A 55,057-nucleotide genomic window follows, 5' to 3' on the forward strand; every position below is an offset into this window, starting at 1 on the left:
GCTGGCCGTCGCCGGTGCCCTGCCGTGGGGCGGCGGGACGCCATGTGTCGCTGTGTCGTTCGACAAACCCGAGCGAGTGAAGCTCGAAGAGCCTGGCGAGCGCCTCGTCGGTCGTGGCGCCCGCCTCCCGCGCCACCTCCGCCACCCGGTCCGTCCCTTTCGCGGGTAGCGCTTCGAGTACGCGTGCGCAGTCGGGGCGCAGCAGGTCCCTGGGGATGTCGGGCCCCCGTTTCCCGGGGGCCAGCTCTCCCATGGCGCCGACCAGTTCGATCACCTCTTCCGCGTCGGTGACCAGGGCTCCTTCCCCTCTGAGCAGTTCGTGGACGCCGGCGGACAGGCCGCTCGTCACCGGTCCAGGCACTCCCATCGCGAGGCGGCCGAGGCGCTGGGCGCAGCGCACGGTGGAGAGTGATCCGCTGCGGTACGCGGCCTCCACGACCACGGTGCCCCGGGTGAGCGCGGCGATGACGCGGTTGCGCTGCACGAAGCGGCTGCGCGTCGGATGGTCGCCCGGCGGCAATTCCCCGACGACGAGACCTTGTTCGGCGATGCGTGCGATCAACTCGGCATGACCGCGCGGGTACACCGTGTCGACCCCGCAGGCGAGCACCGCCGCCGTGGCCCCGCCCGCGGCGAGGGCTCCGCGGTGCGCCGCGCCGTCCACCCCGAAGGCCGCCCCGGAGACCACGACCCAGCCGCGCTCCGCGAGCCCGCCGGCGAGCGTGGCGGCCATGTGCGCCCCGTACGGGGTGCAGGCGCGCGCCCCGACCACGGCGACCGACCGCAGCGCCCAGAGCCTGAGGTCGGGCGCTCCGCGCACCCACAGCCCGATGGGTGCCGCCGGCCCCAGGTCGGCGAGCTGGGTGGGCCACTCCGCGTCCCCGGGGCAGAGGAACCGGACGCCCGACCGCGCCGCCGCGGCCAGGTCGCTCCCGGGGTCGGCCACCGCCGCGCGGGCACGGTAGCCGTCGAGCCGGCCGGCGCCGACGCCCGTGAGCGCCGCTTCGGCCACTGCGCGGTCGCCGGTGAGCAGGTCGAGCAGCGCGGTGGCGCCAAGGCGCCGCAGCCAGACACCCGCGATCTCGTCGCCGGGCTCGAACACGCGCGTGAGCGCGGCCCTGGCCCACCGCTCCCCGGCCGCGGCGGCTGTCATGACCTGCCCGCCATCGCCGGGGCACCGCGCGCGACGCCGGTGCGCAGTTCGAGGGCGAGCGCCACATCGTCCTCGGCCGGACGGTCGCGGCCCGCCAGGTCGGCGATCGTCCAGGCGACCCTCAGGACGCGGTCGAGTCCGCGCGCCGTGAGCAGGCCGCGCTCCAGGTCGCTCTCGGCCGCGGCGAGCGCGCCCGGCGCCACGGGCCACCTGGTGCGCAGCTCGTGTCCTGGCACCTGGCTGTTGAGCTGCCACGCCATGCCCTCGAAGCGCGCTGCCGCGCGCTCCCTCGCCTGCCGCACCCGGGCGGCGACCACCGCCGTCGACTCGCCGCGGAGGCCCTCGCCCACCAGGTCGGCACGCTGCACGGGCCGCACCCCCACCCGCAGGTCAACCCGGTCGAGCAGCGGGCCCGACAGCCGCGCCTGGTAGCGGCGGACGGCCGAGGGCGGGCATTCGCAGGCCGAGCCGCCCACGCCGTGCCTGCCGCACGGGCAGGGGTTGGCCGCCAGCACCATCAGGAAGCGGGCGGGCAGCCGCACCACGCCCGCGCTGCGCGCCACGACCACGTGTCCCGACTCCAGCGGCTGGCGCAGCGCCTCCAGCGCCCGCCCGGAGAACTCGGGCGCCTCGTCCAAGGACAGGGCATGTAAAACAGGTGGCTACGGGAGGTGAGGACGGCGCCTTACTTCTCCGTCGTCTCCCACGGGTCCGGCTCCCACACGGGGTGGATTGTGATCGTGGTCTGACCGCTTCCCTCGACGCCCTTGCGACCCGCGGCGCCCCGCGTGATGGCCACGCGCCGAATGAGGGACCGCAGGATGCCGTTCGTTTCGGGCGCACGGAACGTGTCCCACTCTTCGAGCAGACCGACCGCGAGAGGCACCAGCGCGCTACGTTTCGGCATCGCGGCTTCCGCGGCGAGCCCTTCGAGTGCTTCCGTGACGGCCTCTTTCTGTTTCAAGATCCGTGCCCGGGCGGCCTCGAAGACCCCTTCGGGGTAGGCATCCGGATTGGTGGCGCGGTCTACGGCCAGATTGGTTAGGGCGTTGGTCAGCCGCGTGTGTTCGCCCTCCATCCGGGCCCGCTCCCTCTGGTCGCGCTCGGTGTGGTCGTCGCGCTGCGGCGGGATGTATGCGGGCGGCGCAGCGTCGACGCCGGCGGCGACTTCGCGTGCGAGCCACAGTCGCACTTCATCCTCGACGACGGCGCGCTGCACCCATACGGGGTTGTCGCACAGGCCGCTGCGACTCTGCCCGCACGCGTAGGCGTATCCCAGGATGCGCCCGGACGCTCGGCGCGCTGAGGTCGCGGCGGCGCCCTCGCGGCATCCCCCGCACCGGACGAGACCGGTGAGTGGGTAGGTCGGGTTGCGGACTCTGGGCGTCATCTGGCGGCGCTCGGCGACGTGTTCCTCGTACCGCTCCCAGGTCTCCGGGCTGATGATCGCCTCGTGAGCTCCGTCGATGTGTACCCATCTGCCGCAGGTGCCACCGTTGGCCGTGTAGTCGCATCGGCATTCGGGATCGTGCACGCGGAGTAGGCCGCCGGCGAATCCCGAGAGCATGTAGCGGCGCAGGCTGTCGGCACGCCAGGGGTTGCCGTGGCCGGTGCGGTAGCCCAGGGGGTTGAGCCACGCTGCGAGGCCGCCGTATCCCTCTGCGTCGGCGAGCTTGCGCGCGAACAGGTCCTCGACGGTGGCCCGCGCGGCCTCGTCGACCTGGTACCACTCGCGTTGCGTGGCCCACTGTCTCGGGTCGCTGGGGTGCGGAATGCGGCGGGGGTGCCAGATGTAGCCGAGTCGCTTGCCGCCGGTCGCTGGTAGGCCGTGCGCGCGGCGCCACTGGTGGGTTTCCTTCCACTGCTCGCCGGCGCGGTCCGACTCGAAAACCGCGAGGTCGAAAAGGATCTTGCGGTTGAAGCGACCGACCGCGGTCCGGGCGTCCACTTCCTCGGTTGCCGATTCGAGCTGCCCGCCCGCATGCTCCAAGCGCGTGAGGTTCACGGCGATGCCGAGATCGTTGCGGCCGAAGCGAGAGAACTTCCAGACGGCTATTCCGACCGCCTCGCGCTTCTCCACTCGCTCAATGCCGCGCATGATCTTGCGTTTGAAGTTGCGGCCGGTCATGTCGAGGTCTTCGATCCAGTCGACGATGCGGCGACCGGTCCGCCGTGCCCATGCCTGGATGGCGGCCTTTTGAAGGTCCGGGCTGATCTTCTCCTCTTTCCACGTGCTGACGCGGATGTATCCGAGCCAGGGTTCGGGGTCGAGGGCGGCAGCACTTAGGAAGGTGTCGGGTGGTGGAGTCATCCGGCGGTCCGTTCTCTGTCGTTGCGGATGGGGCGGAGGTGGCGCACGTTGCCGAGCTGGTCGTCGACGGTGCCGGCGCGGTCTCCGTCGGTGGGCGCGGTCGGCTGGTCGAGGAGGCCGCGGGCGACCTGGTCGAGGGCGAGGAGGTATCCGGCGCGGTGTGCGTCGGCGAGCTGGCCGTCGCTGAGACGGTGGGCGTGCTGGATGTGCCCGACGATCAGGGCGGGCAGGGACAAGATGCCGAGGAGGATGCCGCACCGGGAGAGATCGTCCGAGCTGCCGAGTGCGCCGATCGCTCCGAGGGCGACAGCGACGAGCAGGCCGGCGTACGCGCACGCGGGCAGGGTGTAGGCGTGCACGGGAAGGGCGCGGCTCATGGGGTGGTGCCTCCGTGGGTAGTTCATTGCTCTGCGGTGCGGCCCCCGCTCTCGGTGGGGGGTGGTGTGCGTTGCAGGGTCTCGGTCATGTTCACGAACAGGCGGCGCTTCTGTTCGTCCTCGATGCCGAGCTCGTCGGCGGCCTGCTCGGGCGTGATGCGTCGCTCGCCGGGCTCGGGGTGGCGGACGTACGCGAGCTCGCGCTCGTCGAGGATTCCGGCGCGTACGAGCATTTCGCCGAGCGGCACGTGTAGGGCCGCGGCGAGTAGGCCGAGGACGCGTGTGTCGGTGATGTTGTCGCCGCGTAGTAGCCGGCCGACGGTTGATGGGCTGATGCCGGAGTCGGCGGCGAACGACGACTTTCCGCCGCTACGTGGGCGGCTGAGGTCGTAGCCGCGTCGGGCGAGCTGGTCGTGTAGCCAGGTGGCGAACGTCTGGGTTGCTGTCTCGTCGCCGTTGCTGTTTTTCATGCGAGAAATTTAGCGCGTCGTGACAGATCACGGCGCACCAGGATTCAGCCATGACATGGCGCATGGTGGCACCCCCCTTTGGCATATGCGGATGCGTGACCTGCATGAATGCCTCGAACGTCTGTACGACGGTAGTCGCGCGGTCGCACGCCGTCAACGTTGTATAGGGCAGCGAACCCGCAGGTAGCTTTCACACCGGAAAGCTATGTGTTAACTTTCTGGCCGGTCAGACAACTGTCCGGCCAGAAAGGACCGTTAACCGTGTACGACCGCACCGCCCTACGCACCGTCGCTGCCGCAAAGGGTGACGCACGCCCCGTAGACCTCGCAGACCGGTTGAAGGTTGCACAGGCCACCGCATGGCGCCTCTACCACGGCCACACCGCGCCCTCCGCCCGCGTGGCCGCCGCCGTCGAGCACGCATACGGCCTGCCCGCGTCCGCCCTGCTCAAGCAGCGCCAGGCCGTCACAGAGGCCGCCGCATGAGCGCCCGCGTGATCAGCCGCGAGGAGGCGTTCGCGAACGCGCGCCGCCACCTCGACGCCGCCCGGGCCCGCCGCGACGCCGACCGCGCCGCCGGACGCCTCCCCCTCGACGTCGAGGCGATATGCCGCCACCTCGAACGCCAGCAGCGCGCGACCGTCCCCCACCGCGCCGCGGCCTGAAACGCCACGGGGCCGCCCGGATGCGACCCGGAACGGCCCCACACGACCCACCACTCGAAAGGCACTGGACGTGTCCCACGACCCTACCGGCGACGACCGCGCCGACGTGCAGCTCGACGAGCTCGCCCTCGCCTACGCCGCCGACCCCGACACGCTCGGCCGTCTGCTCGCCTCGCACGCCGCCCGCGTGCTCCGCCTCGACGTGGCCGCCGTCGACGAGGACGCCACCGGCGCCGAGCGCGCCATGTGCGCCGCGGAGGCCAACGGCACCCGCGAGGCCCTGCTCGCCGAGATCGCCCCCGCCCGCGACGACGAACAGCCGCTCGCCGTCGTGATCCCCCTCGCCGCCAGCCCCCTCGCCCAGAACGGACGCACCGCATGAGCACCCCGACGCCACTCGCCGCCGTCCCCAACCCGGCGCCCCGCCTTGAGACCGCGTACGTGCCCGCGCCCGAGGGCGCGCCGGCCGACGCGCCGCGCGTGTTCGCGGTCGTCGCCGCCGTGATGGCAGACGCGATGCCTGTCGGGAAGGACCAGCGCAACACGCAGCAGAACTACAACTTCCGCGGTATCGACGACGTGATGTCGGCCATGGCAGGCCCGATGCGTAAGCACGGCCTGTTCATCCTGCCGAGCATCGCCGGGCACCGGCAGGAGCGTGACGGGAAGATGACCCGCACCGTGATCACGATGCGGTACCGCGTGTACGGGCCCGCGGGCGACTGTCTGCTCGCCGACGTGCCGGGCGAGGCGTTCGACTTCGCCGACAAGGCCACCAACAAGGCGCAGTCGGCCGCGTTGAAGTACCTCCTCTTCACGTTGTTCATGCTGCCTGTGGACGCCCGCAGTATCGACGACGGCGACCGCCACCACCCGGAGCCGACCGCCGAGCAGCGAGCCGAGCAGACCCAGCGTCAGCAGCGCCGCGGCGGGCAGCAGCGCGGGCAGCAGCGCCAGCAGGGCGGGCAGCAGCCGCGCCGCAGCAACCGGGCCGAGCCGGGCCCGTGGGAGCAGGAGCCACCGCAGCAGCAGCGCCAGCAGCGGCCCGACTACCTCGCCGCCGCCCGTAAGGCGGACAGCCGCGAGGAGTTCGACAAGATCCGGGCCGCCGCCGTCAAGGCGGGCGCACCGGCCGACTTCCTCGACCAGCTCGACCAGGTCGCCCGCAGCAAGGCCCAGGCCGCGAGCGCGCCGCCCAAGGGTGAGCGGCAGGCCGGCGGGCGCGCGTCGACCGGGCAGCAGGGCGGCGACCAGGAGCACGCCGCCGCGCTCGGCGAGATGTTCGACGCCGCCCGCGACGCCGGGATCGCCGACCGCGCCGAGGTCGAGCAGCTGTTCACCTCGCGCCACGGCGTTGCCCCGGCCGACGCCACCCGCGAGCAGCTGCACGCCATGCGCGACGACCTGCTCGACGCCGTCCAGGGAGCCGCCGCGTGACCGCCACCGACACCAGCACGCCGAACGCCGAGCAGCCCGCCGAGTCCCTGCGCGACCTCGCCATCGAAGAGGCCGCCGTCGACCTGCTCGCCGCCCGCGTCGCCGCTGCCAAGAAGGACGTACGGGCCCGTACACAGGCCGCGCTTGACGCGGCCGCCCGGCGGGATGGAGTCGAGCGCGTCGCCGCCGAGCTCCCCGGCGGGCCAGCGGTCGCGACCATCTCTCTGCGTAAGGGCAGCGTGGGCCCGGTCGTCACCGACGCCGAGGCGTTCGCCCGTTGGGTCGCCGCACGGTGGCCCGAGCAGCGTCAGGAGTACACGGAGACCCGGCTCGTGCGGACCGTCAAGGAGTGGCGCGCGGCCGAGCTGGTCGCCGAAATGGCCGCCCTTGAGTTGTCCCTCGACGGCAAGGGCACGCGCCCCGCCCAGTGGGCCGACCCGGACACGGGCGAGCTGGTCGAGGTGCCGGGCGTGCTCATCAAACCAACCAGCGCCCGCACGCACTCGCTCACGTGGCGCAAGGGCGGGAAGGACGCGACCGCCGAGGCGTGGCGCACCGGCACTCTCGCCGCGCAGTTCGCCGCGATCACCGCGGGGGGCGAGAAGTGATCCTCGCCGCTGTCACCGCAGTCGTGACCCTCGCCGCGCTCGTCGTCGGGGCGTGGGCGATCGAGACCCGCCTCGCCGCCCTGTGGCGCACCGAGCAGCGCCGCCACAACGCCCGCCATCGCCGCAGCCAGTCGGCCCCGCGGTGACGCGCGCCCTCGACTGGCGCGACCGCCGCCACTGGTCGGCGAAGCGCCGCCCGTGCCGCTACTGCGGACGCCTGACCAACCTCCGCGACGAGCAGGGCCGACCCGCCATGAAGGTCTGCGCCGAGCAGGCAGAAGCCGACGCCGAGCGCACCCGATGACCGGCCCCGGGGCGAGGACGAGCCACACGGCCCCTCGCCCCGGGCGCCCGCACCACCAGAACAGGAGCAACCCCCCGTGCCATGGTTCAAGGTCGACGACACCGCGCACAGTCACCCCAAGCTGATCAAGGCCGGTAACGCCGCCGTCGGCCTGTGGATGCGTGCGGGCGCCTACGTCGCCCAGCACCTCACCGAAGGCGCCGTACCGGGCGTCGTCGCCCAGCTGTACGGCACCACCCCGCAGGCCCGAAAGCTGGTCACGGTCGGCCTGTGGCATGCCGCCGGCCACACCTGCCCGCGTTGCCCGCAGCCCGCCACGGGTGACTACCAGATCCACGACTACCACCAGTACAACCCGCGCCGGGCGAAGGTCGAGGACGACCGCGCCGCCGCCGCCGAGCGCCAGCAGCGGGCCCGCGAACGTGCCGCCGAGCAGCGCGCCGCCCGCAAAAACGCCTCCGATTCGTCGACGAATCGCGGTCGAATCGACGACGAATCGTCGACGGAAAATCTCGAAAGCGCTCCGAATCAGGGCGCGTTTTGGGAAGGCGCCGCAGGTCAAGAGCACCGGTCACAGCGTGACGGGTACAACCCGTCACGGTCCCCCCGACCCGACCCGACCCCTAGTACTCCCTACGGGAGTACTACCCCCCAACCCCCCACGGACCGGCCCGGCACCCCAGGACCCGCCGAGCAGCTGCTCGCCCGATGGTGGGAGACCTACGGCCGCACGACCGCCCAGAGCCGTACGACCGTCGGCCGGGCGATCGCCGACGCGCTCGGCAACGGCCTCGACCCCGCCACCCTGTGGCCCGCCCTCGACCGACTCGGCGACCTGTCCAAGCCCGTCACCGGCGGCACGTTGACGTTCGCCCTCGCCGAGCTCAAGCGGCCCGCCCCGGGCGCCGAGGTGATCCCGTTCGACCGCGCCGCCCGCCCCTCGACGACCGATCAGCGCGTCGCCGCCGGGATGGACCTCGCCGCGCGTCTGCGCGCCCAGGAGGCGGCCCAGTGACGCCCGCCGACGCCGCCGAGCTGTTGACCCTCGCCGCCGCGTTCGACCGCCGCACCGTCGGCGAGGCAGACGCCCGCGCATGGGCCGCCGCCCTACACGCCGTGCCCCTCGACGACGACGCCCGCGCCGCCGTCGCCCGCCACTACGCCGAAACCGACCGATGGCTCACCCCCGCCCACGTCGTGCAACAGCGCGCCAAGGTCCGCCGCGACCGCCTCGACCACGCCAACGTGCTCTACGACGGCCACCCCGACGAGACCGGCGCCGAGTCCATCGCCCACCGCCGCCGTCTGCTCGCCGCCGTCGCCGACGGCCGGATCAACCCGCAGACCGCAACGCAGGCCGTCGGCCTCGCCCCGGGCACCGCACCGCCCGCCCTCACCGGCGGACCCGCCCCCGAAGTTGCCGCGCGCCTCGCCGCCATCGGCCGGCGCATCCCCGACGCCGCCGCCGACCAGCTGCGCGCGCACCGGCCCGTACGCGCCCACCGCGAAGCCCTAGCCGACGCCCAGCTGCCCGACCCCCTCGACGTGCCGTGCACGTGGTGCCGAGCCGCCCCCGGCCAACCGTGCCGCATGGGCAAGAACCGCGCCCGCCGCATGAGCACCCCGCACCCGTGCCGCCTCGACGACGCCACCGCCCACCACCACACCCGACAGGACCAGAGCGCATGAACCACCACCGCAAGCACCCCGACCGCCCGTTCCGCCGCCGCGCCATCCCCGGCGACCACACGCCCAACAGCAGCGGGTACCGCGTCACCGCATCGTGGGACGCCCGCCCCGACCGGCCCGCGATCCGCTCGACGCCGGACCGGAAGAAGGCCGCCCGCCTCGCCCGCGAGTACGCCGACCAGGGCGCGTACGTGCTCTTTGAGCAGCACCGCGGACACAACCGGTGGCGCACCCTCGCCGAGCTCGACGGCCGCGCCCTGCTCGCCGAGCGCCGCGCCGAGCAGCAGCTCGCCGCCGAGCAGCACCCCGCCACACCGGCCGCCTACCGGCCCGGGGAACCCGACCGGCACCGAACGTGGCTCGACTGGATGCGCGCCAAGGCCGAAGCCGACCAGCGCGCCCGCGCCGACGCCGACCGCCGGCGCCGCCGCCTCGCCGCCGAAGCCACCACCCACGCCCGCGCCCTCATGACGCCGCCCGACACCGTGCGACCCGACGCGCAGCGCCGCGCCCGCCACGTCACCGGCGCGCAGCGATGACCCCGGCCGCCGTCGCCGTGATCCGCGCGACCCTCGAAGACGCCACCACGGCCGAGCTGATCAGCCACCCCGCGCACGCCGCCGCGCGCGTCGCTCGCGCCCTCGAAACCGCCGGGTGGACCCTCGCGCCCGCCGAGCCCGCCAACGGCCCGCAGACGGCCACACACGCGATCATCACGAACCGATAACGACCCGCAGGGGGGTGCCCTCCCGCACGCCATCACACCCCCCTGCGCGCTACCTTTCTGTCCTGACAGATAACAAACCTGCCCACGAAGAACACTCACCCCGAACGTCCCGGAGGACTCCCGATGCCGCGACCGGCCGCCGCCGAACGGTTCGCCGCCAAGGTGAACACCGCAGGCCCCGTGAGCCTCTACCGCGACGCCCCCGGCCCGTGCCACCTGTGGACCGGCGGCGCCCGCAGCAAGCGCCAGCACGACGCCGGCGAACACGGCGAGTTCTACGGCACCTTTCGCGACGGTGACCGCACCATCCGCGCCCACCGCTACGCCTACGAGCTCGCATACGGGCCCCTGCCCGAGCCCGTCGACGACGACGAACCGCGCCCCGAGCTCGACCACAAGTGCCGCCGCCGCAACTGCGTCAACCCCGCACACCTAGAGCTCACCGACCACCGCACCAACACCCTGCGCAGCACCGCGCCGACCGCCGCGAACGCCCGCAAGACGCGCTGCGACAAGGGCCACCCGTTCGACGACGCCAACACCTACCGCGACCGCCACGGACACCGCCGCTGCCGCACATGCCGCCGCCACTCCCGCGCACGAGCCCGCGCCGTCGTCACCACCCTCCCCGCCCCGACCCTCGAAAGGCAGGCCGCCTAGATGGCAGGCGAGACCGTAATCACCGTCGTTGGCAACCTCGTCGACGACCCCGAGCTCAAGTTCACCCCCTCCGGCGCCGCCGTCGCGAAGTTCCGCATCGCGTCGACGCCCCGCACGTTCGACCGCCAGACCAACGAGTGGAAGGACGGCGAAAGCCTGTTCCTGACCTGCTCCATATGGCGCCAGGCCGCCGAGAACGTCGCCGAATCCCTGCAACGCGGCACGCGCGTCATCGTCCAAGGCCGACTCAAGCAGCGGTCGTACGAGGACCGCGAGGGCGTCAAGCGCACGGTGTACGAGCTCGACGCCGACGAGGTCGGCCCGTCCCTGCGCAACGCCACCGCCGCCATCACCAAGACCACCGGCCAGCGCAACCGCAACGGCCAGCAGGCCGGCGGATGGGGACAACAGCAGCCCACCGACGACCCATGGGCCCGACACAACACCGCCCAGGGATACAGCGACGAGCCCCCGTTCTAACCCGCCCGCCGCGCCGAGTCCGGACGCGGCCCGCCCCGCGCGCGCGACCCCCTCGACTCCACCGAGACAGGAGCACCACCCATGCCCGAGACCGAGTACACGCCCGAGACCGTGCCCGCCCTGAACCTGCCCGCGATCAACGTTCCGTGCGACGCGTGCGGAGCCAAGGAGGGCGCGCCGTGCACCTCGCACAGCGGGACCCGCGTGCGGAAGCACGACGTGCACCGCGCCCGCTCGCTCGCCCGGCAGCACGCCGACGCCCAGGCCGCCCAGACCGCCATCGTCTGACCCCCTCGACTCCACCGAGACCACAGGAGCAGCACCCCATGACCCGTGTTCCCGACGCCGTCACCGTCGCCTCGCTCGACACCCACCGCCTGATCGTCACCGTGCCGAACGACGGCCCGGCCGACGTGTCGTCCTCCCTGCCACGCGCCACCGCGGCCGACGTACTGCGCCAGATCGCCGACCAGCTCGCACGCGAGCCGCGCAGCTGCGGGCGCGCCCGTTCGACCGGCCAGCCGTGCCCGATCCACGACCGGCCGACACCGGCCCGCCCCGACCACCTCGACCAGCAGCCCGCCGACGACAGCGACCGCACCGCCGCCGCGCACGCTCTCACCCGCCACGCCGACCACCTCGACGAGATCACCCGCCGCGACCGCGCGCACTGCCCCGACGCCCTGCCGCACGGCGCGTACCGCAAGGGTCTGCGTGTCGCCGCGCACCTCGCCCGCCGACAGGCCGCCGACGAGCCCGTCGACCCCGCGCACGCCAGCGAGCCGGAGCTCGGCGAACTGTTCGCCGCGTTCGGCCGGAAGCTGCGCTCCGCCGTCGAGGAGGACGCCGCCGAGCAGGCCGCGCCCGCCGTCGACACTGCCCAGGTGCGCGCCGCCGCGTTCGAGGAGGCCGCCACCATCGCCGAGCAGGTCGCCGCCGAGATGCGCGAGTGTGACGGCACGTGGCCCGAGGAATGGTCGAGCCGGGACGTTCGCGACGCCGTGGAGTCCGCGGCCGGCCGTATCCGGTCCGCCGCCAAGACCGGGGACCCGCAGTGACCCCCGTCGACGAGCCGCCCGTCGTCAAGTGCGCCCACGGGTACGGCCTCATGCGCGACTCGTGCCCCGGGTGCGACGCCGAGCAGGAGCGCCCCCACGAAGCCGACCCCGTGACGGCCCGGGCCCGATGGGCCAAGCGCGACATGCGCCGTTGCCGTCGCTGCTCCCTGGTTCCCTCGCACCGCATCCACCGGCGCGCCGCGTGAAGCGCCTCGCCCGCGTCCGTGCCGCCCTCGCTCGTAGGGCGGCACGGCGCCGCACCGACAAGCACCTCGCCCGCCTCGCCCGGAAGGACCGGCCCTGATGGCCCGCAACATCGCAGCCGACGGCGGGCCCGTATACCGGGCCGTCCTCACCAGCACGCCGCCCGGCAAGCCCCGCGCCACATGGCGCGAAGGCCCGTACGCCACGCACGGCGCCGCCCGCGCCCGCGTCACGTTCTGGACCAACCACCTGCGCGACGCCGACACCGGCGCGCCGTACGCGTCCGGGTACGTCGAGCGCGCCGAGAGCACGTGGCGCCCCGTCGACGACGACCAACCCCCCGCCGAGCAGTACCGCACCGACCCCGACGGTCGGCCGACGTGGCACGGCACCGACGTTGACGGCGACCGCTTGCTCGCGTCCGTCGCCGTGATCCCCGAGCAGGGGCCGGGCGTGTACTTCCGCACCGACCCGAGCGGTTCATCGGTCCCCCTCGACCAGCTCGACGCGTTCATCGCACGACTGCACACGATCGCCGACGCCGCCCGCGCCGCCACGAAGGAGCCCCGCAAGTGAGCAGCACCCGCCGCGCCCCACGCTCCCAACGCCTCACCCGCCGCGCCGAAACCGACCAGCTCCGCACCGCCCGCCGCGACGCCCTGCTCGTCCTGCTCGCCCGCGCACAGCGCCGCGTACTCAGCCCCGACGAGGCCGGCCTCTTGCGTACGCACGTCGACACGGAGCTCGCCGAGGGCGACCACGCGCGCGCGTCCGAGCGTGGCCAGCAGCGCGCCATGGACCGGCAGCGGCAGCGCGTCGAGGCCGCCGAGGTGGCGATCGTCGAGGCCGAGCAGCGCGCCGAGCAGGCCGAGCGCCAGGTCGCCATCCTGTATGCCGTCGACGAGGGCCGCGCCCACGGCGCCCAGCGCATCACGACCGAGCGCGACGAGTGGCAGCAGCGCGCCGAGCCGGCCGAGCAACGCGTCGCCCGCATCCGCGACATGGCCGACGCGTGGAAACGTCGACTCCCCGCCGTCGTCCGCACGGCCACGGCCGCCGATGCCGTCCGCCTCGCCGCCGACGGGGATTACCGGCCCGTCATGTTCCCTGTCGCCACGACGGCCGGCGCCGGAACCGTCGAATTCGCCGAGCAGGAACGCGCCCGCATGGAACGGCTCTACACCCGCGAGTCGAGCCGCGCCGACCAGGCCGAGCGCGAGCGGGACGAACTGCACGCCGCCCTCGGCCTCGCACCCGGGCAGCTTCACAGCGCCGCGCTTAGCGCGATCCATGGCCGGGCCGCCAACATCCGCGAACTCATTGATCGGGCCAAGCAGGCCGAGGCCGACGCCGAGCGCTACAAGGCCGACGCCCTCGGCGCATGCCGGACCATCGCCGACATGCACGAGGCCGCCACCGGCCGCACAGGACAGGGCCCGATCCGGGGCGTCGTCGAGGACGTGGCCGACGTACGCGCCCGCGCCGAGCAGGCCGAGCGCCGTATCCGCATCCTTGAAGCCGTCGACGAAGGGCGCGCCCATGGCGCGCAGCGGATCACCAAGGAGCGCGACGCCTACGGCCACCCCGTCGAGTGGTCCATCTACAACGCCATGCACGTACGCGCCATCAAGGCCGAGGCCGCCCTCGACCGCATCGAGAAGTCGAGCAGCATTCCCCACCTGCGCGCCGGGTACGAGCAGCAGAAGGAGCGCGCCGCCATCTACCGGACCGCCTGGCACTCCGCCCGCGACCGCGCCCGCAAGCGCACCGACGACACCCGCGCGAACGGCGCCGGCTGCCGAGCCGAGCACGAGCGCGCCCGCCGTGCCGAGCAGGCCCTCGACCGCGTGCGCCAGGCCGACACGCTCGGCGCCGCCCTCGCCGCCGTCGCCGAACACGACGGCATCACTCCGGCCGCCGCACAGGCCGCCGCCGCGTTCGCCGACGCCGCCGACTCGACCGAGGCGCGCCTCGCCGAGCAGGCCCGCGAGCAAGCCGTCACCCTCGCCCACGCCGACCGCCGCGTCCGCACCTACGCGGCCCGCCTCGACCGCGTACGCCACCTCGCCCGCCGGATGCGCGCCGGATCACCGCAGGGCGCCGCCGCCATCTACGCCGACCGCATCGAGCAGGCCCTCGCCGACGACCCCGACGCCTGACCAACCCCGGGCGCCCCGCACCTCGACCGGGGCGCCCGCCCGACGACCACCGCACACCGCCCGCAAGGAGCGCCGCCCCCGTGCACACGCCCGCCCTCGACGCCGCCGCCGTCACCACCCTGCACGCCATCACCACCGCCACCGCCGACCTGCGCGCCGTGCGCGAGCAGTGGGGCGACCTGCTCGCCGCCATCGAACGCCCCCCGGCCGCCGAGTGGCCCCCGCGCGAAACCCGCTCGTTCCTCGACCGGAGCGCCGCTGGCGACCGCCACGCCGACGACGACCTCGACACTGCCCGCGTCGGCCGCATCCCGCTCACCGTCCGCGAGCACCCCGCACCACTCAACCTCGACGCCCTCGACGCCGCCCTCGCCGTCGAGCGCGACCTGTTCGACCTCGCCGACCAGCTCGCCGAGCAGATACAGCGCCCCGTCCGGTACTGGATCGGCCTACGCGGCAACCTCACCCGCGACGAGGCCGACGCCGTCAACCCCGCACGCTGGCACCTCCCAACGCACAGTGCATCCGTCACCGGCCGCGCCGCCCGCCCCGGCTCGCGCGCGTACGGCCTGCACTGGGCCGCCGTGTGGATCGAGGGCCGCGTGTGCGGCGAAGACCTCGACGGCGACCTGTTCACGTCGCTGCCGCCGCGCCTGCTCGACCACGCCGCCACGACCGCGGCCCGCGCGCGTCGCACCGTCGAGCGGGCCCTTGAGCGCGACGGCCGCACGGTGCGCCTCGACGATCCGTGCCCGTGGTGCGGCGGGCAGATGGTCGGCCGCACCCGCCCGGGTGGTGAGCCCGCGGTGACGTGCTCGACGGGCGCAGGGTGCGGGGCGCCCGCGCTGCTCGAACGCGGCCGGCGCACGTGGCAGGGCGCCGAGCTGGTCGGCCTGTTCGGTGCGCTCGACGCGGCCCGGCACCGCAAGGAGTAGCGGCCCGAACGGGGAGCAGGGGGCGCCGAGTTCGTGGGCGTCCCCTTTCTCCGACCCGCTTGTGTAATGGCTACACATGCCGTTACAGTCAGAGACCTGCCGTACTCCACACGGCACCGCCGGACTCCACCCGGCACACAACGACACAGGGAGCAACCCCCAATGGTCACCATCCCCGGCGCCCTCGCCGACTACATCACCGCCAGCAACCCCACCGACCGCGCGCTCGCCGCCACCCTCGACGCCGCCCACCGCGGCCGCGGCCGAACCCTCGTCATCGAGCCCACCACCACCGACGTACTGCACACCATCAGCGCGTACGCCGAGGCGATCCTCATCAACCGCGCGCTTCACACACCCGCCGAGCGCCGCGCCGCCCGCGCGTGGATCGACCGCGCCGGCCACGCTCCCGCCCCGTACTGCGCCTTCCATGGCGCCCGCTGCGACGGCGACCCGCGCCACCCGCACCACTTCCCCGACGTGCAGCTCGCGCCCGCCGCGCCGACCATCTGCCCCGACTTCGTCACCCTCGACCCCGCCGACCTGATCGCCGACGAGCTGCGCACCGCCGCCCAACTGGTCACCGAGGCCGAGGCCACCGAGGGCACGTGGCGCGGCGAGTGGATCGGCGAGCAGCCCACCGACGGCCTGTTCGCCGTCGACCTCGACGCCGACCAGGGCGCCCTCTTCCGCGACTGACCAACCCACGGCCCGCCCTCACCCCGACGGCGGGCCCGACCCGTACCGACAGGAGCAACAGAGATGAACGACAGGCAGCCACGCCGCGCAGCCGTCCGCGTCGCAGGGCCCTCCCTCGCCGAGTTCCGCGAGCACCTGCTCGACACTGCGCCACAGAGCCCAGCACTGGAAAACTTCATGCTGCGGGCCGTCGTCAAGGTGATTGACAGCTACAGCGCCGACCACGCCGCCGTTGAGGCCCCCCGGAGCTCCGTGCCCGGCGGCGACACCCTCGGCCGCATGAACCTGCAACCCCTCGCCCGCACGTACCGCAACGCCCAGCGCTCCCAGAGCGGGCGCCTTGACCCGCTACTCGACAAGCTCGCCGCCGACTTCGAGCTCGCCGACATTCGCACCCTGCGCCTTGCTGCCGAGGCCGCCGTCGCCGCCACCCCGCGCGCCATCAAGGCCGCCCGCGCCCGCGGCATGAAGGCGCCGCAGATCGCCGACGAGCTCGGCCTCACGCCGTCCCGCGTCTACCAGGTGTTGCGCGAGCTCGACGCCGACAAGTAGCCCCAGACAGCAGCGCGGGCCCGTACGCGGCGACTCCACCGCCGGACGGACCCGACTAACCACGATCGGAGCAACCCCGACCATGACCACCGCCAAGCCTACCCAGCCGCCGAAGGCCGGCGCCCGCCCCTCGATCCGCGTCGACGACCAGCTCGCCGCCGACCTCGCCGTCCTCATGTCGACCGGCGCGAACCTGTCCGACGCGATCCGTACCGCCGTCGGACAGGCCGCCGACATGTACCGCACAGCATGGGCGCAGGGCGTGTGCCCGCCCGCCACCGCGCCCGTCCTGCTCGCCTACCAGATGCAGCAGCAGCCGACAGGCAACCGGCCCGCGAGCAGCGGGTATGACCGGCCGTCCGACGCTCGACCGACACCCCGCGGCATGGGCCGCCGTCTGCCCGCCCCGCCCGTCGGCCGCATCCTGCACCCGTAGCCGACACCGCGCCCCGCCCGTCCGACGAGCGGGGCGCCGCCGTCCGACAGGCCGCCGCGAGCGTGCCCGGACGCACGGCCGCCCGTGCCCGCGCGAGTTGCGCCGTGATCGTTCCGTGACCTAATGTGGGCCGCGTCTTCGGCGTGCCCGGAAACGAACGCCCCGCCAGCGCACCGCGCCTGCGGGGCGTTTCATATCCACCCGGAACTATCACACCCGTTTCACACGTCCCCCTTATGAGCCACTTACTCAACCGTGGGGGGACCACATGAAGCACCGCGCCACCGCCGCAGCACTCGCCGCCGTCGCCGCCCTGGCAGCGCTCACCGCATGCAGCAGCAGCAGCGACGACAGCAAGCCCGCCGCCAACGTTCCCGCGTACAAGATCACGCACCAGGACACGAGCGGCAATCAGCGGACCGTCACCGTCGAGGTCACCTCGACCAAGGACCTGCGCGCCGTGTTCGACGACGTGACCGGCAAGCTCACCGACGACGCCGGGTGGTTCGTGGAGATCAACTGTGCGACTGGGGCCACGAAGGGCGCCGACAACCGCCTCGCCAACGGGCGTAAGGCCGTCGGCAGCATCGGCGCCGCCGCAACGGGCCTCGATGACGGTAAGACCGCATACGAGGCCAACAAGGGCCGCACCTGCCCCGCGTAGCGCCGCCCCCACCGACCATCCGAACGCCCCGCCGGCGCATCCGCCGCGGGGCGTTCCGTATGCCCGGAGGTGACGCCGTGCCGCGCCCGATCACTGACCAGGACCGCGAGCAGGTGCGCACCCTTCACGCGCAGGGCAAGAGCCGCAACGAGATTGCCCGCGAGCTCAAGCGGTCCCCCTCGACCGTGTCGAAGATCGCCCGCGCCCTCGACCTCACCTTTGACCGCGCGGGCGAGGTCGCCGTCGCCACCGAGGTACGCCGCGCCGACCTCGCCGCCCGCCGCGCCACGCTCGCGCTCGGTCTACAGGGCGACGCCGAGCAGCTGCGCGCGCAGCTATTCGCCCCGTGCACCGTCGGCGAGTTCGCCGGCCGCGAGGGCGACTGGCACACGGCTGACCTCGACCGGCCCAGGTTCGGCGACCAACGGCAGATCATCGGTTCCGTACAGACCGCCGTGTCCACCTCCCTGCGCCTCGCGCCCGCCGAGGGCGGCGAAGGCGCCGAGCAGGTCCGCAGCATGCTCGGAGCGCTCGGCGAGGCACTGACGCAGGCCGCCGCCGACGACCCCGACGACGGAGGCGCCGACGGGGGGTGAGCAGTGCTCAACCTCGATGCCCTGCCCCTGTCACGCAAGCAGCTGCGATCGGTCGGCCAGGCCACCGCGCGCGTGAACCTGTGGCACGGGTCGGTCCGGTCCGGCAAGACGATCGCCTCGCTACTGGCGTTCGTGATCGCCGTCGCGACCGCGGGCCCATCCGGACTGATCATCATCTGTGGCAGGTCGCTACAAACGATCGAGCGGAACGTGTTCGAACCGCTCACCGACGCCGCACTGTTCGGGCCCCTCGCCCGGCACGTGCACCACACCCGCGGCGCCACCACGGCAACGATCCTTGGCCGCACCGTGCACCTGATCGGCGCTGCCGACACCCGCGCCGAAGGACGGTTGCGCGGCCTCACGGCGCAGCTCGCGTACGTCGACGAGGCAACCCTCGTACCCGAGGGATTCTGGACGCAGCTACTCGCCCGACTCAGCGTGCCGGGCGCGCGCCTGTTCGCCACCACGAACCCCGACAGCCCCCGGCATTGGCTGAAAGTCGGGTACCTCGACCGCGCGGGCGAGCTGAACCTCCGCGCCTGGCACTTCCGCCTCGCCGACAATCCGAGCCTGTCGCCCGAGTACATCGCCGACCTCACGGCCGAGTACGTCGGCCTGTGGCGCCGCCGCATGATCGATGGCGCGTGGGTCGTCGCCGAGGGCGCCATCTACGACATGTGGGATGAGGGCGCGCACGTCGTCGACGAGCTGCCGGACATGCGCCGGCACTGGCTCGGTATCGACTACGGCACCACGAACCCCTTTGCCGCGGTCCTGCTCGGCGAGGGCATCGACGGCCGCCTGTACGTGTGCGGCGAGTGGCGGCACGAGGCGCGCACCACGCACCGCAGCATGACCGACGCGCAGTACTCCGCGGCCGTGCGCGCGTGGCTCGCCGCCTACCAGCCCCCGGGCGCCAGCCCGGCCGTACCCGCGGGCGTGGCGCCCGAGTGGACGTTCGTTGACCCGTCGGCCGCGTCGTTCAGTACGCAGCTGTGGGCGGACGGACACGCCGGGATCGCCCGTGCCACCAACGACGTTGCCGACGGCATCCGCAGCGTTTCCAGCATGCTCGCCGCCGGCCGCCTACTCGTACACCGCAGCTGCGAGGGACTGCTCACCGAGCTCCCCGGCTACAGCTGGGACCCCAAGGCCACCGACCGCGGCGAAGACGCGCCACTCAAGGTCGACGACCACTCGGCCGACGCCCTGCGCTACGTCGTGCACTCGACCGCGCACGAGTGGCGGCACCTGCTCACCCCGTCGCGCCCGGAGGAGGACACAGAATGAGCCTGCCCACCGATGGCGCCCAGTGGCCGCCGCCGAGCTGGTCGCGCACCTACCGCGAGATGCGCCTCGACGACGCGTGGTACAGCGGCGACCGGCACCGCCTCGCCCGCATCTACGGCCACCACACGGAGGCCCGCGAGCGCCGGAAGCTCTGGGGACGCCGCTCCGAGCACCACCACCGCAAGCGGGAACCGCGCCTGCACGTTCCACTGCCGGGCGACATCGCCCGCACGTCGGCCGATCTCCTGTTCGCCGACATGCCCACAATCCGCGTCGAGGACACGACGACGCAGACTCGCCTAGAGCAGCTGCTCGACGAGGGCATGGCGCAAGAGATGCTGCTCGGCGCGGCGGAGCAGGCCGCTGCCCTGTCGGGCGTGTTCCTACGCGTCACCTACGACCGCGACCTCGTATCGCGTGCGCTGCTTACCGTCATGCAGCCCGACGCCGCCCTGCCGGAATTCCGTTTCGGCATGCTGCGCGCCGTCAACTTCTGGCGCGAGCTCGACGGCTCGACGGATCACACCGTGTGGCGGCACATCGAACGCCACGAGCCCGGCCGCGTCGTGCACGCCCTGTACGAGGGCACCCCGGACAACATCGGCCGGCGCGTGCCACTCACCGAGCACCCCGACACCGCCGACCTCGCCAAGCAGGTCACCCGCGCGGACGACGGCGAGTCGGTCATCGCTACCGGTATCACGCAGCTCACGGCCGCGTACGTGCCGAACATGCTCCCGAACCGGCTGCACCGATCCAGCCCCGTCGGCCGCTCCGACTACCAGGGCGTACACGACCTGTTCGACGCGCTCGACGAGACGTGGACCAGTTGGATGCGCGATATCCGCCTCGCCCGCGCGCGGCTGATAGTGCCCGACGGCTACCTGCGCAGTGACGGCCCCGGCAACGGCGCATCATTTGACGAGGACCGCGAGGTCTGGTCAGCGCTCAAGATCCCGCCAACCGAGGGCGCCGGTATCACGCTCGCTCAGTTCGCTATCCGCGTCGCCGAGCACCAGAGCACCGCGGAAGCGATCACCCGCGAGGCCGTGCAGACCGCCGGGTACGACGCGCAGGCATTCGGCCTCGACGGCGACGGCCAGCCCGTCACCGCGACCGAGGTAGACGCCCGCACCGCGCGCAGCATGGTCACACGCAAGAAGAAGGCCGGGTACTGGAGGCGCGCCCTCGCCGACATGCTGCACGTCCTGTTGCTGGTCGACAGTGCGCAGTTCACACCCGGACTCAAGCCGGAGCGTCCGCGCGTCGAGTTCGGCAACGGCGTGGCCGACAGCGAGCAGCAGACGGCAACCACGCTCGACCTACTCAACCGGGCGGGCGCCGTCAGCACCGCGACGAAGGTCAAGACCCTGCACCCGGATTGGGACGACACCGCCACACAAGCGGAGGTCGCCGCCATCCTCGCCGAGACCGGCGCAGGCGCGCCGGCCGATCCCGTCGGCACGTTCCCCATGTGACGCAAGGCGAGGGGGTGACCCGTGCCGATCCACCCGGGCATGGTCGAACCCCTCGCCGAGCGCACCCGCGACCTGTACGCCGCCGCCGAGCAGCGCCTGTTGGGCATCATCGCCCGGCAGCTCGCCGACGGCCTCGACGCCCCCGGGTGGGCCGAGCGCAAGCTCGCAGCCATACAGCCGCTCAGGCGCGCCTCACAGGCCGTCGTCGACGAGCTCGGCAAGACCGTCACGACCGAGGTACACGACGCGGTCGCCGACGCGTACAACACCGGGCACCGCGCCGCGGTCGCCGAGCTCGGCGCCCTGCCCGACAGTGCCCGCGCCCTGGTCGACGACACCACGCCGAACGCGCAGGCCGCCGACCGCCTCGCCGAGCAGGCCGTAAACGTCGTGACCTCGACACACAGCGCGATCCTGCGAACGGTCGTCGACAAGTTCCGGCAAGTCGTCGCCGAGGTGACCGCTACGCCGCTACTCGGCATTGGCACCCGCCGCCAGGCCACACAAGACGCCATGCGCCGCTTCGCCGACCAGGGCATTACCAGCTTCCGCGACAAGGCCGGCCGACGCTGGCAACTCACCTCGTACGCCGAGATGGCCGTACGAACGAGCGTCGCCCGAGCCGCCACGGAGGCGCACGCGCGCACGTTGACCGACGCCGGGGTCGACCTGGTCGTCGTGTCCAACGCACCCCGCGAGTGCCCCCTCTGCCGCCCGTGGGAAGGCCGCGTATTGACCCTCACGGGACCCGCCGGCGCCCGCACGTTCGAGGTGGAGCACGCCACTGACGACGGCCGCATGATCCCCGTGCGCGTCGCGGGCAGCCTCGACGAGGCCCGCCTCGCAGGGCTGCAACACCCCAACTGCCGGCACTCGACGAGCGCGTACACACCCGGCATTACCCGTATCGAGCAGGCCAAGCCCGACCCCGTCGGGTACGAGGCAGGGCAGCGGCAGCGCGCCATCGAGCGGAACATCAGGAAGTACAAGCGCCGTTCCGCCGCCGCAGTCGACCCCGCAGCGAGGAAGGCCGCGAACGCAAAGGTGCGCCAGTGGCAGAAGGCGCAGCGCGACCACCTCGCCGCGCACCCCGACCTACGGCGCAACCCGGCCCGCGAGCAGCCGGGCGCCTCCAACCTCCCGGCACCGCGCCGCGAGGCCACGCCCGAGCAGGTCGAGCAGGCCCGCGTATGGTCCGGCGACGCGCAGAGCGTTCGGGAGATGAGCGACGACCAGCTCGCCGCCGCCCTACGAACCCCGCTCGACGACCGGGCCCGCGCCCGCATCGAGGGCGAGGCCGACCGCCGCGACCTCGCGCAGCTACTCGACCGCGCCGCGCCGGGTGGGCACCTCACCGATGACCTCGCGACCCTCAGCGACAGCGAGCTCGGCCGCGTGCTCGGCCACGTCGACGACCATGACGCCCTACGCATCGCCGCCGAGCTCGACCGCCGCGACCTCGCCGCCCGGCTCCCGGGCGTGCGCGGGGACCTGGTCGGACTGTCCGACGACGAGCTCGCCGCTCGTGTCCGGCACGCCATCACGCACGGCCTCGACGACGTGCCGGAGCTCGCCGCCGAGGCGAACCGCCGCGACATGCTCGCCCGCCTCTTCCCGGGCGGACAGCTCGCCGTGGACCTCACGGCCGCGAGCGAGGACGAGCTCGCATGGTGCATGCAGTACGCCGACGGCGACGAGATGGCCCGTATCGGCGCCGAGCTCGACCGACGCGAGCCCGTCGACATGCCTACGCCCGCCAGCAGCGGCGACACCGTCGACGATCTGCTCGCCGACCGTGACGCCCTCGCCGAGGCCATGCAGCCCGCCCCGGACCCGGAAGGATGGGGCGCCCTCGCCGACGACGAGCAGTTCGCCGCCGAGGCCGCCCGCCTCGCCCGGACCGAAGGCGAGGAACCCGAGGAGCGCCGCATCACGCGCGCCGAGGCCCGCGCCCTGTACGACGAGTACGTGTACCGGCAGTACCTCGCCGCCGAGGACGACCTACGCGGCGTGCTACTCAACAAGAAGGCGCAGACCGCCGGGCATGATCCGGTAAGCCTGTTCAGTGGCCCGGCGCGTATCGCGCACGCGCGCGCATCGGACGAGCTGAAAGAGTGGTGGCAGGAGCACGGGCGCATGACGCAGGCCGAGTTCATCGAGAAGGCGACCGGCCGCGAGCAGCGATGGGCCGCCGGCGCCCGCAAGAACGAGTCGGACCAACAGAACAAGAGGTGACCGGGTGGGCACACGCGAAGAGATCGTCAAGGCAGTCACAGCCGGCCGCGAGGCCGGCGACCGAGGCGACCCGCCGACTGCCTGCCCCTACCCAGGCAGCTCGACCCTGCGTACCGCGTGGATTAAAGGGTATGCCGAGCGGCGCCCCCTGGTAGAGGAGAGAGGGCGGGACTGATCACTCAGCCCCGCCCCCGTTAGACGCCCGTTGACTGCCTCCGGTTGGCCCGGCGACCGTCCACGAACCTCCACACCGCAAGCGTGATGTTGACCAACTGACCAACAACACCCAGAGCGGTTTCCAGCGTGTCCATGTGAGTGATCCATCTGTGGCGGGGACAGCCCACACCCTTGTGGTGTGGAGCCATGACCGCACACTTGGCTCGCTTCACATTCACAGAGTGATCACATGAGACGCTGAAATGATATGCGGCTTGCCTGATCTGCCGCATGAGAACGAGTCAATTCGCAAACATCTGGTGGGCCCGCCCCGGCGGGCCCTTTCGCATGCCCGCACAACGGCCGCCAGGCGCGGCCCGCAGGCGTGCAGGGCGCCGCCTGGAGCGGCCCCGACCCGTACGACCCACGCCCGCCAGGAGCGGGCCCCAACAGCCCCAGGAGGGCGCACCCATGAGCGAGGGCAACAGCAACAGCGGCGGCACCGGTGACAGCCAGCAGGGCGGCGACCCTGGCACCGGGCAGCAGACAGGACAGCAGGGCGGGCAGGACCCGACCGGCACCACGCCGAGCCCCGCAGCACCGCCGACCGGGCAGCAGCCCACCGGCCAGCCCCAGAACGGCGACCAGGACACCGGCGGGCAGGACCCGACGGCGACCATCGCCCGGCTTGAGGCCGAGCTCTCCGCGGCCCGCCAGGAAGCGGGCAAGAACCGCACGACCGCGAAGCAGCGCGCCGCCGACGACGCCCGCTCGGAGCTCACGGCGCAGCTGCTCGGCATTCTCGACCCGTCCAAGGCGGGCCAGCAGGCCACGCCCGAGCAGCTGACGCAGCAGCTCACCACCGCGCAGGCGCAGGCCCGGCAGACCGCCGTCGAGCTCGCCGTGTACCGCACCGCGCCGACCGCGGGCGCCGATCCCGACGCCTTGCTCGATTCCCGCGCGTTCGCCGATTCCGTCGCCCAGCTCGACCCGACCGACACGGACGGCATCAAGGCCGCCGTGACGGCCGCCGTCCAGGCGAACCCGCGGCTCGCCGCCCAGCAGGCGCAGGCGCAGCAGCAGGCCCTCGCAGGACCCGCGCGCAGTGGCGCCGAGTTCGGCAACGGCGGGGGCGCCGCGGAAGTCACCGCCGCCCAGTTCGCCGCCATGAATTACGCGCAGCGCGCCCAGCTCATGCAGTCCGACCCCGACACGTACCGGCGCCTCGCCGGAGCGTGACGCCCGGCGCCCGCCGGGCAATCCCACCTGCCCGGCACCGCGCCGGCACATCCGTAAGGAGGGCCCACCGTGGCCGACACCACCGCTGCCGATCTGATCGTTCCCGAGGTCTGGGGCGACATGGCGCAGGCGCGCTTCACCGGCGCCGCCCGCGTGCTCAACTCCGGCGCCGTGCAGTCCGACGACACGCTCGTCGGTCAGCCGGGCGACACGATCAACTTCCCGAAGTGGGGGGCGCTCGGCGAGCTCGACGACCTCACCGAGGGCGAGGCCATGGGCACCACGGCCATGACCCAGAGCTCCAGCTCGGCCACGATCAAGGAGGCCGGTAAGGCCGTCGAGATCACCGACAAGGCCCTGCTTACGGGTCTCGGCGACCCGCGCGACGAGGCGCAGCGTCAGTTCGGCATCCTCGCCGCGCGCAAGGTCGACGCGGCGCTCATCGCGCAGGCGCAGTCCGACGAGTCCGCGCAGGGTGGCGGCACCCCGTACACCGTGACCGTCGCCGGCGCGTCGGGCGTCACGGCCAAGCTCGGATGGGTGAACGCGATCGTTCCCGCCCTCGCCACGTTCGGCGACGACTTCGACCCGGCCGAGTTCGCGGGCCTGTTCATCAACTCGGCGCAGCTCGCCGAGGTGTTCGCCGACGACCAGTTCATCAACGCCGCGTCGCTCGGCAACGCGACCCCGGTCACCACCGGGCAGGTTGGCGCGATCGCGGGTATGCCCGTCGTCGTCACCGACCGGATCACGGCCGGAAAGTTCCTGGTCATGAAGAACAACGCGCTCGGCGCCCTGTACAAGCGGCGCCCGCTGGTCGAGACCGACCGCGACATCCTACGGCGCACCACCGTGATCACGACCAACGTGCACTACGCGGTGAAGCGCCTCGACGACAAGGCCGTGTGCGTCGGCTCCCTCACGGCCGGCGCCTGATCAGGAAGGAGGGCGCCGCCGTGTTGCTGCGCCGCTACCACAACCCACCGCCGGACGAGGGCGACCCGGACGGCACCGCGCCGGACGGCGAGCAGACGACCGGCACCGACGACGCCCCGCAGACCGAAAAGCCCGCGGGGCGTTCGCGTACCCGCAAGACGAAGGAGGGGTGACCGGTGGCCCGTGTCTACGCAACGCCTGAACAGCTCACCGCGTGGACCGGGCAACCGGCCCCGGCCGACGCCGACCGGCTACTCATGCGCGCGTCGGAGGATGTCGACGACGCCCTCACGGCCGCCGTGTACTGCACCGATACCGCAGGCATGCCGACCGATCCGGCGATCGTGCAGGCGCTCGCCGACGCCGCGTGCGCACAGGTCGAGTACCAGCAGGCGACCGGCGACGACGGCACCGGCGCGGCCGGCCGATGGGACAGCGTGTCCATCGGCCCCGTGTCCCTGTCTGGGCGCAAGGACGGGCCCGCGGATGCGGGCGACGTGGACCTCGCCCCGCGGGCCCACCGCGCCCTACGGCGCGCCGGACTCCTGCCCGGGGTGATCTGGTGAACGTCCCCGGATGGTTGCTGCCGCACCGAATCACGGTCGAGGCGTACGCCGGCGACAGCGCGTACGGACCGACCTACCGGGCACCGGTCGCGGACGTTCCGGCGATGGTCGCCGCGACCGTGCGCACCGTGCGGGACCCGGAGGGACGCGAGGTCACCGCCACCGCGCAGGTCATCACTGCATCGGGCCTCGACTGCCCGGCAGAGTCCCGCATCACGCTGCCCGACGGCCGCACCACGCGTGCCCTGACAGTGTCCGCGCACACCGCGCCGGGCCTGCCCGTACCGCAATCGGTGGAGGTGGTGTGCGAATGACGCAGCGCTACCGCCTACGCCTGCATACGGGCGCCGTTCTCGGGGCGCTACGGGCCGCCGAGGTACGCGGCCTGCGCCTCGCCGCCGAGCACGTCCTACAGGTGTCCAACGAGCGCGTACCGATCGAAGAGGGCACCCTCGAACGATCAGGCGTCGCCACCGTCGACGAGGCGTCGCTCACGGCAGCCGTGTCCTACGAGACCCCGTACGCCGTGCGCCAGCACGAAGACTTGACCGCGAGGCACGACCCGGGGCGCCGCTCGAAGTACCTCGAATCCGCGGCGACCGACGAGGCCGACTCCGCGGCGCAGATCCTCGCGGCGCAGGTGCGGAGGGCGCTTCGTGGCTGACGTTCTCGACGGCCTCGCACGATGGCTGCACGCCGCGGGAATGGCCACGTACGACCCAACCGGCACCACGGGCGACCTGTTCGTCGAGGCCATGCCCTCGACGCCCGACGCGGCTGTATCCCTCGGCCTGTACGACGGAGCGGCCCCCGACTCCCGCGACGACACCGACGCCCCGCGCCTACAGATCCGCGTACGGGGCGGCCCGGACCCGCGGGTCTCTCGTCGCCGCTGTACGGCCCTGTACCGCGCCTTGCACGGCCTCGCGGGCGTACGCCTCGACGACGGCACGTGGCTGGTCCTGGCGACCGCCCGCGCCACCCCGGCCCCGATGGGCCCCGACAGCAACGGCCGACACGAGCACGTCGTGAACCTCGACCTACAGCTCGCCGGCGACGACACGCAGGAAGGAAACGCCGATGAGTAGCACCAGCAGGCCGATTGACGCCCGCGGCTGGATTTTCGAGGTCCAGGACCAGAGCGCCGACACCGAAACGTGGCTCCCCGTCATGGGCGTGACGACGTTCACGCACGCCCCGGGCGAGAACGAGGAGACCGCAGACATTACGGCTTTCGAGGACGAGGGCCAGTACAACCAAGACGTGATGCAGCGCGGCGCGACGCTCACGATCGAGGGCCAGTACCGCATCGACAAGACCACGAAGACGCAGGACGCCGGGCAGGCGTACATCGATCAGGACTGGTCGAACCGTCTCGGTATCGACTCGCACAACGCGGTCAGGTGGCGCCACAACTCGCAGACGGAATGGGTTGTGTGGGACGCAACGGTCACCCCGGGCGAGCAGGGCGGCGGCAACAACGACAAGACGAGTTGGTCGGCCACCATCACGAAGTGCGGGGCCGCCTCGACCGCCGATGTCGTCGAGGGCGCCACGCTCCAGGCCACCGCCAAGACGGCCAGCACCACCACGGCCGGCACCACGAAGGCGGCCGCGGCGTGAACGACGACCTCGACCTCGAAGAGGACACCCCGGGCGGCGCGCAGCTCGCCGCGGACTTTGACGCGTTCTTCGCGGAAGAGGCCACCACCCGGGACCGCGCCCGCATCACTCTGTACGGCGTCGAGTACGTGCTCCCGGAGTCCCTGCCGCTGATGTTCACGCTCCAGATGGAGCGCGTCCAGAACAGCAGCGACCCCGACGACGTGCGCCGGATGCTCGCCATCCTGTACGGCGCCGATGTCCTCGACACGTGGGCCGAGCACGGCATGACCGACCGGCAGCTCGGCGTCGTGCTGATCTACTCCGCGGCGAACGTGCGCCGCCCGGGCGCCATGACGATGCAGCGCGCCGCCGAGCTGTACGAGCAGCAGGAAGCGGGAAAAGCGCCGGCGCCGACGAACAGGGCGGCGCGCCGCGCGACGAAGAAGCCGGCGAAGAAGAAGACGACCGCGCGTTCTGGCGCGCGGTCCTGACCCACTGGGCCGCGGTCGAGGGCGACCTCGCCCGCGCCTACGGCACGACCGCGGCCGACCTCGCGGCCCTGTCGACGCGCCGTTTCCTCGTGCTCGTCTCCGGCCTCGACAGCGAGGCCAGGTTCGCGCGCGCCTGGGCGCGCACCCCCCGCACTGTCACCGACCCCGCAGAGATCGCCGCGATTACCGGCATACCTCCGCGCTGAACCACCCGACAGGAGGTGACCGTCGTGTCCCTCACCGTCGGCGAGCTCATGGCGACCGTCGCCATTGACGACAGCGAGGCCCGCGCGGGCCTGAACCGCACGGAATCGGCGGTGCGGTCCACCGGCGACGCGATCGCCAGCGACGCCGAGCAGAGCGGGCAGCGCGCCGGGCAGGCCATCGGCGACGGCATCGGCGACGGCGCAGCGCAGGGCGGCGCCGAGGCGCCCAAGGTCATACAGGACCTGCTCGAAAAGTTCGGGTGGGCCGCCGTCGGCGCCGGAGTCGGCGCGGCGCTCATGGCGGGCGTTACGGGCGCCATGGAGCAGGAGGCCGGTAACGACCTGCTCGCCGCGCAGCTCGGCGTGAACGCGGACCAGGCCGCCGCGCTCGGCAAGGCCGCCGGCGACCTGTACGCCAAGGGCTACACAGACAGCGTCGAGGAGGCCAACGACGCCCTTAAGGGCCTGTGGCAGCAGGGACTTGTACCCGCGGACGCCACGTCCAAGGAGATCGAGGGCATCGGCGGGCGCCTGACGCAGGTGGCCGCGATCCTCGGCGAGGATGTCGGCCCTACGTCCGTCGCGGTCGGCCAGATGATCAAAACGGGCATGGCGAAGAACGCGAACGACGCGTTCGACATTCTCGTCAAGGGCTCACAGCTCGGCGCGAACAAAGCCGAGGATTTGCTCGACACGTTCAACGAGTATCCGGTCGCCTTCAAAAACCTGGGCCTTGACGGTAAGGCCGCAATGGGCCTCATCCGGCAGGGCCTACAGGGCGGCGCGCGCGACTCCGACCAGGTCGCCGACGCGCTGAAAGAGTTCTCGCTCGTTGCCGGGCAGGGCGGAACGGCCGTTGAGCAGGTTTTCGACAGTATCGGCCTGAGTGGAAAGCAGATCACGAAGGACGTTGCCGCCGGGGGCGACAGTGCGAAGCAGGCTCTAGGCAAGGTGCTTACCGCGCTGGAAGCCATGCCCGCCTCGACGAAACGCGCGAGCGCGGTGCAACAGCTGTTCGGCGGGCCCGGCGAGGACTTGGGCGCGGCCCTCTTCTCACTGAACGTCGACAAGGCCGCATCGTCTCTCGGCAAGGTGGGCGGCGCCGCGAAGAAGGCGGGCGACACGATGCGCGACAACGCATCGACGGAGCTCACAGAATTCACGCGCTCACTCAAGCAGGGACTTGTGACCGTGCTCGGTGGCGCGGTCGTGCCCGCGCTGGTGACCGCGGGCGGCTGGCTCGACAACTTTGGCCAAGCCATGGCGAGCGCCGCCGGGTTCGTCAGCGAGCACGGCACCGCGTTTTCCGTCGTCGCCGGGATCATCACGGCCGTGATGCTGCCCACCCTGATCACGCTGGGGACCACCGCGGCGACGACCACGGCCGAGGTGGTGGGCGGCTGGATCGCCCAAGGCACGGCCGCAGCAACAGGCGCGGCCGAGACCATCGCCGCGAACGTCGCGATCATCGCCGGTTGGGTCGCGCAGGGCGCCGCCGCAGTGGCGCAGGGCGCGCGCGTGGTGGCCACTTGGGTACTCATGGGCGCGCAGAGCCTCATTCAGGGCGCGCGCATGGCCGCCGCGTGGCTGCTCGCCATGGGCCCTATTCCGCTCATCATCGCCGCCGTGGTGGCGCTGGTTGCGCTGATCGTCGCCAACTGGGACACGATCTCATCGAAAACGACCGAGGTATGGAATTGGGTATGGTCGAAAATCAAGGCCATCGGGCAATTCATCCTGGACTTTTTCACGAAGTGGACCATTGTTGGCATTGTCATATCTCATTGGGATGAGATATGGAGCAAGACCAAGTCGGTGTGGAATTCCATCGTCAATTGGGTGGAAGGACTGCCGGGCAAGATTCTCGGGTTCTTCCAAAAGTGGACCATTGTGGGGGTGATCGTCTCCCACTGGGACCAGATTAAAACGGGCACCATTCGGAAAGCTAGCGACCTGCTCGCATGGGTGCGCGGGCTCCCTGGGCGAATCACTTCCGCCCTGGGAAGCCTGAACAATCTTTTGTACAACAAGGGCACCGACATTGTGCGCGGCCTGCTTAACGGCATCAAATCCATGGGCGGATGGCTGCGCGGAAAGGTGATGTCTTTCGCCCGCGACATGATCCCCGGCCCGGTCGCTAAGGCGCTCGGTATCGGCTCACCGTCCAAAGTTATGGCGCGCGAGGTGGGCCGCTGGATTCCCGCCGGCGTCGTCAAGGGCGTACTCGCGGGCAAGGGCCAGCTCGACAAGGTCATGTCGAACCTGGTCAGCACACCGTCCGTGCCCGCGTTCGGCCCGATGCCCGGGCAAGCCGGGTTCGCGATGGCCGGAGGGGGCGGCGCGACCGTGCAGATTGAGCACTGGCACGCCGCCGAGAACGGATCACCCGAAGACAACGCCCGCGAGCTCGCGTGGCTGGCCAAGGCGAGGGGGTGAGCCGTGGCGATCGGCGACCGGGTGACCAGGCCCGGGCACGTGCAGTACGGCGAGCTGTTGCTCGGCCCGGGCACCCCGTACCGGTGGCAGTCCATCACGGGGTGGGAGGAACTGCCCGCGCTCGACTCCGGCACGGTGCCGCGCGCGGGCGCGCACGGCGCGTTCCCGGGCCTGCTGCTCGCGCAGTCCCGCACGATCGGCCTTGACGGGCTGATCGTGCGGGCGCCGCGGGCGACAATCGGCGCGGTCGTTGGCGCGTTGAACGCGGGCACGGTTCCGGTGGTCGACGAGCTGCCGTTCGTCGCGTGGCTCGACGAGCGGGGGCCGCTGCTCGCGTACGCCCGCGCGGTGAAGCGAGCGATCCCCGTGGGCAAGGCGTACCGGGTCGGCGTCATCGTGGGCGGCGCGGTCCAGTGGGAGGCGACCGACCCGCGCCGGTATGAGCTCACGGAACGGACCGCCACGGCGGGCCTGCCGACGGACGAGCAGGGCCTCGCCTGGCCGCTCGCCTGGCCGCTCGCGTTCGGCACGCCCGGCAGCACGGGCAACCTCGTCGCGACACCCACGGGCGACGCCCTCACCCATCCCGTGATCGAGTTCCGCGGGCCCGTGACACGCCCGTCCCTGACCAACGTGACCACGGGCGACGTTCTCGAATACGACGTGCCGCTCGCCCGCGGTGACGTACTCACGGTCGACACGCGCGCCGGCACCGTCACGCTCAACGGCACCGCCTCGCGCCTGTTCACCGCAACCAGCCGCAGCGTGCCCGAGCAGACGTTCACACTCCCACCCGGCAGCACGCCCCTGATCTTCCGCGCTGCTCCCGGTAGCAGCGATCCGAGCGCATCCGTCGTCGTGCGCTACCGCTCGGCCTACTGGTAAGGAGACTCCCCACCATGACCGTGCGCTCTGCATGGCTGCTGCCCGGCGGCACCGACTCGCCCGGGCAGACCAGGGAAGACACCCGCCTCGCGCCCGTCGGCACGATGCTGCCCGACGGCGAGCTCGGCACCCGCCCGGGCGTCATCCCCGGCGGCGACCCGTTCGCCGCGACCGGCGCCGGCGCCATGTCTCTACAGGTCGCGACCGGCCGCGCGCAGGTGCAGGGCACCGCGGCACAGGGGGCGTACCCGGTGTGCCTCGACGCGCCGGAGGTGGTCACGTTCGCCGACGGCGACGCCCAATTCGACCGCATCGACACCGTGTGCCTGCACGTGTACGACGCCTTGTTCGACACCGCCGGACAGAACCTCGCGGCCGTCGAGGTCATCGTCGGAAGCGCCACCGACACACCGACCGCGCCGACACTCGACCCCGCCTGTCTGCCCTTGTGGGACGTGCGCGTGCCCGCGGGCGCGTCCGCGGGCGTGGGAGGCATCGACTGGACAAGCGCCCTCACCGACCGTCGCCGCTACACGGCCGCCGTTGGCGGCATCGTGCCCCGCGGCGCGCTGTCCGACGTGGGCGCCTACGACGGCCAGTACGCAGACGTAGAGGGCCTCCTCTACCGCTGGTCGACCGCCGACGACGAGTGGCAGCTGTACCGGGCCCCCGAGCTCCCTGTCGAGACGATCACGGACGGCGCAGACACCGCCACCGGATGGACCCTGAACAGTTTCGACGCACGCCGCCACGGCCGCGTCGTGCAGATACTCGGTTACTGGGTGCGCTCTGGGGAGACCCTGACCACCAACCCGAACATCGCCGACACCCTGATCGCCACCTTGCCCACCGGGTGGCGCCCTGTCGTACTGGTCGAAGCCATCGCGTCGAACGGCTATGGATTCGGCGCCGTCGCCATCGGTACCGACGGCAAGTTGACCGTACGGTCGTGGGCCGGCGGCGAGAAGGCTAACGCGCTTGAGAAGGACACGAACGTACGCGTCGCCGCGACGTTCGTGCAGTAGGGGGCGGCTGTGGCTACCGCGCCGTATCGGATGGTGTTCGTCGACCTGCGGTCCGACACCGTGCTCGATGCCCTGCCCGTGCAGGGCGTCGCCCTCGACGACTACATCGGCAAAACGGGCAGCATGCGCGGCACGGTCCCGATCCCGAACGCGGAGCTCGCCGCGCGGGCCCGCCGCGCGCTGCTGCCCGGCCGTACGGGCGTGTGGGTCGAGCGGGGGCGCGAGGTGTGGTGGGGCGGCATCCTGTGGACGCTCAGCCTCGCCAGCGACGCCCGCGGGTTCCTGACCGCGCAGGTGCAGTGCGGCGGATGGGAAAGCTACCTGTACCGGCGCCTGCTCGAAGACACGGCCGTCGCCGAGCAGGTCGACCAGTTCGACATCGTGCGGCAGCTCGTCGACTACGTGCAGAACAGCCGCGGCGGGAACCTGGGGATCACGTACGACACGCACACGTCAGGCGTGCTCCGCGACCGCACGTTCCTGCGCTACGACCTGCCCACGATCGGCGACCTCCTCGACCAGCTCGCCGGCGACGAGGACGGGTTCGAGTGGCGCATCGCGTCGTACCGCGACGGCGACGGCCGCCGCGTCAAACGGTTGCGCCTAGGCCATCCGATCATCCGCGCCGGCGCGGCCGAGATCGTGCTCGACCACCCGGGCCCGGTCCTGTCCTACACGTGGCCGACCGACGCCACGAAGAAGGCGAACGCGTGGCAGTCCCGCGGCGCGTCCGTCAACGCCAACCAGGCCGCCGACTCGTACCCGCTCATGAGTACGCAGCTGGTCGACGACGCCAACCTCGACGCCGGGTGGCCGCGCCTCGACGGCACCAGCGACTACACCACCGTCACGGACCCGGCCACCCTCGACGCGCACGCCCGCGCCGACTGGACCGCCGCCCGCGACCCCGTGCAGATACCGGAAGTCGAGGTACTGCTCGGCGGGAACGTTACGCCCACCCTGCTCGGCGCCACGGTGCGACTCCGCATCCGCGACCTGTGGCACCCCGTCACCCTCGACGCCCGATACCGCGTCGTCGGCCTGTCCATCTCCCCACCGGAACGCGGCCGACCCGAAACCGCGAAGCTCTACTTGGAGGTTCCGTAGTGCCGTACGTGCCACAGGACGTACTCGACCGGATCGCCTCCCTTGAGCGCGAGATACGGGAGCTGCGCGGCCGCTCACAGATCCGGCCCGCCCTCGACCAGATCCTGCACGGCAAAGTGACCATCGGCGAGGGCGGCAGCCTCGACGTACGGGCCCCCAACGGCGCGCAGATTCTCGGCGTCGGCCAGTTCGCAAACGGGCGCTACGGCATCGCGTCGGCCCGCGAGGACGGTACCGGCATCGCGTTGCAGATCGGCGGCAACAGCACCGACCTCCGCCAGATGATCCGCGTCTATCCGCGCGGTGGGTATCCCAACGGACCGATCCTCATGGACGATGCCTATGCGGACGGCTACCTCGGCCGCCCATGGATGCCGATACAGCTGCACCCCACCGCACGGCAGGGCGGGTACACCGGCACCGCGTACGACTTCGCATGGGTCGGCATCTCCCCAGTGCACAACGCGGTCCTGTATCTGCACACCAGTACGTATGCCAACACGGGTGGCGCGCAAGCGCGGGTCGTGCTCACGCACGGCGATGACGAGACCACCCTCGACGAGTGGGATTGCGCGGCGAACGGGTGGACCGACCGCAACATCGTGCACCCCCTCGATGGCGTGCCGTTTCTGGACTTCGTCAACGTACAAATCGAGCACCGCAACAAGACGAGCGGGCAGAACTGCGAAACGCGCGTCTTCTCCGCGTACACGCGCAACACGCTGACGGCCGACGAGACACCCGACGCGCCGTTCTCCGCCGCATCGACCACCGAGAAGGGAGCGTAATGCTGCCCGAGGGCATCCCCACCGTGACCGTCACCGGCCGCTACCTGTTCCCCGACGGCCGGCCCCTGTCCGGGCAGGTCGTGTTCAGGGCGCCCGCGCTGCTCACGTTCGCCGACGACGACGTGATCCTCGGCGGGCCCGTCACCGCCTCGCTCGACGAACAGGGCGCGTTCAAGGTCACCTTGCCCGCGACCGACGCGCCCGGCATGAACCCGGGCGGCTGGTCGTATGCGGTCGCCGAGCAGTTCGCCAGCGTGGCGCAGAACCGCACCTATCAGATCCTCCTGCCCGCCGAGTCGCCCGCGGTCGATATCGCCGACCTCGCGCCGACCGACCCGACGACGCCCAACTACGTGGCCGTACGCGGCGACTCCGCGTACGAGGTCGCGGTCGCGCAGGGGTTCGTCGGCACCGTCGAGCAATGGCTCGCCTCCCTGGTCGGCCCGCAGGGCGAGCAGGGCCTCACGGGCGAGCAGGGCCCGCAGGGCGTACAGGGGCCGCAGGGTGACACGGGCCCGCAGGGTCCGCCGGGCGTCGTGCAGTCCGTCAACGGGCAGGCCGTCGCCGAGGTGGAACTCGGCGCGGTCGACGTACACGCCGTGCCGGATACCGCGCCGGGCGCCGCGGGCGGCGTGGCGCAGCTCGGCGACGACGGGAAGGTACCGGCCGCGCAGCTGCCCACCCTCGGCGCCGTCGAGTCCGTCAACGAGCAGACGGGCGCGGTCGTCCTCGACGCGGCCGACGTGCAGGCGATCCCGGCCGCGGAGAAAGGCGCCGACAACGGGGTCGCGCCGCTGAACGAGTTCGGGAACGTGCCCACCGCGAACCTGCCGGACCTGTCCGGCTCGTACGTCGCGGTATCGACGCGTGGCGCTGCGGGCGGCGTGGCCACCCTCGACAGCGCGGGCATCGTCCCCGCTGCGCAGCTGCCGCCACCGTCGAACGAGTTCAGGCCGGCCGACCTCGCACTCAAGGCGTGGGCGTTCGACCCCGGACTCGGTCAGTCGGAGGTGAAGTACCCGAGTAGCGGATCGTTGCGCGTGACGGCCGTGCAGCTGCACAACACCGAGACCGTGTCATCCATCGTGTGGCACCTGTTCGGCTACAACGCGGGCATCACGGCTGGCGACGCGGGCATTTTCGACTCGTCCGGCGCGCGCCTACGCACGACCGGCGACCTGTCCGTCTCGGGCAAGGTTCCCCAGGAGCACGGCGTAGGCGGGCACACGTACGCCATCCCGCTCACGTCGAGTGTCACTCTGGCCCCGGGGATCTACTACCTCGCGTTTTGGATGACGTACACCAGCGGCAACGGTCCCGGCATGCTCGTTTCGGAGTCGAACGGCAACTTCATTCCGACGTTCTACGGCCTGAACAACACGATCCGATTCGGCGTGGACCTGTCCGCCACTGGCCTACCGTCCTCGCTCAATCTGTCGTCGTTCGGCAAGGACGAGAACACCACGTCGCCCAACAAGTTCTGGCAGGGCCTCGCGTAACCGCGCCGACCCTCACCACGCACGCCCGCCGGTATCGCGCCGCGGGCGTTTCTCATGTCAGGAGTACTTCCCCATGGCACGTATGCCCGGCGCCACGTGGCGCCCCGTCAAGAACTACACGAACGGCGGCCAGCAGTCCGTACGAGGCGTCGTCATCCACATCATGGATGGCACCCTGGCCGGTACCGAGAGCTGGTTCAACAACTCGGACGCGCAGGCGTCCAGCCACTTCGGGACCGGCAAGGGCGGCGAGCTGCGGCAGTGGGTCGACACCTCCGACCGCGCGTGGGCGCAGGCCGCGGGCAACCGCGACTGGCTCAGCGTCGAGAACGAGGGCAAGGGCGGCGACGCCCTCACCGACGCCCAGCTCGACCGCTGCGCCGATGTCCTGCGCTGGGCCCACAAGACGTACGGCGTGCCGCTCCAGGTCGCGTCAAGCCCGTCCGGCAAGGGTCTCGGGTACCACGCGATGGGCGGGGCCGCGTGGGGCGGGCACACGTCGTGCCCGGGGTCCCGGATCGTGGCGCAGCTCGGCGAGATCGTGAAGCGCGCCGGCGGCTCTGGCTCGTCGGCCGGGGGCGGTTCCTCATCGGGCGTGGCCCGGTACGAGGTGACCATCGGCGGCCTCGCGTACGGGTACGGCGCGCACGGCGACCAGGTGACCCGCGTCGGTAAGGCGCTCGTCGCGAAGGGCTTCGGGAAGCACTACAGCGTGGGGCCCGGCCCGACGTGGACCGATGCGGACACCGAGAACTATGCGGACTATCAGCGCTCGCTCGGCTACCACGGCGCGGACGCCGACGGCATCCCCGGGGAGACCAGCCTCCGCAAGCTGCTCGGCACCCTGCCCGGCAAAACCGGACACGTCGTCGACCTGTCCAACGTGATCGCCGCCGCCCGCAAGGACCCGGGCGCCGCGCAGGGTCACCAGACGCACGCCGCAGACGTGCGAGTCGTCGAGGCCGCGCTCAAGGCCGAGGGCCTGCTCTCCGCCACGTACGCGAGCGACGGATCGTTCGGCACCACCACGGTCACCGCGTACGCCGCGTGGCAGCGCCACCTCGGCTACCACGGCGCCGACGCTGACGGCATCCCCGGCAAGGCGTCCCTCGCCAAGCTCGGCAAGGCGCACGGCTTCACCGTCAAGGCGTAGCCCGCGCCGCACCTGCCCGCCCCGTCGGCCACCGCGCCGCGGGGCGGGCCCCTGCCACCCTCCACGATGGGAGACCCCTACCTCATGAGTGACAAGACCAAGCGGGCCATACGCACCGCGATACAGACCCTGCTCGCCGTCGCTGCGGTCCTGCCCGCCCTCGCCGCCGTCCTCGCCGACAGCGAGCTCGCGGTCGCCGCGCCGTGGCTGATCGCCGCCGCCGGATCGGCCGCCGCGGTCGCGGGCGTCGTCGCCCGCGTCATGGCCTCGCCCGTCGTCGAGCGCGTGCTCGCACGGCTCGGAATCGGCCTCACGGACACCGCGCCAGCCGCGCTCGCCCAGACCACGGAGGGCGACGCGCTGCGATGACCGAGCCGACCGACACGGCCGCTATCGCGGTCGCCCTCGCCGAGCTGCGCGGCACCATGGCCGAAGGGTTCGCCACCGTCAACGGGTCGTTGAACCTGGTCACGCAGCGACATGACCAGACCGAGCGCAGCCTGTCGGCCCACGGCGACCAGCTCGACGCCCTCGAAGCGCGCCTTGACACCGTGGAGCGGGGCGACACCGAGCGGCAGAAGCGCGACGCTAGCCGCCTAGCGGCCCTTGAGGCGCGCCGGTGGCCGCTCGGAACCGTGTCGGCCATCGTCGCCATCGCCGCCCTTATCGTCGCCGTGTGGCAGGGAACTGCCCAGTGACCGCGCCTCGCCCCCGTTCGGCCTACGGGCCGGGCGGGGGCGTTCCGTCGTCCCGCGGCCGTAGGCTCAAGCCAGCACGCGAACACGCAGCGGCCCGCCCCGAATGCCGCGGGGCGGGCCGCTGTTGCTTGCTCCTGCGCTACGCGACGAATCGGCCCTCGCGAGCCGCGGACACGAAGCCGACGGCCTGCTCGCGCGTCAGCAGAAGCGCCGGCCCCGTCGGGTTCTTGCTGTCCCGCACCGCGACCGACTGATCGTCGACGACCCCGAACTCAACACAGTCGGATTGGGTGCCAGACGCCGAAGACTTCCACCAGGCAACGGCGAGAGTCGACGCGTCTTCGATGTGGTTCATGCGAATTTCTTCCTTATCTCTGTGATGCAATCTGCGGACGCCTCGACCGGCAGCGCCGCTGCGCACAACCGCTCGAACGCGTCCCTGTAGACGCCGACCTGTTCCCGGTCCTCGACGTACAGGGCTGAGGTCAGGCTCTCGACGTGCACAACGTCGAGGTCCGCGTGCGTCTCGAACCCGAGAATCGAGTATGAACCCATCTGGCCCACGTGCGGCGGGGCATCAGCGGGCAACACCTGAATGGTCACGTTGGGCCGCTTACTCAAGGCGAGCAGCCGCGCGAGCTGGTCGCGCATCACGCCTTCACCGTTGCACCGCGTGCGTAGCGCCTGCTCGCCGACGATCGCCCACAGGCCGAGCGGCTGCTCACGCGTCAACACGGCCTGCCGCGCGAGGCGTACCTCGACCAAAGCGTCGACCTTCTCCTCGACTGCGGCCGACATGCCGATCGAGGTCATGAACTCGCGCGCGTACTCGCCTGTTTGCAGCAGGCCCGGAATTACGCCCATCTGCCACGTGCGCACCGTGGTTGCTTCCGATTCGAGGCTGATCAAGTCCTCGTACACGGGCGACAGGACGCCGCGGTAAGACTGCCACCACCCGCGTTGGCTGCCCTCCCGGGTGAGGGCGAGCAGGGCGGCCCGTAGCTCTCCGTCCTCGACGCCGTACAGGTCGAGCAGGGCCTCAACGTCTGCCGATTTGGCCGCAGTCTTGGCGATCTCCAACCGCGACAGCTTGGCAACGGTGATCTTGCCGGACTTCTCGGCTACGTCTTCAAGGGTGAGCGAGAGGTCATCGCGCAGGGCGCGCAACTTCGCGCCGAGCCTGCGCCGGCGCACGGTAGGCGTGCTCACGGCCCCCTCCTTCACTTCCGCGTCTTGCTCGACAGTCTGCCGTGTGTCCTCATGCCGTGTCACCTGCGATCCCCTCACTTCACGAACCTTCCTCGTGGGCATATGCGAATTCTCATCAGTACTTGCGAACAGGTTGTGCATGCAAGCGCAGGGGAGCACTCTTGCCTACGAAACGTGCCCGTGACGTTACTGGCGTGACGAAATTCGTGTCGGGCATCACCCAAGCCTGAGGGGACTTCGCATGGTGGCCATGCAGGATCAACCGACGACGACCGATCCGCCCTGCTGCCCACCACCCGACGGCCCGCCCCCAACTGCCCTGTTCGCAGCTGACCCGGAGTCCGCGCGGGCCGCGCGCGTGTTCGCGCGCGAGGTGGTCGAGAACCGGGCGCCCGGCGCCCCCGCCGACTCCGTCAGCGACGTACAGCTCGTCGTGTCCGAGCTGGTGACGAACGCGATCCGGTACGGCACTGAACCGGGTGATTCGCTCGCGCTCATCGTTGACGCCACACCGCAGCGCGTCCGCGTCGAGGTGCACGACCCGCGGCGCCGGCGCCCGGCCATGCGGGCAGAGTCCCCGGATCGGCAGCGGGGGCGCGGTCTGTTCATCGTCGACACGCTCGCCCAGTGGGGAATCGACGACCGACCGTTCGGAAAGATCGTTTGGGCTGAGCTCACCTGGACGAACGGGGAGGCGCCATGACGCAGTGCTACAAGGGCGGGCACGACTTCCCCATCGAGGACGAGTACGGCGCGTACTGCGAGCAGCACGGGGTCGAGCTCATCCGCCGGCGGCCTCACCCCATGCCGCCGCCGCACCCGCTGATGCCGCGACGCACCGACGATGGCGACGAGCAGGCGCCGCGCTCCACCTGACCGCAGAACAGACCAGAGGGCCCGCCCCGGATGAACTGGGGCGGGCCCTCTGACGTGCGTTGATCACCGAGGCCCACCGGTATCGCATGCCACCTGTTTTGCACGCTCTATCCAGAAACAGCACTCCTCGATGGGCGAGGGACACGGCGCCCGGCCGGGGCAGGCCGTTGCCCCCGCCGATGAGCGACTGCATCGTCGCCGAGTGGTGCGGGGCGCAGTAGGGCGCGGCGCGCACCAGCGGCTCCCCGGGCGGCAGGACGCCCGCGACCGAGTGCACGGCCGTGACTTCGAGGGACTCCTGCCCTGTCAGCGGCGGCAGGATGCCGGACAGCCGCTCGGCCAGCATGGTCTTGCCCGCGCCAGGCGGCCCCGAGAGCAGCAGGTGGTGCCCGCCCGCCGCGGCCACCTCGAGGGCGCTGCGCGCCGTGTCCTGGCCGGCCACCTCGGCGAGGTCCGGCCCCCCGGCGGCGCCCGTCGCGATGCCCGTGCCCACCCCGGCCCCTGGCATCGTGAGCCCGGCGAGCATCGGGTCGGGGCGCCCACGCAGGTCCTCGCGCGGCTCGTCGGGCACCGGCTCGTCGGCGAGCACCGCGATCAGCTGGGCGAGGCTGCGCACGCCCAGCACGGACACGCCCGGCACGAGGGACGCCTCACCCGCGGTCTGCTCGGGGACGACCACCTGCCGGTAGCCGGCCTCGGCCGCCGCGAGTACCGCGGGCAGCACGCCGCGCACGGGCCTGACCCGGCCGTCGAGTCCCAGCTCTCCGATGAGCACCAGGTCGGCGATCGACCTGGGGTCGACGCGCTCCGCCGCGCCGAGCACCGCCACCGCGACAGCCAGGTCGAAACCGCTGCCGCTCTTGGGCACGAAGGCCGGGCTGAGGCCGACCGTGAGCTTCTTCTGCGGCCATTCCGCGCCGGCGTTGACCACCGCGGCCCTTACCCGGTCCTTGCTCTCCACCAGGCTCTTGTCGGGCAGCCCGACCAGCGTGAAGGCGGCCACTCCCGGCTCGAGATCGGCCTGGACCTCCACCACCACGCCCTCGACGCCCACCAGCGCCACCGAACACGCGCGCGCGAACCCCATTCAGGCCACCCCCCGCACGTGCTCGACGACCGGTGCGCCCCTGGCGGGCAGCACCACACCGACGAGATCGATGCGCACGCCGCCCGCGGGCGGGCTCTCGCACCGCTCGGTGCCGCACCGCTCGACCCAGCAGCCCGCGAGCCGTCTCAGCCGGTCCGCCTTGGCCGGTGTGATCGCCTCCATCGGGTGCTGGAATCCGCCGGCCCTGCGGGTCTTGACCTCGCAGACCACCAGCACGTCCGCGTCCACCGCCACGATGTCGATCTCGCCGGTCCTGCCGCACCGCCAGTTCCGCGCGAGCACGGTCATGCCCGCCGCGGCGAGCCGTCGCGCCGCGAGATCCTCTCCGTACCGCCCCAGTGCCCCCGTCGCGTTCATCTCGGCACCACCTCCGTCACCGACTGTGACGCATGGCGGAGGCCGATGTGGATCTTGGTCGGCGATCGGTGGACAACTCCGGAATTGTGGAAAACCCGCTCACCCGACCGGGTGGATCAGCCGCTGGGGAGCTCCAGGTCGTCGTTCTTGTTGAGCTCCTCGATGTTCACGTCTTTGAACGTCAGGACGCGTACCTGCTTGACGAACCTGGCCGGCCTGTACATGTCCCAGACCCAGGCGTCCGCCATCGTGACTTCGAAGAAGACCTCACCCTGGACGGAGTGCACCTGCATCTCGTAGTCGTTGGTGAGGTAGAAACGACGCTCGGTCTCGATCACGTATTTGAACAGGCCGACGACGTCTCGGTACTCCCGGTAGAGCTTCAGCTCCATCTCGGTCTCGTACTTCTCGAGGTCCTCGGCGCTCATGGCATCCCCTTCAGCCGTTCGTCCCCCCATTGTGCTCCGGCAGGGAGGACCGCTAGGCGATTTCCGTGTCGAGCGTCACCGGAGTACCCGGGGGACCCTCGTCGAGCAGCCTGCGCAGCAGCCCGGCGAGCCTGGTCGGATACACCGTCTCACGCGTCGCCTCCAGCTCCGCGCAGGTCCACCAGCGCAGCCCTCCGACGCTGCGCAGCTCCAGCTCGGTGAGGCCGGCCGGCACGGCCGCGGTCTGCTCGGTACGGCCGAGGAAGTACCACTCGTCCTGGTCCCAGCGCCGCCCGTCGAAGGGGAACGAGCAGATCCGGCGCCACAGCACCGGCCCAAGTTCCACCCGTGTGATCCCCGTCTCCTCCGCGAGTTCGCGGCGCGCGGCCTCCTCGCGGCTCTCGGCGCCCTCGAGACCGCCGCCCGGCGTGAACCACCAGGTGACCGCGGGGTCGTCCGGTTCGTGCCCGTGCATCAGCAGGACGCGGTCATCGGGGTCGAGCAGCACCACCCGGGCCACCCGGCGCAGGTCAGCGGGCACCGGCGGTCTCTCCCGTGTGCGCCCTCGCCTGCCGCGGCCTCTCACGGCGGGCCAGCAGCGGGCCGAGCGCGGCGCCCACGAAGATCAGCACCGCACCGGCGACCACCGCCACGAGCATCAGCCGCAGCGGCCCCGGGCTCGACACGCCGCCCGGCAGGGCCGCGAAGGCGTGCGGGCGGGCGATCATGCTCGCGGGCGGCCAGGCGACCGCGTCGACCCTGGCCCGTACCTCGGAGCGCGGGACCGCGCCCTTCTGCTTGTCCTGGAGGTGGACGCGGGAGTCGAGCGACGTGGTGCGCTCGTCACCCAGCATGAAGAGCTCCCCGGAGGGGACCTTGGCGGAGAAGTCGCCGGTGGAGGCGCGTCCGCCGGGGGCCTTGTCGATGTAGGGCTCGGCCAGCGGCTTCCCGTCGACACTCAGCCTGCCCTGCTTGTCGCAGCAGGCGACGGTGTCCCCGCCGACGGCCACGACGCGCTTGACCATCGGCAGGTCGCCCCACTCGGGGTCCTTGAAGACCACCACGTCGCCGCGGTGCACGTCGGTGCCGGATATGCGCTGGGCGAGCACCTTGTCGCCGGCGTGGACCGTCGGGGTCATGGACCCGGTCGGCACCGTGTAGGGCTGGTACTCGATGGCGCCCCACACGAACCCGCCGAGGAAGAGCACACATCCGACGGCCACGAGCAGTCCCGACAGCCTGCTGCCGAGGCGGCCACGGCCGTCCTTCGTCCGTCCTGCGCGGCTCATCCGGGCACGCCTCCGATCGGGGATGATCCCCGGCCCTCGGGGATCGGGAGCACCCTACCCGGCGGTACGGGAGCGGGTGCGGCGCCTCCTGCGCCACAGCACGAGCGGTACGGCCCCCGCGAGACCGGCGGCGGCAGGCGCGCCCGAGGTGGCAGCCGCGGCGAGTCCCTGCTGGTCGAAGGTGCTGGGGACACCGAGGAAGTCCCAGCGGTTGACCGGCCAGGCCACCGAGAACGCGCGCCCGACGACCTCGTTTGTGGAGACGGTGCCGTTTCCGGGGAGGTTCTGGTGGTAGCGGGAGTCGCTGGAGTCCTGGCGGTGGTCGCCCATGACCCAGATACGGCCCTTCGGGATCTTGATCGGCCCGAACGGCATGTCGTCGCAGGGTGTGTTGCCGGGGTAGATGTAGTTCTTCTCGTTCAGCGCGTGGCCGTTGACCATGACCTTGCCGCCCTTCTTGCACGACACGGTGTCACCGCCCACGGCGATGACGCGCTTGATCAGGTCCTTCTCCTCGGCCGACGGCATGAGTCCGATGAAGCTCAGGCCCTTCTGCAGCACGTTCTGCTGCGGGGTCGGCTCGCCTTCGAGCCAGCCGCCCGGGTCGTGGAAGACGACGACCTCGCCGCGCTGGGGCTCCGCGCCGAACCACGGCGTGAGCTTGTCCACCAGCACACGGTCGCCGACCTGCAGGGTGTCCTGCATCGACTGCGAAGGGATCGAGAACGCCTGGACGAGGAACGTCTTGATCACCAGGGCGAGTGCGAGAGCGATGATGACCAGCAGCGGCAGCTCCTTCCAGAAGGAGCGCTGCTGCTTGGGCTGCCGGCTTTTCGCCCTGCGGCCCCCGTGACTGTGCTTCTCACCGTCGTCCATCACTTCACCTGGCACTTCGTCGGTCACGGCTTCGGACGACGCGGCGATCTGCTCGCGGCCCTCCTCGGGACCCTCGTGCCCGGACCGTGCGCCGAACGCCACATCCCCCACATCCACTCCTTCACCTCGTGCGAATCCGTCGGATCCGAATTCACCGTGTATGGGCCCACTGGGCGCGAGTCCACTCCGTGCGGGCGCCTGTCCCACGGTCGGGACAGCGCCACCACTCCCATAACGAGCGGAAGTTCCGCAGGACCCGGGGGCGCGGGCAATCCGTTGCGGTCCCGGTAAGCCACAGTAGGGGACTCGCCTGTGGCGAGAGCGTGAGTGCCGCCGGGGCCGGGAACCCCTCGGAACGTCGCCGGTTCGTCGAGTTTCCGCCAGTGCCCCACGGGCCACGCGATCACGACGGCACGGCCGACGACGTCGGAGAGCGGCACCGTTCCGCGGAATTCCTCGTGGAGATGGAATCGGGAGTCGGCGGAAACGGCCCGGTGGTCACCGAGGAAAAAGAGCCGCCCCTTGGGCACTTTCACCTCGAACGGCATCGTCGAGGGAGCGTTGCCCGGGTAAAGATACGGTTCGTCGAGCGGCTTTCCGTTGACGGTGACTTTGCCGTCCTTGTTGCAACATTTGACGGTGTCACCGCCGACACCGACGACCCGCTTGATCAGATCCCGGTCGTCCGCGGACGGCAGCAGGCCGATGAAGGTCAGCGCCTCCTTGATCTGCTTGACCACGGGTGGCGAGGTGTCGGGCGCCTGCTTCTCCCCCGCCAGCCAGTCGTTCGGGTCCTTGAAGACGACGACGTCGCCGCGGGACGGCTCGGCCCCGAACCAGGGGGTGAGCTTGTCGACGAGCACCCGGTCGCCGATGCGGATCGTGTTCTCCATCGAGCCCGACGGGATCACGAACGCCTGGACGAGGAACGTCTTCAGGAGGAGCGCGATCACCAGCGCCACGAGGATCAGCAGGGGTATCTCCGTCACCGCGGACCGGCGCCTGCGCCGTTTCACCCTGCGCGCGAGCCGGCGCCGGTCGGCGCGGCCGCGGAGCGCGTACGTGCCGTCCCCCGCCGCTCCCGCGCCGCCGTGGCCAGGCGGCCTGCCGCGTCTACCCATGCGGGCCGCCGGCTGCCGGCACGCCCGCGAAGGCGCCTTCCGCGCCGCGTACGGCGGACCAGTCGCGGATCGGCCAGCCGATCCACCGCGCCTTGCCGATGACCTTGTCCACGGGGACCATGCCGCCGCCGGGGTCACCGAGGTGGCCGCGTGAGTCGCGCGAGTCTGCCCGGTGGTCGCCGAGGACGAACAGCGTGCCGTCGGGCACCACGATGTCGAACGGGACGCTCGATGGCTTGTTGCCCGGATACACGTACCGCTCCGTCACGGGCCGCCCGTTCACCTCGATCCTGCCCTTCTTGCCGCAGCAGACCACGTGGTCGCCTCCCACGCCCACGACGCGTTTGACGTAGTCCGTGTCCGGCGGCGCGGCGAGACCGAGGGCCGCGGCCACGCCGTGCAGCAGCCCGGTGACGGGATTCGTGCTCGGGGGCTCCTGCACGAACGACCCGGTGCCGTCGAACACCACGACGTCGCCCCGGCGCGGTTCGTCGCCGAAGCGGTATGCCAACTTGTCGACGAGGAGACGGTCGCCGATCTTGAGCGTCGGCTCCATCGAGCCGCTCGGAATGAGGAACGGCTGCATCACGAAGTGGCTGAGCAGCAGGACGACCACGACGCAGGCCGCTCCCGTCCAGAGGACGCCGCGCCAGGTGAGGATCCGCTCGGCCGCGGAACGCACCGAGCGCGGCCCCTCTTCCGCGTCCCCCGTGCGGGGGGAGGAAGAAGGGCCGCGCTCGGTGTCGTACGCGTCGCTGTCCATCGGGCCCTGAGTTTATCGGGCCCTGCTGTGGACCCCGACGTCAGTTGTCCCGCTTCTCCTTGATCTTCGCGGCCTTGCCGCGCAGCTCACGCAGGTAGTAGAGCTTGGCGCGGCGGACGTCGCCGCGGCTGACCAGCTCGATCTTCTCGAAGATCGGGCTGTGCACGGGGAAGGTGCGCTCGACGCCGACCGAGAAGGACACCTTGCGTACGGTGAAGGTCTCGCGGACACCCGAGCCCTGGCGACGGATGACGACGCCCTTGAACTGCTGGATGCGGGAGCGGTTGCCCTCGATGACACGGACGTGGACGTTGACCGTGTCACCCGGCCGGAAGGCGGGGAGGTCGGTCCGCAGCGAAGCGGAGTCGACGCTGTCGAGCAGGCTGGACATGGAGTTCTGCTTCCTCGCCGATGCCACAGGTCATCAGCGGAATGTCGTGGTACGGATCGTGTGAGTGCGCCGATCGCGTCGGGCGGGCGTCGTTCCCCCTGTGGCAGGGGCGCGCGCCGGACGTACGGCAGCGGCCTATTGTTCCACGGCCGGTGGCCTGCGCCAAAATCGCCCACCGGGCTCGGGGGCCCAGCCCAGGATGGAGAGCGTCTCCCGATCCTTCTTGTCGAAGGCGGTGGCGTCGCAGCGCTCGATCAGATCGGGCCGGTTGCGGGCGGTCCTGTGCAGCGCCTCGTCCCTGCGCCACCGGGAGACCTTGCCGTGGTGGCCGCTCAGCAGCACGTCGGGCACGCCTCTGCCGCGCCATTCCGGCGGCTTGGTGAAGACGGGCCCCTCCAGCAGGTCGGCCATGGCGCCGGGGGCGAAGGAGTCGTCGCGGTGCGACTGAGCGTTGCCGAGGACGCCGGGCAGCAGCCTGGCGACCGCCTCCGTGATCACGAGGACCGCCGCCTCGCCACCGGCCAGGACGTAGTCGCCGATGGACACCTCGTGGACCGGCATCCGTGTCGCGTACTCGGCGGCGACGCGCCCGTCGATGCCCTCGTAGCGGGCGGGCGTGAAGATCAGCCACCGACGTTCCGACAGCTCGACCGCGAGTTCCTGGGTGAACGGCCGGCCGCTGGGCGTCGGCACCACGAGTACGGGGTCGTGGGCGCCCTCCTCGTAGCCGCGCGCCAGGACGTCGTCGAGCGCCTCGCCCCACGGCCCCGTCTTCATCACCATGCCGGGTCCGCCGCCGTACGGGGTGTCGTCGACGGTGTTGTGGCGGTCGTACGCCCACCGGCGCAGGTCGTGCACCCCCACGGAGAGCAGGCCGCTCGCGCGGGCCTTGCCGACGAGCGAGACGTGCAGCGGTTCGAGGTACTCGGGGAAGATCGTGACGACGTCGAGCCTCATCGGGCGCCGTCCTCGCGGTCCGGTTCCGGCGCGGCGGTGCGCTCGCCGTGCGCCTCGTCGCCGGCCGCGGCCGTCTCGGCCTCAGCGGGGTCGAGCAGTCCTGCGGGCGGTTCGACGACGGCCCGCTGCTCCTCCAGGTCGATCTTGGTGACGATCTCGCCGACGAACGGGATCATGACCTCGCTGCCGTCGGGCCGCTCCACGATGAACAGGTCCTGCGAGGGCAGGTGGGAGATCTCCGTGATGCGGCCGATCTCCGTGCCGTCGGCGAGGACGACGTCCAGGTCCATCAGCTGATGGTCGTAGTACTCGTCCGGGTCGTCGGGCAGTTCCTCGGGATCGACCTCGGCGATCAGCAGGACGTTGCGCAGCGCCTCGGCGCCGCCGCGGTCCGCGACGCCCTCGAAGCGCAGCATCAGCCTGCCGCTGTGCACCCGCCCGGTCGCGATGGTCAGCGGTCCTGCGGTGACGGGGTCCGTGGCGAGGACGGCGCCGGGGCCGAGCCTGAGCTCCGGCTCGTCCGTCCGCACCTCGACGGTGACCTCACCGCGTACGCCGTGCGCGCGGCCGATCCGGGCAACTACCAACTGCACTGCGTGTGCCTCTCCTGATGAAACGGCACGGACCGGGGAGGACTCTGCCTCCCCGGTCCGTGCCGGTGTTCCACTGCGTCAGCGCACCTGGTCCACGTCGACGAGGTCGACGCGGATGCCGCGGCCGCCGATGGCGCCCACGACCGTGCGCAGCGCACGCGCGGTGCGGCCGTTGCGGCCGATCACCTTGCCGAGGTCGTCGGGGTGCACCCGCACCTCGAGCACGCGCCCGCGGCGCAGGTTGCGTGACGCGACGCGCACGTCGTCCGGATTGTCGACGATGCCCTTCACGAGGTGCTCGAGAGCCTCCTCGAGCATGCTCAGGCCTCGGTCGACTCGGCGGCGGCCGAGGACTCGGCGTCGTCGGCCTTCTTCTCGGCCTTCTTCGACTTCTGGGTGATCGCCTCGCCCTTGGGCTCGTCACCGGCAGCCTTGGCGGCGGCCTCGAACAGGCCACTGCGGTCGGCCTTCGGCTCCGGCTGCTTCAGCGGCTCGGGGGCGGGGAGGCCCTTGTGCGCCTGCCAGTCGCCGGTCAGCTTGAGGATGGCCATGACCGGCTCGGTGGGCTGGGCGCCCACGGAGAGCCAGTACCGCGCGCGCTCCGAGTTCACCTGGATGCGCGAGGGGTTCTCGATCGGGTGGTACAGGCCGATCTCCTCGATGGCCCGGCCGTCACGGCGGGTACGGGAGTCGGCGACGATGATGCGGTAGTGAGGCGCACGGATCTTGCCCAGACGCTTCAGCTTGATCTTGACTGCCACGGGAGTGGTGTCTCCTGGTCTTGACGTGGTGGGCCACAGCGGGATGCCACGTGGGGTTGTGGTACCCGATCTGCCCGATGGACGCGTCAGCCGGAGGAGAGAGGGGTCCTGTGCGACTGTCGAGTACAGCCAGCCATTGTGCCACACGTACGGAGCAGGCCGCGCCGCGGGGCCCGCGGCCACGGGCCCCGCGGCCGGGGCCCGGCGGTCGCGGCCGATGTCAGCTCGCGGCCGCCACGATCTCCTGCTCCGGGATCCTGAACGGCTTGCCGCAGCCGCCGCAGACGATCGGCGCCTGGGCCAGGACCGAAGGCACCACGCGTACGTTGCGCCCGCAGTCGCAGACGGCCTTGACGCGCACGCCACCGCCGGAGGAGCCGTGCCGCGCGGCCGGCCCGCGGAAACTTCGCTTGGTGTCCGCGGCGGTCGCCACGGTGTGCGCCTTCAGGGCGCGCTGCAACCGCTCCATGGTGGGCCGGTAGCGCCGCTTCGCCTCGGGACTGAGCTCGACCAGCGAGAAGCCGCTGCTCGCGTGCGGCTCGTCCGGGTGGTCGAGGCCCATCTCCTCCGCGATCGCGAGGAAACGGCGGTTGTGGTACCGGCCGGCACGCGAGGTGTCACGCACTCCTCGCGCGGCGGCGATGCCGTGGACCGCTTCGTGAAGCAGCCGTTCGAAGGAGAGCTCGGCGCCGCAGGCGGACGAGGACTCTCCGATCAGGGACTCTGGCGCGGCGAGATCCGGCAGCTCGGGGTGGTACCGCTGAATGTCGGCCCACGCCTGCGCCAGCTCTGCGGCGAGAACAGTTGGTGTCGTGCTCACGTCGTGTACAACGATCAGAATCGCCGCCGGGTTCCATTACGGGGCATCCCAATTAATTTGCCCGTACCCGTCAGTTGCGATTGATGCGCCCCGACGAGGGCAGGTGCGTCGAACTGTGGATAACTCTCACAGCTCACACCAAGGTGGTACGTAGCGCCCTGTACGCAACTGCGCGTAGTCGATCTACGTACCACCCCGGAAACACGCCGCTGACCTCGGAAGCTCAGTAGGCGCGCGCGACGAGCGCGACGGTGCCGGGCGCGTCCTCGGACTCGGGCACCGTTCCGTCCTCGGCGACCAGGCAGCGTACGGTCACGCCCTGCTCGGCCAGCTTCGCCTCGCCCGCGTCCCCGAGAGCCGCCCAGGGGATGCGTCCCCAGCCGGTCGCGGCCGCCTCGACCGCCTCGTCGACCGACGTGACGTCCGCCGTGCGCGACTCGCGGCGCTCCCTGGACTCGCGCAGCAGCAGCGCCTGGTCCTCCTCCAGGATCCCGGGCACCACCCCGGGCAGCGCGTCGAGGGCCACAGGCTCCTTGCCGCCGGCGATCCTGCGGGCCAGCACCGCCGTGCCCGCGGCCACGTCACGCGGGCCGATCTCGACGCGCAGCGGCACACCCTTGAGCTCCCAGTCGACCGCGCGGCGGCCGAACGGGGTGTCCGTGCGGTCGTCGACCTGCACGCGCACGCCGGCTTCCTTGAGGCGGGCGGCCAGCTTCCGCGCGGCGTCGAGAGCGGCTTCGTCCTCCTTGATGACGACCACGACGACCTGCGTGGCGGCGAGCCGGGGCGGCACGCGCAGGCCGTTGTCGTCGCCGTGCATCATCACGAGGGCGCCGATCATGCGGGTCGTCGAGCCCCAGGACGTCTGCCAGACGTACTCCTGGGTGCTGTCCTTGGACAGGTACTGGGTGTGGAAGGCCTTGGCGAAGTTCTGGCCGAGCTCGTGGCTCGTGGCCACCTGGAGGGCCTTCCCGTCGCCCATCATGGCTTCGAGGGTGAGCGTGTTGAGGGCTCCGGCGAAACGCTCACGGGCCGTCTTGCGGCCGGGGACGGTGTCCATGGCGAGCACGTTCTCCATGAACTCGTCGTAGACGTTCCGGTGGATGTGCGCGGCGAAGTCCCTGGCGTCCTCGTACGTGGCGTGCGCCGTGTGGCCCTCCTGCCAGAGGAACTCGGTGGTGCGCAGGAAGACGCGGGGCCGCAGCTCCCAGCGCACGACGTTGGCCCACTGGTTGATCAGCAGCGGCAGGTCGCGGTAGCTCTGCACCCACTTCGAGAAGTACTCGTTGATGATCGTCTCCGAGGTGGGGCGGACGACGACCGGTTCCTCGAGCTCCTTGCCGCCGCCGTGGGTGACGACGGCCAGTTCGGGCGCGAAGCCCTCGACGTGCTCCGCCTCCCTCGTCAGATAGGACTGGGGGATGAAGAGCGGGAAGTAGGCGTTGGAGACGCCCGCGTCCTTGATGCGCGCGTCCATCTCGGACTGCATGCGCTCCCAGAGGCCGTACCCGTATGGCCTAATCACCATCGTGCCGCGCACGGGGCCGTTGTCGGCCAGCTCGGCCTTGTTGATCAGATCCTGGTACCAGCGGGGAAAATCGTCCGCCCGCGGCGTGAGTACGGGTGCCTTTGCCATGGCGGGCATCGTACGGCGGAGGCGTGACGAAGCGGGAATCGGGCCGACGACGGCCCGCGGCCCAGGGAGAACGCCGCGAACACGAACAGTTTACGTGCCCCCCACTGGACGCGGCGGACGATGCGCAGTTCCCTGGCATACGGGGGATGTGGGTGCGCAGGCACACAGAGCGTTGCCCGGCAGGGCACTACCGACCTCTCGGCGGATTGGGGCGCTATCCATGACACGCACGCTCGTCGACGACCACAGGCTGCACCGGGACGAGACCGGGAGAAGGGCCCCCGCCGCCTCCGCGGTGAAGGACGTGAGCCCGCGCGCCAGGGACTGGGCGGAGATCCAGGAACGGATGCTCGTGCCCCTCTACGAGGCGGTCTACGAGCGGCTGGAGATCCGTGAGGGCACGAGGCTGCTCGCCCTCGGCTGCGGCTCGGGGCTCTCGCTGCTCATGGCGGCGACGCTGGGCGCCCAGGTGACAGGGGTCGACTCGGATCAAGAGCTGCTGGCGCTCGCGGACGAGCGGCTGCACGCGGAACCGGTCCCCGCGGGAAGGGGCGAGGCGGCAGGGCCGGGAACGCTCCTGCCCGCCGACCGCATGGGCGACGCCTCGGGTCCCGGCCGCGCGCCGTACGACGTCATCACCGCCTTCCGGCCGATCGGGCCGGTCGCGGGGAACACCAGGAGCCCCGCGCCCGCGCTGCGCGGAGCGGTACCGCTGGCGAGGCGCGGCGCGCCCGTCGTGCTGGCGGGCTGGGGCCCGCCGGAGCGCTGTGCCAGCGCGGGGGTGATGGGCGTGGCGGGGCGGCTGACGGACCGGCTGCGCAAGGGGACGTGGCGGCCCGCGCACCGGGACGATCTGGAGGACGTGGCGGCACGTGCCGGCCTGCGTCCCGACGGCTCGGGCAGGGTGGCGTGCCCGTTCGGCTACGCGGACATGGCGAGCGCGGTGCGCGGGATGCTCTCGACCGGGGTGTTCGACGGCGCGGTGCGGGCCACGGACAGGCGGCAGGTGGAGAAGGAGGTAGGGGAGGCGCTCCATCCCCACCTGCGCAAGGACGGCACGGTCTGGATGCCCAACGTCTTCCGGTACCTGATCGCGCGGGTGCCCTGAGCGGGCCGGCCCGGGCGCGGGTGCTCTGAGCCCGGGCCCTCCGAACCGCCCAGACCCTTCGAACGTTCCCTCGAAAGAGTTCTTGTCAGTATCCGGGATTCTGGTTATTGTTCCAGTGTGACCGGACTTGACGAGCGTTTCCTGACGCGCAACGGCCTCGCGGCGCGCCGGCTCGCGGTTCTCCTGCTGAACCACGAGCCGGACACGAGGCTGCCGCGCGTGCGCGATTTCGCCGAGGAACTGGGCGTGGGAAACGGCACCGTGCAGGCCGCGTTGCAGCTGCTCGAACACGCCGAGGCCATCGAGACCACGGCCCGCGGCCACCTGGGCACGTTCCTCGTGCGCTCGGACCGGTCGATACTGTGGCGCCTTTCCGGCCTCGGCACCCTGCTCGCCGCGATGCCGCTGCCCTACTCGCGCCGCTACGAGGGGCTCGCGACCGGGTTGCGCAGTGCCTTCGAGAAGGCGGGCGCGCCGTTCGCGATCACCTTCATGCGCGGCGCGGGGGCGCGGACCACCGCGCTGCTCGACGGCAAGGTCGACCTGGTGGTGCTGTCCCGGTTCGCGGCCGACCGGCTGGTCGAGGAGCACCCGGTGGAGCTGGTCGCCGATCTGGGGCCCGCCACGTACGTCGGGGCGCACGGCCTGCTGCTGCGGCACGGCCTCGACGCCGACATGTCGGGGCTCAGGGTGGCCGTCGACCACGCGTCGGAGGACCAGCGCCTGCTGGCCGAGCGGGTGTTCGGCGACCGCGCCGACATCACCTGGGTCGAGGCTTCGTACATGCAGCTGGGCGAGTTGTTCCAGCACGGCGGGGCCGACGCCACGGTGTGGAATCTGGACGAGGCGCTGGACAGGCTCGGCCCGGGGGTCGATGTACTGCCGCTCGGCGACGAGGTCACGCGCGACCTCGCGCTGCGCAACTCCAGTGCCGCGCTCATAGGAAGGACGGACGGGGCGAAGGCGATGTCCGCGGTGCGGGAGGCCCTCGACCTCGCGGTGATCACCAACTGCCAGACCGAAGTGCTCAACGGCGAACGGGCACCCTGGTACTGACGGGCGGGTGCCGCACCCACGCGGGCTGCCCGGTACCACGGGCCGCCCGGGCCGACCACAGGATCAGAATACAAAATACTGGTTACTGATTATTGCCGAGGAGGAACTCCATGGACGACCAGCTCGCCCTCCGCATCAAGCTGTTCCGCGAGAGCGGACAGGTGCGTCCCGAGGTCGCCGCCTTCGTCTCGGACGAACTCGCGGCCCTGTCGGAGCAGGGGCACACCGTCACCGAGGACACGGCGGGCATGCTCACGAGCCATCTGATGTTGGCGCTCACCCGCCTGCTGGACGGCGAGCCGATCGCCGTCTTCACCACCGACGACCAGGTCGCGGCCGAGCTGGCCGGCCATCCCGAGGCCGTGGCCAGGGCCCGGGAGGTCGCCGGACGCGCGGAGCGCGCGCTTGGCGCCGCCCTGCCCGACTCCGAAGTCAACTTCCTCGCGCTGCATCTGGCGGTGCTCGCCCAGCACTCCCCCGCCTGATCCGCCTGGCGGCCCGCCCGTCCCGTTGTTCTCCACCACTCACGCGACCAGAGAAGGAATCCAGCCATGACGAAGATCCTCACCGGCGGCGTCGGCAAGACCGAGGTCGCGAAGACCATCTCGGACCTCGGCATCGACACCCTGACCGTCACGGTCTCCAGCGACATGGACGCCGCGATGAAGCTGCGCGGCCGCCAGGCCGACTACTACCTCGGTACGTGCCACACCGGCGCGGGCGCCTCACTCGGCGTCCTCGTCGGCCTGGTGGGCGCGGTGAAGTGCCACACGTTCGGCCGCTCCGTACCGACCGAGGACGAGGTCTGCGCGCTGCTCGCCGAAGGCAAGACCGTCTTCGGCTTCGCCATCGACCAGATCGACGTCATCGCCCCGGTCATGGCCCGCGCCATCGCGGCGCGGGGCTGACCGCCCAGGACACGACCGGGCCCAAAGGAGTCACCCCGTGAGCACAGTGCTCGCAGCGAGCGCCCATCTGGACTTCTCGCTGACCCAGAAACTGACCGTCATCGTGCTGGCCGCGCTCACCGCGCTCGTCTCGCACATGGCCCTGGCCGTCTTCAACGACGGCACCCGCCCGTTCATGCTGGAGTTCATCCAGGGGCGCGCCACGCGCGCCGCGACCGCGGCGGTGGCCTTCGGGCTCTCGGCGGGGTTCATCTTCGGACTGGGCGCTCCGATGGCCCTGTCGTCCGGTGTGCTCAACCCGTGGCTGCTCTTCCTGCCCACCGACATCCTGGGCATCCTCGCGGTCCGCAAATGGCTCGCGGTGGTGCTCGGCGGCGCCTGGGGCGCGCTGGTGGTCTTCGGGCTGAACGGCGCCAACGACGTGGCCCACAAGCTGCCCGTGGACTTCCTGACCGCGATGCAGCAGATGTCCACGCCGATCCTGTTCCTCTTCACGCTCTTCCCCGTGCTCGCGGTGGCCAAGCAGTTCGGCAAGGCACGCGGCGCCATCACGGGCGTCGTGGAACTGGCCCTGGTCATCATGACGATGAAGCTGTGGCCGAACATCTTCGCCGGGTCGCTCGCCATGGCGGCGGGCGTGCTGATGCTGATCGGCTTCGCCGTACGCAAGGACCTGCTGCAGCGCAGGACCGACCGCGAGGCCGAGGCGGAGGCAACGGCGGCGGCAGGCCCCGCGACGGACGGCCCCGGCGGCGGACCGGGCGGCGACGGCAGCGCACTCGCGCAGACGGGCGCCGGCGGCACGGACGTGCCCGAAGAG

Annotated in this window: 71 protein-coding genes and 2 pseudogenes (2 of these 73 running past the window's edge); 51 read left to right on the forward strand and 22 right to left on the reverse strand. The window is 71.6% G+C overall.

Features of this window, described 5'->3' with window-relative positions; all coding sequences use genetic code 11:
- The 5 genes in view from dprA to JFN87_RS01715 are tightly spaced (at most 47 nt apart) and all read right to left on the reverse strand, a layout consistent with a single transcriptional unit that may run on beyond the window.
- Positions 1-1,153 carry the 5' portion of a DNA-processing protein DprA gene (gene dprA, locus JFN87_RS01695; protein WP_209337990.1) on the reverse strand. It extends 14 nt beyond the left edge of the window, so only the first 1,153 of its 1,167 coding nucleotides appear in the window; the start codon lies at positions 1,151-1,153; the stop codon falls past the left edge of the window.
- Positions 1,150-1,791, reverse strand: a complete 642-nt coding sequence (locus JFN87_RS01700; protein WP_372449164.1) for an ATP-binding protein — start codon at positions 1,789-1,791, stop codon at positions 1,150-1,152. Before JFN87_RS01700 ends, dprA begins: the two co-directional genes overlap by 4 nt.
- Before the next feature lie 47 nt (positions 1,792-1,838).
- The gene (locus tag JFN87_RS01705; protein WP_209337991.1) at positions 1,839-3,464 is read right to left on the reverse strand and encodes a recombinase family protein; all 1,626 of its coding nucleotides are present in this window, start codon (positions 3,462-3,464) and stop codon (positions 1,839-1,841) included.
- Positions 3,461-3,841 (reverse strand): hypothetical protein, encoded by a 381-nt coding sequence (locus JFN87_RS01710; protein WP_209337992.1) that lies wholly within the window; start codon positions 3,839-3,841, stop codon positions 3,461-3,463. The genes JFN87_RS01705 and JFN87_RS01710 overlap by 4 nt, the downstream gene beginning before the upstream one ends.
- A 23-nt stretch (positions 3,842-3,864) precedes the next feature.
- Positions 3,865-4,311: a helix-turn-helix domain-containing protein gene (locus tag JFN87_RS01715; RefSeq protein ID WP_209337993.1), complete on the reverse strand. Its 447-nt coding sequence runs from the start codon at positions 4,309-4,311 to the stop codon at positions 3,865-3,867.
- Positions 4,312-4,572: 261 nt separating this feature from the next.
- Here JFN87_RS01715 and JFN87_RS01720 point away from each other — a divergent pair, with 261 nt between their 5' ends.
- The 45 genes from JFN87_RS01720 to JFN87_RS01935 all read left to right on the forward strand — a co-directional run bounded on the left by JFN87_RS01720 (position 4,573) and on the right by JFN87_RS01935 (position 37,980).
- Positions 4,573-4,797: a hypothetical protein gene (locus tag JFN87_RS01720; protein WP_209337994.1), complete on the forward strand. Its 225-nt coding sequence runs from the start codon at positions 4,573-4,575 to the stop codon at positions 4,795-4,797.
- A complete protein-coding gene (locus JFN87_RS01725; RefSeq protein WP_209337995.1) occupies positions 4,794-4,976 on the forward strand; it encodes a hypothetical protein in 183 nt (60 codons plus the stop codon). Before JFN87_RS01720 ends, JFN87_RS01725 begins: the two co-directional genes overlap by 4 nt.
- A gap of 70 nt (positions 4,977-5,046) precedes the next feature.
- Positions 5,047-5,358, forward strand: a complete 312-nt coding sequence (locus tag JFN87_RS01730) for a hypothetical protein (protein WP_209337996.1) — start codon at positions 5,047-5,049, stop codon at positions 5,356-5,358.
- Positions 5,355-6,413: an ERF family protein gene (locus JFN87_RS01735; RefSeq protein WP_209337997.1), complete on the forward strand. Its 1,059-nt coding sequence runs from the start codon at positions 5,355-5,357 to the stop codon at positions 6,411-6,413. Before JFN87_RS01730 ends, JFN87_RS01735 begins: the two co-directional genes overlap by 4 nt.
- Positions 6,410-7,021: a hypothetical protein gene (locus JFN87_RS01740; RefSeq protein ID WP_209337998.1), complete on the forward strand. Its 612-nt coding sequence runs from the start codon at positions 6,410-6,412 to the stop codon at positions 7,019-7,021. Before JFN87_RS01735 ends, JFN87_RS01740 begins: the two co-directional genes overlap by 4 nt.
- Complete coding sequence (locus JFN87_RS01745) at positions 7,018-7,167, forward strand: hypothetical protein (RefSeq protein WP_209337999.1); 150 nt, start codon at positions 7,018-7,020, stop codon at positions 7,165-7,167. The genes JFN87_RS01740 and JFN87_RS01745 overlap by 4 nt, the downstream gene beginning before the upstream one ends.
- Positions 7,164-7,325: a hypothetical protein gene (locus JFN87_RS01750; RefSeq protein WP_209338000.1), complete on the forward strand. Its 162-nt coding sequence runs from the start codon at positions 7,164-7,166 to the stop codon at positions 7,323-7,325. The genes JFN87_RS01745 and JFN87_RS01750 overlap by 4 nt, the downstream gene beginning before the upstream one ends.
- 76 nt (positions 7,326-7,401) lie before the next feature.
- Positions 7,402-8,340, forward strand: coding sequence for a mucin-2 (locus JFN87_RS01755; RefSeq protein WP_209338001.1), 939 nt, complete (start codon positions 7,402-7,404; stop codon positions 8,338-8,340).
- Positions 8,337-9,014, forward strand: coding sequence for a zinc finger domain-containing protein (locus JFN87_RS01760; RefSeq protein WP_209338002.1), 678 nt, complete (start codon positions 8,337-8,339; stop codon positions 9,012-9,014). The genes JFN87_RS01755 and JFN87_RS01760 overlap by 4 nt, the downstream gene beginning before the upstream one ends.
- Complete coding sequence (locus JFN87_RS01765; protein WP_209338003.1) at positions 9,011-9,553, forward strand: hypothetical protein; 543 nt, start codon at positions 9,011-9,013, stop codon at positions 9,551-9,553. Before JFN87_RS01760 ends, JFN87_RS01765 begins: the two co-directional genes overlap by 4 nt.
- On the forward strand, positions 9,550-9,741 hold the full coding sequence (locus JFN87_RS01770) for a hypothetical protein (protein ID WP_209338004.1): 192 nt from the start codon (positions 9,550-9,552) through the stop codon (positions 9,739-9,741). The genes JFN87_RS01765 and JFN87_RS01770 overlap by 4 nt, the downstream gene beginning before the upstream one ends.
- A gap of 123 nt (positions 9,742-9,864) precedes the next feature.
- Entirely contained in the window at positions 9,865-10,401 is a 537-nt protein-coding gene (locus JFN87_RS01775) for an HNH endonuclease (protein ID WP_209338005.1), read from the forward strand.
- Positions 10,402-10,881, forward strand: coding sequence for a single-stranded DNA-binding protein (locus JFN87_RS01780; RefSeq protein ID WP_209338006.1), 480 nt, complete (start codon positions 10,402-10,404; stop codon positions 10,879-10,881).
- An 81-nt stretch (positions 10,882-10,962) separates the two neighbouring features.
- Positions 10,963-11,169 carry a zinc finger domain-containing protein gene (locus JFN87_RS01785; RefSeq protein ID WP_209338007.1) on the forward strand — a complete coding sequence of 69 codons (207 nt, stop codon included), beginning with the start codon at positions 10,963-10,965 and terminating at the stop codon, positions 11,167-11,169.
- 38 nt (positions 11,170-11,207) lie between these two features.
- The gene (locus JFN87_RS01790; RefSeq protein WP_209338008.1) at positions 11,208-11,939 is read left to right on the forward strand and encodes a hypothetical protein; all 732 of its coding nucleotides are present in this window, start codon (positions 11,208-11,210) and stop codon (positions 11,937-11,939) included.
- Positions 11,940-12,242: 303 nt separating this feature from the next.
- Entirely contained in the window at positions 12,243-12,719 is a 477-nt protein-coding gene (locus tag JFN87_RS01795; RefSeq protein WP_209338009.1) for a hypothetical protein, read from the forward strand.
- Positions 12,716-14,302, forward strand: coding sequence for a coiled-coil domain-containing protein (locus JFN87_RS01800; protein WP_209338011.1), 1,587 nt, complete (start codon positions 12,716-12,718; stop codon positions 14,300-14,302). The genes JFN87_RS01795 and JFN87_RS01800 overlap by 4 nt, the downstream gene beginning before the upstream one ends.
- An 80-nt stretch (positions 14,303-14,382) precedes the next feature.
- A complete protein-coding gene (locus JFN87_RS01805; RefSeq protein WP_307865256.1) occupies positions 14,383-15,237 on the forward strand; it encodes a hypothetical protein in 855 nt (284 codons plus the stop codon).
- A 162-nt stretch (positions 15,238-15,399) separates the two neighbouring features.
- On the forward strand, positions 15,400-15,936 hold the full coding sequence (locus JFN87_RS01810; RefSeq protein ID WP_209338012.1) for a hypothetical protein: 537 nt from the start codon (positions 15,400-15,402) through the stop codon (positions 15,934-15,936).
- Positions 15,937-15,999: 63 nt separating this feature from the next.
- Positions 16,000-16,488: a hypothetical protein gene (locus JFN87_RS01815; protein ID WP_209338013.1), complete on the forward strand. Its 489-nt coding sequence runs from the start codon at positions 16,000-16,002 to the stop codon at positions 16,486-16,488.
- 82 nt (positions 16,489-16,570) lie between these two features.
- The gene (locus JFN87_RS01820) at positions 16,571-16,924 is read left to right on the forward strand and encodes a hypothetical protein (protein WP_209338014.1); all 354 of its coding nucleotides are present in this window, start codon (positions 16,571-16,573) and stop codon (positions 16,922-16,924) included.
- 268 nt (positions 16,925-17,192) lie between these two features.
- Complete coding sequence (locus JFN87_RS01825; protein ID WP_209338015.1) at positions 17,193-17,588, forward strand: hypothetical protein; 396 nt, start codon at positions 17,193-17,195, stop codon at positions 17,586-17,588.
- A gap of 77 nt (positions 17,589-17,665) precedes the next feature.
- Entirely contained in the window at positions 17,666-18,184 is a 519-nt protein-coding gene (locus JFN87_RS01830) for a helix-turn-helix domain-containing protein (protein ID WP_209338016.1), read from the forward strand.
- A gap of 3 nt (positions 18,185-18,187) precedes the next feature.
- Entirely contained in the window at positions 18,188-19,477 is a 1,290-nt protein-coding gene (locus tag JFN87_RS01835) for a PBSX family phage terminase large subunit (protein WP_209338018.1), read from the forward strand.
- Positions 19,474-20,955 (forward strand): phage portal protein, encoded by a 1,482-nt coding sequence (locus JFN87_RS01840; protein WP_209338020.1) that lies wholly within the window; start codon positions 19,474-19,476, stop codon positions 20,953-20,955. Before JFN87_RS01835 ends, JFN87_RS01840 begins: the two co-directional genes overlap by 4 nt.
- A gap of 21 nt (positions 20,956-20,976) precedes the next feature.
- A complete protein-coding gene (locus JFN87_RS01845; protein ID WP_307865257.1) occupies positions 20,977-23,190 on the forward strand; it encodes a phage minor capsid protein in 2,214 nt (737 codons plus the stop codon).
- Between the two features lie 4 nt (positions 23,191-23,194).
- Complete coding sequence (locus JFN87_RS34240; protein WP_307865258.1) at positions 23,195-23,365, forward strand: Rmf/CrpP fold protein; 171 nt, start codon at positions 23,195-23,197, stop codon at positions 23,363-23,365.
- Between the two features lie 452 nt (positions 23,366-23,817).
- A complete protein-coding gene (locus tag JFN87_RS01850) occupies positions 23,818-24,585 on the forward strand; it encodes a hypothetical protein (RefSeq protein WP_209338021.1) in 768 nt (255 codons plus the stop codon).
- Positions 24,586-24,654: 69 nt separating this feature from the next.
- On the forward strand, positions 24,655-25,521 hold the full coding sequence (locus JFN87_RS01855; RefSeq protein WP_209338022.1) for a N4-gp56 family major capsid protein: 867 nt from the start codon (positions 24,655-24,657) through the stop codon (positions 25,519-25,521).
- Positions 25,522-25,541: 20 nt separating this feature from the next.
- Positions 25,542-25,694 carry a hypothetical protein gene (locus JFN87_RS01860; protein ID WP_209338023.1) on the forward strand — a complete coding sequence of 51 codons (153 nt, stop codon included), beginning with the start codon at positions 25,542-25,544 and terminating at the stop codon, positions 25,692-25,694.
- A 3-nt stretch (positions 25,695-25,697) separates the two neighbouring features.
- Positions 25,698-26,087: a hypothetical protein gene (locus tag JFN87_RS01865; protein ID WP_209338025.1), complete on the forward strand. Its 390-nt coding sequence runs from the start codon at positions 25,698-25,700 to the stop codon at positions 26,085-26,087.
- Complete coding sequence (locus JFN87_RS01870) at positions 26,084-26,401, forward strand: hypothetical protein (RefSeq protein WP_307865259.1); 318 nt, start codon at positions 26,084-26,086, stop codon at positions 26,399-26,401. Before JFN87_RS01865 ends, JFN87_RS01870 begins: the two co-directional genes overlap by 4 nt.
- Positions 26,398-26,751 (forward strand): minor capsid protein, encoded by a 354-nt coding sequence (locus tag JFN87_RS01875; protein WP_209338026.1) that lies wholly within the window; start codon positions 26,398-26,400, stop codon positions 26,749-26,751. Before JFN87_RS01870 ends, JFN87_RS01875 begins: the two co-directional genes overlap by 4 nt.
- Positions 26,744-27,175, forward strand: a complete 432-nt coding sequence (locus tag JFN87_RS01880; RefSeq protein ID WP_209338027.1) for a minor capsid protein — start codon at positions 26,744-26,746, stop codon at positions 27,173-27,175. Before JFN87_RS01875 ends, JFN87_RS01880 begins: the two co-directional genes overlap by 8 nt.
- On the forward strand, positions 27,168-27,710 hold the full coding sequence (locus JFN87_RS01885) for a phage tail tube protein (RefSeq protein ID WP_209338029.1): 543 nt from the start codon (positions 27,168-27,170) through the stop codon (positions 27,708-27,710). Before JFN87_RS01880 ends, JFN87_RS01885 begins: the two co-directional genes overlap by 8 nt.
- Entirely contained in the window at positions 27,707-28,183 is a 477-nt protein-coding gene (locus JFN87_RS01890; protein ID WP_209338031.1) for a hypothetical protein, read from the forward strand. The genes JFN87_RS01885 and JFN87_RS01890 overlap by 4 nt, the downstream gene beginning before the upstream one ends.
- 230 nt (positions 28,184-28,413) lie before the next feature.
- A complete protein-coding gene (locus JFN87_RS01895) occupies positions 28,414-30,825 on the forward strand; it encodes a phage tail tape measure protein (RefSeq protein WP_209338033.1) in 2,412 nt (803 codons plus the stop codon).
- A 3-nt stretch (positions 30,826-30,828) separates the two neighbouring features.
- The gene (locus JFN87_RS01900; RefSeq protein ID WP_209338035.1) at positions 30,829-31,710 is read left to right on the forward strand and encodes a phage distal tail protein; all 882 of its coding nucleotides are present in this window, start codon (positions 30,829-30,831) and stop codon (positions 31,708-31,710) included.
- Between the two features lie 14 nt (positions 31,711-31,724).
- Positions 31,725-32,735 carry a hypothetical protein gene (locus JFN87_RS01905; protein WP_209338037.1) on the forward strand — a complete coding sequence of 337 codons (1,011 nt, stop codon included), beginning with the start codon at positions 31,725-31,727 and terminating at the stop codon, positions 32,733-32,735.
- Positions 32,736-32,765: 30 nt separating this feature from the next.
- Entirely contained in the window at positions 32,766-33,842 is a 1,077-nt protein-coding gene (locus tag JFN87_RS01910) for a hypothetical protein (RefSeq protein ID WP_209338079.1), read from the forward strand.
- Between the two features lie 8 nt (positions 33,843-33,850).
- Positions 33,851-34,630 (forward strand): hypothetical protein, encoded by a 780-nt coding sequence (locus JFN87_RS01915; protein WP_209338039.1) that lies wholly within the window; start codon positions 33,851-33,853, stop codon positions 34,628-34,630.
- A complete protein-coding gene (locus JFN87_RS34030; protein WP_209338040.1) occupies positions 34,630-36,129 on the forward strand; it encodes a collagen-like domain-containing protein in 1,500 nt (499 codons plus the stop codon). Before JFN87_RS01915 ends, JFN87_RS34030 begins: the two co-directional genes overlap by 1 nt.
- Positions 36,130-36,202: 73 nt before the next feature.
- Positions 36,203-37,282, forward strand: coding sequence for a peptidoglycan-binding protein (locus tag JFN87_RS33385; protein WP_245178574.1), 1,080 nt, complete (start codon positions 36,203-36,205; stop codon positions 37,280-37,282).
- Between the two features lie 84 nt (positions 37,283-37,366).
- On the forward strand, positions 37,367-37,651 hold the full coding sequence (locus tag JFN87_RS01930) for a hypothetical protein (protein ID WP_209338041.1): 285 nt from the start codon (positions 37,367-37,369) through the stop codon (positions 37,649-37,651).
- The gene (locus tag JFN87_RS01935) at positions 37,648-37,980 is read left to right on the forward strand and encodes a hypothetical protein (RefSeq protein WP_209338042.1); all 333 of its coding nucleotides are present in this window, start codon (positions 37,648-37,650) and stop codon (positions 37,978-37,980) included. Before JFN87_RS01930 ends, JFN87_RS01935 begins: the two co-directional genes overlap by 4 nt.
- A 139-nt stretch (positions 37,981-38,119) precedes the next feature.
- Here the strand turns inward: JFN87_RS01935 and JFN87_RS01940 are convergent, their stop codons facing one another.
- On the reverse strand, positions 38,120-38,335 hold the full coding sequence (locus JFN87_RS01940) for a DUF397 domain-containing protein (protein ID WP_209338043.1): 216 nt from the start codon (positions 38,333-38,335) through the stop codon (positions 38,120-38,122).
- A complete protein-coding gene (locus JFN87_RS01945) occupies positions 38,332-39,189 on the reverse strand; it encodes a helix-turn-helix domain-containing protein (RefSeq protein ID WP_209338044.1) in 858 nt (285 codons plus the stop codon). Before JFN87_RS01945 ends, JFN87_RS01940 begins: the two co-directional genes overlap by 4 nt.
- Before the next feature lie 241 nt (positions 39,190-39,430).
- Between JFN87_RS01945 and JFN87_RS01950 the strand changes: the two genes are divergently transcribed.
- Positions 39,431-39,892: an ATP-binding protein gene (locus JFN87_RS01950; RefSeq protein ID WP_372449165.1), complete on the forward strand. Its 462-nt coding sequence runs from the start codon at positions 39,431-39,433 to the stop codon at positions 39,890-39,892.
- A 276-nt stretch (positions 39,893-40,168) separates the two neighbouring features.
- On the opposite strand, the pseudogene JFN87_RS01955 reads toward JFN87_RS01950, so the two are convergent.
- The 15 genes and pseudogenes from JFN87_RS01955 to proS all read right to left on the reverse strand — a co-directional run.
- Positions 40,169-41,152: pseudogene (locus tag JFN87_RS01955) on the reverse strand (ATP-binding protein); the annotation flags it as partial.
- A complete protein-coding gene (locus JFN87_RS01960) occupies positions 41,153-41,530 on the reverse strand; it encodes a YraN family protein (RefSeq protein ID WP_209338046.1) in 378 nt (125 codons plus the stop codon).
- 116 nt (positions 41,531-41,646) lie between these two features.
- Complete coding sequence (locus JFN87_RS01965) at positions 41,647-41,958, reverse strand: DUF2469 domain-containing protein (RefSeq protein WP_030910788.1); 312 nt, start codon at positions 41,956-41,958, stop codon at positions 41,647-41,649.
- A gap of 52 nt (positions 41,959-42,010) precedes the next feature.
- The gene (locus tag JFN87_RS01970) at positions 42,011-42,499 is read right to left on the reverse strand and encodes an NUDIX hydrolase (RefSeq protein ID WP_209338047.1); all 489 of its coding nucleotides are present in this window, start codon (positions 42,497-42,499) and stop codon (positions 42,011-42,013) included.
- Positions 42,489-43,247 (reverse strand): signal peptidase I, encoded by a 759-nt coding sequence (gene lepB, locus JFN87_RS01975; RefSeq protein ID WP_209338048.1) that lies wholly within the window; start codon positions 43,245-43,247, stop codon positions 42,489-42,491. Before lepB (JFN87_RS01975) ends, JFN87_RS01970 begins: the two co-directional genes overlap by 11 nt.
- A gap of 54 nt (positions 43,248-43,301) precedes the next feature.
- A complete protein-coding gene (gene lepB, locus JFN87_RS01980; RefSeq protein WP_209338082.1) occupies positions 43,302-44,225 on the reverse strand; it encodes a signal peptidase I in 924 nt (307 codons plus the stop codon).
- Positions 44,128-45,244: pseudogene (lepB, locus tag JFN87_RS01985) on the reverse strand (signal peptidase I). The gene lepB (JFN87_RS01980) and the pseudogene lepB (JFN87_RS01985) overlap by 98 nt, the downstream one beginning before the upstream one ends.
- A complete protein-coding gene (lepB, locus tag JFN87_RS01990) occupies positions 45,237-46,007 on the reverse strand; it encodes a signal peptidase I (protein ID WP_209338050.1) in 771 nt (256 codons plus the stop codon). Before lepB (JFN87_RS01990) ends, lepB (JFN87_RS01985) begins: the two are co-directional and overlap by 8 nt.
- A 40-nt stretch (positions 46,008-46,047) precedes the next feature.
- On the reverse strand, positions 46,048-46,398 hold the full coding sequence (gene rplS, locus JFN87_RS01995) for a 50S ribosomal protein L19 (protein WP_030910773.1): 351 nt from the start codon (positions 46,396-46,398) through the stop codon (positions 46,048-46,050).
- 135 nt (positions 46,399-46,533) lie between these two features.
- Positions 46,534-47,355, reverse strand: coding sequence for a tRNA (guanosine(37)-N1)-methyltransferase TrmD (gene trmD, locus JFN87_RS02000; protein ID WP_209338051.1), 822 nt, complete (start codon positions 47,353-47,355; stop codon positions 46,534-46,536).
- A complete protein-coding gene (gene rimM / locus JFN87_RS02005; RefSeq protein ID WP_209338052.1) occupies positions 47,352-47,948 on the reverse strand; it encodes a ribosome maturation factor RimM in 597 nt (198 codons plus the stop codon). The genes trmD and rimM overlap by 4 nt, the downstream gene beginning before the upstream one ends.
- A 78-nt stretch (positions 47,949-48,026) precedes the next feature.
- Positions 48,027-48,266, reverse strand: a complete 240-nt coding sequence (locus tag JFN87_RS02010; protein ID WP_030753580.1) for an RNA-binding protein — start codon at positions 48,264-48,266, stop codon at positions 48,027-48,029.
- Positions 48,267-48,268: 2 nt separating this feature from the next.
- A complete protein-coding gene (gene rpsP, locus JFN87_RS02015; RefSeq protein ID WP_209338053.1) occupies positions 48,269-48,709 on the reverse strand; it encodes a 30S ribosomal protein S16 in 441 nt (146 codons plus the stop codon).
- Between the two features lie 220 nt (positions 48,710-48,929).
- A complete protein-coding gene (locus JFN87_RS02020; protein WP_030910759.1) occupies positions 48,930-49,529 on the reverse strand; it encodes a hypothetical protein in 600 nt (199 codons plus the stop codon).
- 223 nt (positions 49,530-49,752) lie between these two features.
- Positions 49,753-51,165, reverse strand: a complete 1,413-nt coding sequence (gene proS, locus JFN87_RS02025) for a proline--tRNA ligase (protein ID WP_209338054.1) — start codon at positions 51,163-51,165, stop codon at positions 49,753-49,755.
- Positions 51,166-51,385: 220 nt separating this feature from the next.
- On the opposite strand from proS, the gene JFN87_RS02030 reads away from it, so the two are divergent.
- From JFN87_RS02030 to JFN87_RS02050, 5 genes are all read left to right on the forward strand, one after another.
- Positions 51,386-52,273: a class I SAM-dependent methyltransferase gene (locus JFN87_RS02030; RefSeq protein WP_209338055.1), complete on the forward strand. Its 888-nt coding sequence runs from the start codon at positions 51,386-51,388 to the stop codon at positions 52,271-52,273.
- A 117-nt stretch (positions 52,274-52,390) separates the two neighbouring features.
- Positions 52,391-53,329: a GntR family transcriptional regulator YhfZ gene (yhfZ, locus tag JFN87_RS02035; protein ID WP_209338056.1), complete on the forward strand. Its 939-nt coding sequence runs from the start codon at positions 52,391-52,393 to the stop codon at positions 53,327-53,329.
- Between the two features lie 110 nt (positions 53,330-53,439).
- On the forward strand, positions 53,440-53,814 hold the full coding sequence (locus tag JFN87_RS02040; RefSeq protein WP_209338057.1) for a PRD domain-containing protein: 375 nt from the start codon (positions 53,440-53,442) through the stop codon (positions 53,812-53,814).
- Positions 53,815-53,880: 66 nt separating this feature from the next.
- Positions 53,881-54,237, forward strand: coding sequence for a DUF2620 domain-containing protein (locus JFN87_RS02045; RefSeq protein WP_209338058.1), 357 nt, complete (start codon positions 53,881-53,883; stop codon positions 54,235-54,237).
- A 37-nt stretch (positions 54,238-54,274) separates the two neighbouring features.
- Positions 54,275-55,057, forward strand: partial view of a YhfT family protein gene (locus tag JFN87_RS02050; RefSeq protein WP_209338059.1) — the 5' portion only. It continues 651 nt past the right edge of the window; the window shows 783 of its 1,434 coding nt (coding positions 1-783); it begins with the start codon at positions 54,275-54,277; its stop codon lies beyond the right edge, outside the window.

The sequence above is a fragment of the Streptomyces montanisoli genome (genome assembly GCF_017813245.1).
GTDB classification, from domain to species: domain Bacteria; phylum Actinomycetota; class Actinomycetes; order Streptomycetales; family Streptomycetaceae; genus Streptomyces; species Streptomyces montanisoli.

Excerpts from the sequence above, each read along its gene's own strand:
- JFN87_RS01705 (WP_209337991.1), bottom strand. The coding sequence starts at position 3,464 with ATGACTCCACCACCCGACACCTTCCTAAGTGCTGCCGCCCTCGACCCC.
- JFN87_RS01710 (WP_209337992.1), bottom strand. The coding sequence starts at position 3,841 with ATGAGCCGCGCCCTTCCCGTGCACGCCTACACCCTGCCCGCGTGCGCG.
- JFN87_RS01715 (WP_209337993.1), bottom strand. The coding sequence starts at position 4,311 with ATGAAAAACAGCAACGGCGACGAGACAGCAACCCAGACGTTCGCCACC.
- JFN87_RS01725 (WP_209337995.1), top strand. The coding sequence starts at position 4,794 with ATGAGCGCCCGCGTGATCAGCCGCGAGGAGGCGTTCGCGAACGCGCGC.
- JFN87_RS01735 (WP_209337997.1), top strand. The coding sequence starts at position 5,355 with ATGAGCACCCCGACGCCACTCGCCGCCGTCCCCAACCCGGCGCCCCGC.
- JFN87_RS01765 (WP_209338003.1), top strand. The coding sequence starts at position 9,011 with ATGAACCACCACCGCAAGCACCCCGACCGCCCGTTCCGCCGCCGCGCC.
- JFN87_RS01770 (WP_209338004.1), top strand. The coding sequence starts at position 9,550 with ATGACCCCGGCCGCCGTCGCCGTGATCCGCGCGACCCTCGAAGACGCC.
- JFN87_RS01775 (WP_209338005.1), top strand. The coding sequence starts at position 9,865 with ATGCCGCGACCGGCCGCCGCCGAACGGTTCGCCGCCAAGGTGAACACC.
- JFN87_RS01780 (WP_209338006.1), top strand. The coding sequence starts at position 10,402 with ATGGCAGGCGAGACCGTAATCACCGTCGTTGGCAACCTCGTCGACGAC.
- JFN87_RS01785 (WP_209338007.1), top strand. The coding sequence starts at position 10,963 with ATGCCCGAGACCGAGTACACGCCCGAGACCGTGCCCGCCCTGAACCTG.
- JFN87_RS01790 (WP_209338008.1), top strand. The coding sequence starts at position 11,208 with ATGACCCGTGTTCCCGACGCCGTCACCGTCGCCTCGCTCGACACCCAC.
- JFN87_RS01795 (WP_209338009.1), top strand. The coding sequence starts at position 12,243 with ATGGCCCGCAACATCGCAGCCGACGGCGGGCCCGTATACCGGGCCGTC.
- JFN87_RS01810 (WP_209338012.1), top strand. The coding sequence starts at position 15,400 with ATGGTCACCATCCCCGGCGCCCTCGCCGACTACATCACCGCCAGCAAC.
- JFN87_RS01815 (WP_209338013.1), top strand. The coding sequence starts at position 16,000 with ATGAACGACAGGCAGCCACGCCGCGCAGCCGTCCGCGTCGCAGGGCCC.
- JFN87_RS01820 (WP_209338014.1), top strand. The coding sequence starts at position 16,571 with ATGACCACCGCCAAGCCTACCCAGCCGCCGAAGGCCGGCGCCCGCCCC.
- JFN87_RS01825 (WP_209338015.1), top strand. The coding sequence starts at position 17,193 with ATGAAGCACCGCGCCACCGCCGCAGCACTCGCCGCCGTCGCCGCCCTG.
- JFN87_RS01840 (WP_209338020.1), top strand. The coding sequence starts at position 19,474 with ATGAGCCTGCCCACCGATGGCGCCCAGTGGCCGCCGCCGAGCTGGTCG.
- JFN87_RS01850 (WP_209338021.1), top strand. The coding sequence starts at position 23,818 with ATGAGCGAGGGCAACAGCAACAGCGGCGGCACCGGTGACAGCCAGCAG.
- JFN87_RS01875 (WP_209338026.1), top strand. The coding sequence starts at position 26,398 with ATGACGCAGCGCTACCGCCTACGCCTGCATACGGGCGCCGTTCTCGGG.
- JFN87_RS01885 (WP_209338029.1), top strand. The coding sequence starts at position 27,168 with ATGAGTAGCACCAGCAGGCCGATTGACGCCCGCGGCTGGATTTTCGAG.
- JFN87_RS01905 (WP_209338037.1), top strand. The coding sequence starts at position 31,725 with ATGACCGTGCGCTCTGCATGGCTGCTGCCCGGCGGCACCGACTCGCCC.
- JFN87_RS01910 (WP_209338079.1), top strand. The coding sequence starts at position 32,766 with ATGGTGTTCGTCGACCTGCGGTCCGACACCGTGCTCGATGCCCTGCCC.
- JFN87_RS34030 (WP_209338040.1), top strand. The coding sequence starts at position 34,630 with ATGCTGCCCGAGGGCATCCCCACCGTGACCGTCACCGGCCGCTACCTG.
- JFN87_RS33385 (WP_245178574.1), top strand. The coding sequence starts at position 36,203 with ATGGCACGTATGCCCGGCGCCACGTGGCGCCCCGTCAAGAACTACACG.
- JFN87_RS01930 (WP_209338041.1), top strand. The coding sequence starts at position 37,367 with ATGAGTGACAAGACCAAGCGGGCCATACGCACCGCGATACAGACCCTG.
- JFN87_RS01935 (WP_209338042.1), top strand. The coding sequence starts at position 37,648 with ATGACCGAGCCGACCGACACGGCCGCTATCGCGGTCGCCCTCGCCGAG.
- JFN87_RS01940 (WP_209338043.1), bottom strand. The coding sequence starts at position 38,335 with ATGAACCACATCGAAGACGCGTCGACTCTCGCCGTTGCCTGGTGGAAG.
- JFN87_RS01950 (WP_372449165.1), top strand. The coding sequence starts at position 39,431 with ATGGTGGCCATGCAGGATCAACCGACGACGACCGATCCGCCCTGCTGC.
- JFN87_RS01960 (WP_209338046.1), bottom strand. The coding sequence starts at position 41,530 with ATGAACGCGACGGGGGCACTGGGGCGGTACGGAGAGGATCTCGCGGCG.
- JFN87_RS01965 (WP_030910788.1), bottom strand. The coding sequence starts at position 41,958 with ATGAGCGCCGAGGACCTCGAGAAGTACGAGACCGAGATGGAGCTGAAG.
- lepB (WP_209338048.1), bottom strand. The coding sequence starts at position 43,247 with ATGAGCCGCGCAGGACGGACGAAGGACGGCCGTGGCCGCCTCGGCAGC.
- lepB (WP_209338050.1), bottom strand. The coding sequence starts at position 46,007 with ATGGACAGCGACGCGTACGACACCGAGCGCGGCCCTTCTTCCTCCCCC.
- rplS (WP_030910773.1), bottom strand. The coding sequence starts at position 46,398 with ATGTCCAGCCTGCTCGACAGCGTCGACTCCGCTTCGCTGCGGACCGAC.
- trmD (WP_209338051.1), bottom strand. The coding sequence starts at position 47,355 with ATGAGGCTCGACGTCGTCACGATCTTCCCCGAGTACCTCGAACCGCTG.
- JFN87_RS02010 (WP_030753580.1), bottom strand. The coding sequence starts at position 48,266 with ATGCTCGAGGAGGCTCTCGAGCACCTCGTGAAGGGCATCGTCGACAAT.
- proS (WP_209338054.1), bottom strand. The coding sequence starts at position 51,165 with ATGGCAAAGGCACCCGTACTCACGCCGCGGGCGGACGATTTTCCCCGC.
- JFN87_RS02030 (WP_209338055.1), top strand. The coding sequence starts at position 51,386 with ATGACACGCACGCTCGTCGACGACCACAGGCTGCACCGGGACGAGACC.
- JFN87_RS02040 (WP_209338057.1), top strand. The coding sequence starts at position 53,440 with ATGGACGACCAGCTCGCCCTCCGCATCAAGCTGTTCCGCGAGAGCGGA.
- JFN87_RS02045 (WP_209338058.1), top strand. The coding sequence starts at position 53,881 with ATGACGAAGATCCTCACCGGCGGCGTCGGCAAGACCGAGGTCGCGAAG.